The 57671-nt window shown below is 38.8% G+C and carries 47 protein-coding genes (1 of these 47 running past the window's edge); 5 read left to right on the forward strand and 42 right to left on the reverse strand.

Annotated features, from left to right (window positions below; all coding sequences use genetic code 11):
* Positions 1-1446: 1446 nt before the first annotated feature.
* The 10 genes from QQK09_RS15860 to QQK09_RS15905 form a co-directional block, all read right to left on the reverse strand.
* On the reverse strand, positions 1447-2118 hold the full coding sequence (locus QQK09_RS15860) for a hypothetical protein (RefSeq protein ID WP_284205137.1): 672 nt from the start codon (positions 2116-2118) through the stop codon (positions 1447-1449).
* A 2270-nt stretch (positions 2119-4388) separates the two neighbouring features.
* The gene (locus tag QQK09_RS15865; protein WP_284205138.1) at positions 4389-4970 is read right to left on the reverse strand and encodes a hypothetical protein; all 582 of its coding nucleotides are present in this window, start codon (positions 4968-4970) and stop codon (positions 4389-4391) included.
* A gap of 335 nt (positions 4971-5305) precedes the next feature.
* Positions 5306-5572 carry a hypothetical protein gene (locus QQK09_RS15870; protein ID WP_284205139.1) on the reverse strand — a complete coding sequence of 89 codons (267 nt, stop codon included), beginning with the start codon at positions 5570-5572 and terminating at the stop codon, positions 5306-5308.
* 234 nt (positions 5573-5806) lie between these two features.
* The gene (locus QQK09_RS15875; RefSeq protein WP_284205140.1) at positions 5807-7285 is read right to left on the reverse strand and encodes an FAD-dependent oxidoreductase; all 1479 of its coding nucleotides are present in this window, start codon (positions 7283-7285) and stop codon (positions 5807-5809) included.
* Positions 7275-7793 (reverse strand): GNAT family N-acetyltransferase, encoded by a 519-nt coding sequence (locus QQK09_RS15880; protein ID WP_284205141.1) that lies wholly within the window; start codon positions 7791-7793, stop codon positions 7275-7277. Before QQK09_RS15880 ends, QQK09_RS15875 begins: the two co-directional genes overlap by 11 nt.
* 35 nt (positions 7794-7828) lie before the next feature.
* On the reverse strand, positions 7829-8278 hold the full coding sequence (locus tag QQK09_RS15885) for an SMI1/KNR4 family protein (protein ID WP_284205142.1): 450 nt from the start codon (positions 8276-8278) through the stop codon (positions 7829-7831).
* A gap of 82 nt (positions 8279-8360) precedes the next feature.
* On the reverse strand, positions 8361-9161 hold the full coding sequence (locus tag QQK09_RS15890) for a PhzF family phenazine biosynthesis protein (protein WP_284205143.1): 801 nt from the start codon (positions 9159-9161) through the stop codon (positions 8361-8363).
* 21 nt (positions 9162-9182) lie between these two features.
* Positions 9183-9605 carry a GNAT family N-acetyltransferase gene (locus tag QQK09_RS15895; protein WP_284205144.1) on the reverse strand — a complete coding sequence of 141 codons (423 nt, stop codon included), beginning with the start codon at positions 9603-9605 and terminating at the stop codon, positions 9183-9185.
* Positions 9606-9634: 29 nt separating this feature from the next.
* Positions 9635-10180: a GNAT family N-acetyltransferase gene (locus tag QQK09_RS15900; protein ID WP_284205145.1), complete on the reverse strand. Its 546-nt coding sequence runs from the start codon at positions 10178-10180 to the stop codon at positions 9635-9637.
* Positions 10181-10251: 71 nt separating this feature from the next.
* Complete coding sequence (locus QQK09_RS15905) at positions 10252-10773, reverse strand: MarR family winged helix-turn-helix transcriptional regulator (RefSeq protein ID WP_284205146.1); 522 nt, start codon at positions 10771-10773, stop codon at positions 10252-10254.
* A gap of 155 nt (positions 10774-10928) precedes the next feature.
* On the opposite strand from QQK09_RS15905, the gene QQK09_RS15910 reads away from it, so the two are divergent.
* Together QQK09_RS15910 and QQK09_RS15915 are read left to right on the forward strand one after the other, a co-directional pair.
* Complete coding sequence (locus QQK09_RS15910; RefSeq protein WP_284205147.1) at positions 10929-12389, forward strand: catalase; 1461 nt, start codon at positions 10929-10931, stop codon at positions 12387-12389.
* A gap of 73 nt (positions 12390-12462) precedes the next feature.
* Entirely contained in the window at positions 12463-12972 is a 510-nt protein-coding gene (locus QQK09_RS15915; protein ID WP_284205148.1) for an ankyrin repeat domain-containing protein, read from the forward strand.
* A gap of 128 nt (positions 12973-13100) precedes the next feature.
* On the opposite strand, the gene QQK09_RS15920 is transcribed toward QQK09_RS15915, so the two are convergent.
* From QQK09_RS15920 to cynS, 15 genes are all read right to left on the reverse strand, one after another.
* Positions 13101-14177, reverse strand: a complete 1077-nt coding sequence (locus QQK09_RS15920) for an acyltransferase family protein (RefSeq protein WP_284205149.1) — start codon at positions 14175-14177, stop codon at positions 13101-13103.
* On the reverse strand, positions 14167-15573 hold the full coding sequence (locus tag QQK09_RS15925) for an O-antigen ligase family protein (protein WP_284205150.1): 1407 nt from the start codon (positions 15571-15573) through the stop codon (positions 14167-14169). Before QQK09_RS15925 ends, QQK09_RS15920 begins: the two co-directional genes overlap by 11 nt.
* A 203-nt stretch (positions 15574-15776) precedes the next feature.
* Positions 15777-16316, reverse strand: coding sequence for a hydrolase (locus tag QQK09_RS15930; protein ID WP_284205151.1), 540 nt, complete (start codon positions 16314-16316; stop codon positions 15777-15779).
* Between the two features lie 121 nt (positions 16317-16437).
* Complete coding sequence (locus QQK09_RS15935) at positions 16438-16890, reverse strand: GNAT family N-acetyltransferase (protein WP_284205152.1); 453 nt, start codon at positions 16888-16890, stop codon at positions 16438-16440.
* 60 nt (positions 16891-16950) lie between these two features.
* A complete protein-coding gene (locus QQK09_RS15940; protein ID WP_284205153.1) occupies positions 16951-17415 on the reverse strand; it encodes an ASCH domain-containing protein in 465 nt (154 codons plus the stop codon).
* A gap of 31 nt (positions 17416-17446) precedes the next feature.
* Positions 17447-17827, reverse strand: coding sequence for a GFA family protein (locus tag QQK09_RS15945; protein ID WP_284205154.1), 381 nt, complete (start codon positions 17825-17827; stop codon positions 17447-17449).
* A gap of 64 nt (positions 17828-17891) precedes the next feature.
* A complete protein-coding gene (locus QQK09_RS15950; protein WP_284205155.1) occupies positions 17892-18380 on the reverse strand; it encodes a GNAT family N-acetyltransferase in 489 nt (162 codons plus the stop codon).
* Between the two features lie 248 nt (positions 18381-18628).
* Positions 18629-18976 carry a DOPA 4,5-dioxygenase family protein gene (locus QQK09_RS15955; RefSeq protein WP_284205156.1) on the reverse strand — a complete coding sequence of 116 codons (348 nt, stop codon included), beginning with the start codon at positions 18974-18976 and terminating at the stop codon, positions 18629-18631.
* Between the two features lie 155 nt (positions 18977-19131).
* Positions 19132-19626 (reverse strand): HAD family hydrolase, encoded by a 495-nt coding sequence (locus QQK09_RS15960; RefSeq protein WP_284205157.1) that lies wholly within the window; start codon positions 19624-19626, stop codon positions 19132-19134.
* 33 nt (positions 19627-19659) lie between these two features.
* On the reverse strand, positions 19660-20139 hold the full coding sequence (locus QQK09_RS15965; RefSeq protein ID WP_284205158.1) for a GNAT family N-acetyltransferase: 480 nt from the start codon (positions 20137-20139) through the stop codon (positions 19660-19662).
* Between the two features lie 85 nt (positions 20140-20224).
* Positions 20225-20863, reverse strand: coding sequence for a LysE family translocator (locus QQK09_RS15970; protein ID WP_284205159.1), 639 nt, complete (start codon positions 20861-20863; stop codon positions 20225-20227).
* A gap of 256 nt (positions 20864-21119) precedes the next feature.
* Entirely contained in the window at positions 21120-23357 is a 2238-nt protein-coding gene (locus tag QQK09_RS15975; protein WP_284205160.1) for an Ig-like domain-containing protein, read from the reverse strand.
* A 139-nt stretch (positions 23358-23496) separates the two neighbouring features.
* Positions 23497-24441 carry a polysaccharide lyase gene (locus QQK09_RS15980; protein ID WP_284205161.1) on the reverse strand — a complete coding sequence of 315 codons (945 nt, stop codon included), beginning with the start codon at positions 24439-24441 and terminating at the stop codon, positions 23497-23499.
* Positions 24442-24554: 113 nt separating this feature from the next.
* Complete coding sequence (locus QQK09_RS15985; RefSeq protein ID WP_284205162.1) at positions 24555-26567, reverse strand: right-handed parallel beta-helix repeat-containing protein; 2013 nt, start codon at positions 26565-26567, stop codon at positions 24555-24557.
* A 673-nt stretch (positions 26568-27240) separates the two neighbouring features.
* The gene (gene cynS / locus QQK09_RS15990; RefSeq protein WP_284205163.1) at positions 27241-27681 is read right to left on the reverse strand and encodes a cyanase; all 441 of its coding nucleotides are present in this window, start codon (positions 27679-27681) and stop codon (positions 27241-27243) included.
* Between the two features lie 354 nt (positions 27682-28035).
* Here cynS and QQK09_RS15995 point away from each other — a divergent pair, with 354 nt between their 5' ends.
* On the forward strand, positions 28036-28737 hold the full coding sequence (locus QQK09_RS15995) for a hypothetical protein (RefSeq protein ID WP_284205164.1): 702 nt from the start codon (positions 28036-28038) through the stop codon (positions 28735-28737).
* Between the two features lie 78 nt (positions 28738-28815).
* Here the strand turns inward: QQK09_RS15995 and QQK09_RS16000 are convergent, their stop codons facing one another.
* The 8 genes from QQK09_RS16000 to QQK09_RS16035 form a co-directional block, all read right to left on the reverse strand.
* Positions 28816-29664, reverse strand: coding sequence for a family 16 glycosylhydrolase (locus QQK09_RS16000; protein WP_284205165.1), 849 nt, complete (start codon positions 29662-29664; stop codon positions 28816-28818).
* 73 nt (positions 29665-29737) lie between these two features.
* On the reverse strand, positions 29738-33199 hold the full coding sequence (locus QQK09_RS16005; protein WP_284205166.1) for a hypothetical protein: 3462 nt from the start codon (positions 33197-33199) through the stop codon (positions 29738-29740).
* Positions 33200-33813: 614 nt separating this feature from the next.
* Positions 33814-35922, reverse strand: coding sequence for a sensor domain-containing diguanylate cyclase (locus tag QQK09_RS16010; RefSeq protein ID WP_284205167.1), 2109 nt, complete (start codon positions 35920-35922; stop codon positions 33814-33816).
* Positions 35923-35937: 15 nt separating this feature from the next.
* Complete coding sequence (locus tag QQK09_RS16015; RefSeq protein WP_284205168.1) at positions 35938-37131, reverse strand: sugar ABC transporter substrate-binding protein; 1194 nt, start codon at positions 37129-37131, stop codon at positions 35938-35940.
* 372 nt (positions 37132-37503) lie between these two features.
* A complete protein-coding gene (locus QQK09_RS16020) occupies positions 37504-38268 on the reverse strand; it encodes a sulfite exporter TauE/SafE family protein (RefSeq protein WP_284205169.1) in 765 nt (254 codons plus the stop codon).
* 63 nt (positions 38269-38331) lie between these two features.
* Positions 38332-39624 (reverse strand): alpha/beta fold hydrolase, encoded by a 1293-nt coding sequence (locus QQK09_RS16025; RefSeq protein ID WP_284205170.1) that lies wholly within the window; start codon positions 39622-39624, stop codon positions 38332-38334.
* A gap of 127 nt (positions 39625-39751) precedes the next feature.
* A complete protein-coding gene (locus QQK09_RS16030; RefSeq protein ID WP_284205171.1) occupies positions 39752-41239 on the reverse strand; it encodes a carboxypeptidase M32 in 1488 nt (495 codons plus the stop codon).
* Positions 41240-41581: 342 nt separating this feature from the next.
* Positions 41582-42031, reverse strand: a complete 450-nt coding sequence (locus QQK09_RS16035; protein ID WP_284205172.1) for a DUF1499 domain-containing protein — start codon at positions 42029-42031, stop codon at positions 41582-41584.
* 425 nt (positions 42032-42456) lie between these two features.
* Here QQK09_RS16035 and QQK09_RS16040 point away from each other — a divergent pair, with 425 nt between their 5' ends.
* Positions 42457-43266: a GGDEF domain-containing protein gene (locus QQK09_RS16040; RefSeq protein WP_284205173.1), complete on the forward strand. Its 810-nt coding sequence runs from the start codon at positions 42457-42459 to the stop codon at positions 43264-43266.
* Positions 43267-43433: 167 nt separating this feature from the next.
* On the opposite strand, the gene QQK09_RS16045 is transcribed toward QQK09_RS16040, so the two are convergent.
* The 5 genes from QQK09_RS16045 to QQK09_RS16065 form a co-directional block, all read right to left on the reverse strand.
* Positions 43434-43772, reverse strand: a complete 339-nt coding sequence (locus QQK09_RS16045) for a hypothetical protein (RefSeq protein WP_284205174.1) — start codon at positions 43770-43772, stop codon at positions 43434-43436.
* Between the two features lie 115 nt (positions 43773-43887).
* Positions 43888-46005: a methyl-accepting chemotaxis protein gene (locus QQK09_RS16050; protein ID WP_284205175.1), complete on the reverse strand. Its 2118-nt coding sequence runs from the start codon at positions 46003-46005 to the stop codon at positions 43888-43890.
* A 372-nt stretch (positions 46006-46377) separates the two neighbouring features.
* Positions 46378-47679 carry a DEAD/DEAH box helicase gene (locus QQK09_RS16055; RefSeq protein WP_284205176.1) on the reverse strand — a complete coding sequence of 434 codons (1302 nt, stop codon included), beginning with the start codon at positions 47677-47679 and terminating at the stop codon, positions 46378-46380.
* 163 nt (positions 47680-47842) lie between these two features.
* A complete protein-coding gene (locus tag QQK09_RS16060; RefSeq protein ID WP_284205177.1) occupies positions 47843-50950 on the reverse strand; it encodes an efflux RND transporter permease subunit in 3108 nt (1035 codons plus the stop codon).
* Positions 50947-51978 carry an efflux RND transporter periplasmic adaptor subunit gene (locus tag QQK09_RS16065; protein WP_284205178.1) on the reverse strand — a complete coding sequence of 344 codons (1032 nt, stop codon included), beginning with the start codon at positions 51976-51978 and terminating at the stop codon, positions 50947-50949. The genes QQK09_RS16060 and QQK09_RS16065 overlap by 4 nt, the downstream gene beginning before the upstream one ends.
* Before the next feature lie 406 nt (positions 51979-52384).
* Between QQK09_RS16065 and QQK09_RS16070 the strand changes: the two genes are divergently transcribed.
* Complete coding sequence (locus tag QQK09_RS16070) at positions 52385-52927, forward strand: hypothetical protein (RefSeq protein ID WP_284205179.1); 543 nt, start codon at positions 52385-52387, stop codon at positions 52925-52927.
* A 49-nt stretch (positions 52928-52976) separates the two neighbouring features.
* On the opposite strand, the gene QQK09_RS16075 is transcribed toward QQK09_RS16070, so the two are convergent.
* From QQK09_RS16075 to QQK09_RS16090, 4 genes are all read right to left on the reverse strand, one after another.
* Positions 52977-53858, reverse strand: coding sequence for a DMT family transporter (locus QQK09_RS16075; protein ID WP_284205180.1), 882 nt, complete (start codon positions 53856-53858; stop codon positions 52977-52979).
* A 189-nt stretch (positions 53859-54047) separates the two neighbouring features.
* Complete coding sequence (locus tag QQK09_RS16080; RefSeq protein WP_284205181.1) at positions 54048-55013, reverse strand: ABC transporter permease; 966 nt, start codon at positions 55011-55013, stop codon at positions 54048-54050.
* Between the two features lie 3 nt (positions 55014-55016).
* The gene (locus QQK09_RS16085) at positions 55017-56147 is read right to left on the reverse strand and encodes an ABC transporter permease (protein WP_284205182.1); all 1131 of its coding nucleotides are present in this window, start codon (positions 56145-56147) and stop codon (positions 55017-55019) included.
* A protein-coding gene (locus tag QQK09_RS16090; protein WP_284205183.1) for an ABC transporter ATP-binding protein crosses the window boundary here: on the reverse strand, positions 56144-57671 show its 3' portion. Its footprint extends 56 nt past the window's final position; 1528 of the gene's 1584 nt are visible here — the last part of the coding sequence; the start codon falls outside the window, past its right edge — the gene reads right to left on this strand; the stop codon is at positions 56144-56146. Before QQK09_RS16090 ends, QQK09_RS16085 begins: the two co-directional genes overlap by 4 nt.

Here is a 57671-nt window from a genome sequence, read left to right on the forward strand (position 1 = left end):
AATATACTGAGCAGGGAAAAGTAATATTTAGATTGACGTGGGAAGTCATACCAACGCCGCATTAAGCGGATAAAAATAGTTGGTTATAATGTTGAGGCACGAAACATAACCAACTGTTTTTATTCCGTTTAAATGCCTTGTTAATTGATGCCGATAATAGAACTTTAAACACCAATTATTCTAGTGACCATTTCGATATTGAGAATCCAAATACCAAGCGGAAACTACAAACCTTTTTAGCAAAAATAGACGTTCAGTATTACGTGAAAACTAGGCAAAAAATGAAGCCTCTATTTACCACAAACTAAGCTAATGAGTTTTATGCTTTTGGTTTTTATAAAAGCAAAACTCTATTAGCGAAAATACCTTAATCTGGCTGAATGTGCAGATTAAAAGTCACATTCGAGACAACTGATTTGAGCGTGTTTCATAAATTACCCGGTAATAAAAACACTTAAAATTGAAAACATACCCCAAATAATTTTAAGGCCAATTAACGCCGCATTAAGCGGATAAAAATAGTTGGTTATAATGTTGAGGCACGAAACATAACCAACTGTTTTTATTCCGTTTAAATGCCTTGTTAATTGATGCCGATAATAGAACTTTAAACACCAATTATTCTAGTGACCATTTCGATATTGAGAACCCAAATACCAAGCGGAAACTACAAACCTTTTTAGCAAAATTACACGTTCGATATGACGCGAAAACTAGGCAAAAAATGAAGCCTCTATTTACTAAAAACTAAGCTAATGAGTTTTATGCTTTTGGTTTTTATAAAAGCAAAACTCTATTAGCGAAAATACCTTAATCTGGCTGAATGCGCAGATTAAAAGTCACATTCGAGACAACTTATTTGAGCGTATTTCATAACTTAGTCGGTAATAAAAACACTTAATCTAGAAAATATATCCCAAACAATTTTAAGGCCAATTAACGCCCACATTAAGCGGACAAAAATGGTTGGCTATAATTTTGTGAGGAACGAACAATAGCCAACTGTTTTTGTTCCGACTTAAATTGCTTGTTATAAAGTCAACCATTGAACCCTACGATTGAAAGGCACATTTCGATATAACTGCCCTTTTCAATTTAAGATTAATTCTCAGCGAAGCAAGTTGACGAACGAAGCTAAAAACCAATTTTAAATCACCGAATAAAACTCGATTTTGGACACCCAAACACGCTACCGCACTTGAAGTGAAAAACACAGCAAGTGACGACACTTAGGCTTTGAAAAACCAGCCCATTTAAGCAATCTTACAACGAAGTTAGTGATGCCAACTTCGCCAAAAACATTGCTGATTTTTGGACTTGCAAAACTAACCTCAACATACTAAATGAACACTTTATAACGCCGCGTTAAGCGGACTAAAATTGTGGGTTAAAATGTGTAGCGAAGCGAAACGTAACCCACTGTTTTAGTTCCGTTTAAACGCCTTGTTATGCATTTAAACCTATAACTATTGCACGAGCTTTAACGTTTGTTTCTGCAAAGATAATAACTTGGAAAGCAGGCTTATAATCATTAACATTATCTTCAAGTTCTGTTTTTGCAAATAAATACAATACGTTATAAGCGGAATATTCTACGTGTTTTTCATCAATCCTAGACATTTTATCCTTTGCCAATTGTAACGTGTATGTCTTTAAATCAAAGTCAGATACTTCGCCCCGATACTTTTCTGCGATATAAAGATCCAAATGTCGCTTTGAAATCTTATCAAGCGCAGCAGACAATATTGTTTGGACTGCTTCTTTTCTAGTTTGTACCAAATGCTTATTTAACAAATTCATTTTCTGTTGGAAACGTTCCATTTCCTTTGTTTTTTCATCTGCATATTCTCTTGTCTTAATTAGAATATCGTTAGCCTTTGCTAATTCCAACTCTTTGTTACTGACTTCAATTTGTAATTCTTCAATATCTTTCGATATATCAGCCCTTCGCACTTCAAGGTCTTTAATTACCAACTGTGCTGTTTGTAATTCTTTTTCTTTTTGAAAAACTGGATGAATCGTATTGAAATAGGCCCACACACTAAAGATCAGTGCTGATGTTGCTGTGATTTTATATATTCCACCGATGAATCCATCGTCTTTTGTCCAAAAATTCAAAACATCCCCCCTTGAAAATGCATAACGCCCACATTAAGCGGACAAAAGTAGTTGGCTATACTTGTTGAGGTACGAAACAAAGCCAACTGTTTTTGTTCCGACTTAAATTGCTTGTTATAAAGTCAACCATTGAACCCTTCGATTGAGAGGCAACATTGCGATATAACTGCCCTTTTCAATTTAAGATGAATTTTCAGCGCCGCACGTTGACGAACGAAACTAAAAACCAATTTTAAATTACCGACTAAAACTCGATTTTGGACACTCAAACAGGCTACCGCACTTGAAGTGAATTACACAGCAAGTAACGACGTTTAGGCTTTGCAAACCAAGCCAATTTTAGCAACCTTAAAACGAAGTTAGTGATGCCAACTTCGCCAAAAACTTTACTGATTTTTGGACCTACAAAACCAACCTCAACACACTAAATGAACACTTTATAACGCCGCTATTAAGCGGATAAAAATAGTTGGCTATAATTGTGGAGCGAAGCGAAACGTAGCCAACTGTTTTTATTCCGCTTGAATGCTCTTGTTAAATGGTAGGCCGAGTGAACAATCAATTGAACTGTAAAATCAGGCTTTAAACCACTTATAAATTTAACCATTATCATAAACGAAGCTCGTTGATGAACGAAGTTAACACATTGTTCTATTTGCATTTTTTAGAAGCCACGTTGAAAACCAAGCCAACTCACCGCACTTGAAAATGGCGTAAATGTGCGAGTTACGAATTACATTCATGGTCACGATTATAATAGCCAGTTTCCGATAATTTCAAAGGAAACAAACAAGCCAACCTCGCATACGACTTTACACAAAATAGACCTAAGAAACACAAACCCAAAAGACCTCTACGAAAGCCATTTAACGCCGCATTAAGCGGATAAAAATAGTTGGTTATAATGTTGAGGCACGAAACATAACCAACTGTTTTTATTCCGTTTAAATGCCTTGTTAATTGATGCCGATAATAGAACTTTAAACACCAATTATTCTAGTGACCATTTCGATATTGAGAAACCAAATACCAAACGGAAACTACAAACGTTTTTAGCAAAATTACACGTTCAATATGACGTGAAAACTAGGCAAAAAATGAAGCCTCTATTTACTAAAAACTAAGCTAATGAGTTTTATGCTTTTGGTTTTTATAAAAGCAAAACTCTATTAGCGAAAATACCTTAATCTGGCTGAATGTGCAGATTAAAAGTCACATTCGAGACAACTTATTTGAGCGTATTTCATAAATTACTCGGTAATAAAAACACTTAAATTTGAAAACATATCCCAAATAATATTAAGGCCAATTAACGCCGCATTAAGCGGATAAAAATAGTTGGTTATAATGTTGAGGCACGAAACATAACCAACTGTTTTTATTCCGTTTAAATGCCTTGTTAATTGATGCCGATAATAGAAATTTTTACACCAATTAATCTAGTGACCATTTCGATATTGAGAACCCAAATACCAAGCGGAAACTACAAACCTTTTTAGCAAAATTAAACGTTCAATATGACGCGAAAACTAGGCAAAAAATGAAGCCTCTATTTACTAAAAACTAAGCTAATGAGTTTTATGCTTTTGGTTTTTTATAAAAGCAAAACTCTATTAGCGAAAATACCTTAATCTGGCTGAATGTGCAGATTAAAAGTCACATTCGAGACAACTTATTTGAGCGTATTTCATCAATTAGTCGGCATCGAAAACACTTAAATTGAGAAAACATACCCCAAATAATTTTAAGGCCAATTAACGCCCACATTAAGCGGACAAAAGTAGTTGGCTATACTTGTTGAGGAACGAAACAAAGCCAACTGTTTTTGTTCCGACTTAAATTGCTTGTTATAAAGTCAACGATTGAACCTTACAATTGAAAGGCAACATTACGATATAACAGCCCTTTTAAATTTAAGATTAAGATTAATTTTCAGCGAAGCGCGTTGACGAACGAAGCTAAAAACCAATTTTAAATTACCGAATAAAGCAGGGTTTTGGGCACTCAAACAAGCTACCGCACTTGAAGTGCAACACACAGCAAGTGACGACGTTTAGGCTTTTAAAAACCAGTCAATTTGAGCAATCTTAAAACGAAGTTAGTGATGCCAACTTCCCCAAAAACTTTACTGATTTTTGGACTTACAAAACCAACCTCAACACACTAAATGAAAACTTTATAACGCCGCGTTAAGCGGACTAAAATTGTGGGTTATAATGTGTAGCGAAGCGAAACGTAACCCACTGTTTTAGTTCCGTTTAAACGCCTTGTTATGCCTTATTTACGATGGATTCAACTTGTGAATTGAGGATATTCTTCATCATCATGACCGAAAATTTTACGCCATCTTTTTCTGAAATTATTTCTCGTAAATAGATCTTCTGTTCGTCATACTTTTGAGGGAATCTAATGCTAATGTAAGTCATAAGCTCTTTTTCGGGCTCCCAAAATCTAAATTTACTTTCTTCATGACCAGAATACTTTTTTAGAAAACGGTCAATTGTAAGCCCTTCTCTTTGCCAGTTAACAAGTTCTTTGTTTATCCACACATCATTCCAACTTTCAAAAAGAGGAAAGTGGGCAAGAATGTTACGTACAAATTTGAAAAGAGGGCCACCAATTTCGGACTCCATTGGAGGTCGATTTTTCTTTAAAGCTTTTAAGACAAGTTTAATTGGTTCATAACTTAATACTTCTGCATAAATGGCGAACAAATGGGAGACTTTACTAAAACGATACCATTCTTCTCTTTCCCAAAACGCCTCTTCCATGATTTCATCTGCAATATCGTAAAAGCGATTGTATGCAAGACTCAAGAAGAGTTCTTCAGACTTATTTGGTCTCACATCCATGCGGATAACTCCATTAGGCATAACAGCGTAACTAAGCCGAATCATTCCATATTAACAACGGAAATACAGAATAGTTTAATTTGTTAAAATATACACTTTCACAACATAAAAACAATGTGTTAAAGCAAGTAATCAAAAAATAATCATGTGGATAGATAGAATTATTCTGTATTAACAACAAAATACAGAATAACAGCTCAAAGGCTTAAAAAGTCTTGTGGTCAGTAATTTTGGCCACAAATCAGAGGGAAATAAATTTAATTATATGTACAAATTAAAGGCATAAATTAACAGCACCATAAAAAATGATGCTTTAGTAAAGTGCAGAATGGAGCTTATTTTATAGCTTTAGGGTCAATACCTAATTCTTTAGTTTTTTTCTTGAATCTTTTAGTGATAGTTGACTCGTTAACACCTAATTTTTCAGAAATTTCAGCAAAAGTATAACCCAGCAAACGATAACAAATTAGCTGAATAGTGTCCTCACTAGCTCCTTTTTCTTTTATGCCCGCGAGTACACGTTCAACTCCTCTCTTTTCAAAATCAACTTCTATACAAGAGCCTAAAAACACGAGTAAAAACACGAGGGTCAAGTCTTTCATTTTGCATTCTTTAGCCACCAAAATAAGCCAACGGGATCCTGAAAAACACGAGGGTCAGGTCTTTTATTTTGTAAAAAACATGAGGGTCAGGTCTTTTATTTTGTAAAAAACACGAGGGTCAGGTCTTTCATTTTGCATGATGTTACTTTTTATCGGCCGATATAACGTAACATCTGAATTACAAATGCTAAAAAGCCACACTAAAAAGCGTGGCTGATGGGTTTATAAAAAACATTATTCTCTATTAAGACAGCGCCCTCTTGGTTCGTTACCTTCATGTAATACGGTGTCAGAATGCAGGAACTGTGCGGCATGTGCCGATTCATTCACTTTAATTGCACTGCGCGTTAACATCTCAGACTCAAAATCACTTAACACTCTCGCACGTATTCCCTCTTGCTGCCATTGCGATAAAGGTCGGCATCTTTTGGTAATGGTTCGCGCTAAGGCTAAAGCATCCAACAAGGCTTGATTTGCACCTTGCCCTTTAAAGGGACTCATCGGGTGGGCAGCATCTCCAATTAAGGTGACTTGCCCTGCCTGCTCTAATTGCGCAGGCGATAATGGCAAGCGATCATACACAGGATAACCTGATACCAATGACGCTTGTGTTGCGGCTAAAATTTGTGGGATCGGGTCGTGCCACTGACAGCGTTTAAGTGCTTCTTGTTTTAACGCTTGTGGGCCTTGCGCACTCAACTGTTTCGCTTGCTGTTCTGGCATCGGAAAACTGAGTTGCCACATTACCGAGTCTTTATCATAAGGCATGATATAGATACGTTCATTGCCATTTGCAGTTTGGAACACGGTTTGTGAATCAAGCAGTTCTCGATCAATGCAATCAATCTGATTTAAAGGACAAATCCCAAGAATGGCAATACAACCTAAATAAGATAAGGGTGAAACCTGATCGCCAATTAACAAATGTCGCACTGAGCTACGTATCCCATCCGCACCGACCAGAAGATCTGCTTTTACTTGCTTGAGCTTACCCTCGACTTGAAAAGTAAGGTTCACTCCTTGCTGATTATGTTGATTAAAATCGACCAGTTTATGGTTCCATTGCACGACATTTTTACCGCCATTTTCACCACCTAACTGTTCAAGCAGCGCGGCACGTAATGACTGTCTGGCAATATGTATATTGGTACGTTTGGGTAATGTTTTAGTCGCCTTTTCTACTAAGCTTTCAGGTAGATTATCGGTTAGATTTCTCATTCCCCATTCGCCGAGTACTTTACCTTCAACGTTAAAAACGACGTGCTTTGTTGAAACGACACCACCCGATAATGAAAAGATGCCTAATCCCTCAATGGCTCTGCTCGCTTGTTGTAACGTCAACCCATAACCTTGAGAGCGTTGATCAAAGCTTTCATCACGTTCATAAAGTGTAAAAGGAATACCACGATGCAAACAGGCAACAGCAAGCGCAACACCGCCAATTCCTCCACCAACAATGGCAATATGCGGATAGTTTTCTGACTCAGGTAAGACCTGCGAATCTGCAGCGACTAAACCCGCGCCGTTACAATGTGCACAGTTATCAAGGTGCCCCTTAGGTTGAACAGGTATTGCTCCCTGTTGATTATTTTTTTCAAATTGTAATAACTCACGTTGATAGCGTAGCTTTGCTTTCTTACGAATACGTTTACTTTTTTTACCGTGTCCTCGACATTCCTGACAAAGAGACCAGTGTTGCTGTTTATCTTGCACTGTTTAGACTCGATTTATTAATAGATAACGTCACTAATTTAGGATCGTCATAAATAACCGCTGAACGATCAACCTCTAACCCTAGTTTTTCTAAAATACTCACCGAGGGTAAGTTATCCTTTACCGCCACACCGTATATTTTAGTGTGTTTACCAAGGGAGAAAGTATGCGATAACACCGCTTGAGCAGCTTCGTATGCAAATCCTTTACCCTGTGCGTCTGCTATCAACCCATATCTGATATCACTACACGCGACGTTTGGTGATATCTCAACACCAGCATATCCTAGCTTAACCTCAGGCTGACTTTTTAGGGAAACGATATATGAGCCAAAGCCGTGCTGCCAATGATTAACTCGTTTTATAAGGTGTTCAGAGATCTCTTGATCACTGTACACAGCGGCCTTGGGAAGATATAAACTCATGATTGGGCATGACATTATTGCTTTATAAATATCGAAATCGGCTAAGGATACCGGCTTTAAAATTAGTCGTTGTGTTTCTATCATATTGCACAGCTTCCTATTTATTGTTATTAAGACGACTAAAGTTCATTGAACTGGGCTAACCAATCACTGAAAGAACCAGCGACTGGGGTCACTATGCATAATGCATGATTAAAGAAATATACCGGTGCATCTATCTGCTGTTTGCTGCAGTCTGTTGCCTTAAAGCAAAACATGTTGCCCTTACAATCAGAAGCAAACAAAATATGCCCCTTTGGCATACCGGTCATCTCATATAACTTAGAAAGGGAGGCAATATCTTCTAGACTCAAGAAGTCTTGTACTTCAGAAAGGTCGGAGTTCAAATCGCAAATTTTAGTTAATACATTTGGGGTGTGCACTAAACCGTAGTTACCTATTAGATACTTATAAGTATCGGGCAAAAAAACAGCTAATGTAGATTCAAGTTCAACAATATCCTGGTTATTTATTGGCACCATAGTGCCTTTGCTGCTCCAGTTTTTTACGAATAGATCTATGCTATCCATAGAGAGTTACTCCAAGTGCGTTAAAAAGAGATCCTACGATTAGCTTAAACCTATTACCGTCGGCTAATAGCAGTGATCCGTTTTATACACTCATCGTGCCGTTAATGACAGTAATTGCGTTACCCATTAATTTAACGCGTTGATTAGGCAGCAATTGCATTTCAACATAACCACCCCGCTCAGAGGCTTGATAACCTTTTAGATGTGATAGATTAAGACGCTCTCGCCAATAAACAGCTAATGCGCAATGTGCTGAACCGGTCACGGGATCTTCATTAACACCAACCCAAGGGGCAAAATAACGTGACTTGAAATCAACCTTACCATCGACTGACTTCACGGTGACCAATACGCCGCGACCAGATAAGCGTTTTAAGCCGTCGAAGTTGGGATTAAGGGCGAGTAGATCGGTTTCATCAGCAATTTCAATCAAGACTTTTGAATCAAAGCTCCCATTGTATAACAGTTGATCAGGGCGAATACCGAGATAATCGAGCATCTCTGTTGATGCCCCTGACTGTGCATTAAGTTTTGGCGTAGGAAATTGCATTTCAATATTATTCGCTAAAATCGTCACCAATAAGGGGCCTGATAAGGTATTAAAAGTGATCTTTTCTCCAACAGATACAAAGCCCGTCTGTTTTAAAATATGGGCAACGGCCAATGTGCCATGCCCGCATAACTTAACCTCAACTTGTGGTGTAAACCATCTTAAGCGCATATCATGTAACGATAAAAATGCCGTTTCTGAAACGGCCATCTCTGCCGCGATAGAGAACATCAAGCTGTCATCCAGCCCCTTTTCGGTGATACAAACACCCGCAGGATTGCCTTTAAAAGGCGTTGATGTAAATGAATCAACTTGGTAGATATTAATGTCCATGAATGCCCTTTTTTATAAGTGTTAGCGGTAGATGTCTGGTTTATAAATTTCCATCAATGTATTTGCATTGCTGAGGGAAGTAAAACCGAATTTTTTATATAAACCATGCGCATCAGTGGTCGCAAGTGTGAAACGCCTTACCTGTTTGACACTACGGTGTGATAACACTGCGTCAAGTAACCGTTTTGAAATCCCTTGCCCGCGAAACGCTGGCCAAACAATCACATCAACCAAGTTAGCAAAGGTTGCATGATCAGTTATAATACGGCAAAAGCCAATTTGTTCCTCTCCGCGGTATGCACCGATACAGACAGAATGCTCAATGGAGGTCGACACCGTCGCTAAACTAATGCCTTTAGCCCAACTACTTTCACATGTCAGAAAATGGTGGATTTTAATCACATCTAAACGCGATTTATCATCACTAATATCGATTAATGGCATAAGGATTCCTTTCTATAATTATTGCTCATTTAACTTGATAATTTTGCCGTTAAGAGATGATCTTGCCATTCACCTGCAATTTTTAAATAAGCTTTAGCAAGCCCCTCTTTTTCAAAGCCTAATTGATGCAGTAACCTCGCAGAGCGGTGATTTTCTGGCATATAATTAGCCATGATGCGGTGTAACTTATATTCTTCAAAAACAAAGTGAATAGCCGATTGAAGCATTTCAAACATTAACCCTTTACCTTGATATGTCTCACTAATTGAATAACCGAGGTGACAGGCTTGAAATGCGCCGTGAACAATATTTGAAAAGGTGCATAAAGCGATTATCTCTGTTTTATTTTTATTAAAAGCAACAAGAGAGATGGAATGACCTAATTTAAAGCTTTCAAGGTTACTTTCAATGCGTTTCTTCGTTTCTTGCGCTGTGTAATATTCATCTGTCCTTAATGGTTCCCACTTAGCTAAATAGGCTTTATTGTCATTCTGATAGTTAACCAATAGGCGAACATCATCAGGTTTCAAAAGTGTAATGATCAGATTTTGTGTTTTTAATTCTGGCATTTCCATCCCGCTAAATCCTTTTAGTGGTGCTTATCAATCAGGCTCACTTTATTAACTAGGTTAACAATTGTCGTAAATCACTTTTCAGTATCACTCGCAACTAACGCACTGTGTTGATCGACACTGTTCATCAGTTTGGTCAATAAAGTTTCAAGCTGATCTGTTTCTTGTTCACTAAATCCTGATAGCAACTGATTTTGATAATGGTGTAATTTAGTTGCCGTCTCTTCTACCGACTTAACCCCTTTGTCTGTCAAACGAATCAGTCGAATACGTTTATCTTGTTCACTATTAACACGAACAATAATGTCTTTATCCTCTAACCTTTTCATTATTTTTGCCAACCCCCCCCAGCTAAATAACATGAAATTACACAGCTCCGATGGCATTAATTGATATGGCGGGTGAGCAGAAGTTCGTCTTAACGCAGTAAGGAGATGAAAATCACTGGCTAATAATCCCTGTTCGTTCATGAGATGTTCAATATGTTGGCCAATATAGTTGGAGATTTTATCCATTTTTGGATACATCATCCAAAGCTCTTTATAAGCTTCTGGCCAGTTTAATTTCATCAACTTAGTAAAATTGTCGAACTGCATCAAAAGATTCCTTTTTCCACTTGCCATTTACCATTCTAGAAAGGTATTATTATAATATTACCTTTCCAGAGAGGTAGTTGGCAATTATTTCTTAAACTGGATTTATTATTGAAATTGCCATCATCATATAACAAAAACATGAAATGGAGTTTAAAATGACCAATAAAAACAATTTAACATCTGCTAATGGTAGCCCAGTAGCAGATAACCAAAATGTACAAACAGCAGGTGCCCGTGGACCAATGTTGCTACAAGATGTTTGGTTTCTTGAAAAACTAGCGCACTTTGATAGAGAAGTTATTCCTGAAAGACGTATGCATGCTAAAGGATCTGGCGCATATGGTTCATTCACAGTGACACACGATATTTCGCAATTTACAAAAGCAAAAATCTTCTCGGAAGTGGGTAAAAAAACGGATCTATTTGTACGTTTCTCTACGGTAGCAGGCGAACGTGGTGCAGCAGATGCTGAACGCGATATTCGTGGTTTTGCCGTTAAGTTTTACACTGAAGAGGGTAATTGGGATCTAGTGGGTAACAACACACCGGTTTTCTTCCTACGTGACCCATTAAAATTCCCTGACTTAAACCATGCAGTAAAACGCGATCCACGCACCAATATGCGCAGTGCAGAGTCAAACTGGGATTTCTGGACCTCTTTACCTGAAGCACTTCACCAAATCACGATATTGATGAGTGACCGCGGTAACCCAAGCAGTTACCGTAAAATGCACGGCTTTGGTAGCCATACATTTAGTTTCATTAATGCTGATAATGAACGTTTCTGGGTCAAGTTCCACCTAAAAGCGCAACAGCCACTTGAAAATTTAACCGACCAAGAAGCTGAAACGCTTGTCGGCCAAAACCGTGAAAGTCATCAGCAAGACCTTTACGAAGCAATTGAAAACGGTGAGTTCCCGCGTTGGGATCTGAAAGTACAAGTGATGCCGGAAAAAGACGCAGAAACCTACCGCTTCCACCCTTTTGATCTAAGCAAAGTATGGCCACATGCCGATTACCCGTTAATGGATGTGGGTGTTTTAGAGTTAAACCGAAATCCTGACAACTATTTTGCAGAGGTAGAGCAAGCTGCATTTAACCCTGCCAACGTTGTCCCGGGCATTAGTTTTTCACCAGATAAAATGTTGCAAGGTCGTTTATTCTCATACGGTGATGCACAGCGCTATCGTTTAGGTGTAAATCATGCCCATATCCCAGTGAACAGCCCTCGTTGCCCTGTAAATTCATATCATCGAGATGGTGCTATGCGTGTTGACGGTAACTTTGGTAGCACTAAAGCTTACGAGCCTAATAGTTTAGGTTTATGGCAAGACCAAGGCGGTATGAAAGAACCTGCATTAGCGATTAATGGCGGCGCTTATAACTGGGATTACCGTGAAGATGACAGTGACCATTACACACAACCGGGTGATCTATTTAGATTAATGAGTGCAGAGCAACAGCAAATATTATTCGAAAATACTGCACGTGGTATGGGTGATGCGTCTGTAACTATTAAGCATCGTCATATTGCAAACTGTTCTAAAGCAGATCCTGCATATGGGGAAGGTGTAGCGAAAGCATTAGCACTTAACATTGCTGATATAGCAGGCTAAGAAGTAGCTATCATATTGGGGGTTATTTGCTAATAACCCCTTTCTCTTTCCTGATAAGGTACTTAACAACACCATGAAAAGCTGGAAAAGCTATAAAAAAACCTTCCGCGATCAACCCGACATTTTTGATTATGCCCGACAAGGCGATCTTAGGGGGTTAGCAAACCTATTTACCGAGCAACCCAGTATTGATTTAAATGCCAAAAATCATCGAGGATATTCTGCGCTAATGCTCGCGGTGTATAATGGACAAGATGACTTTTGCGAAGCATTATTACGCTGTGGTGCAGATGTTAACTCAACGGATTCTGTTGGTAATACGCTATTAATGAGCGCGGCATTTAAAGGTAACTTAACGCTGTTGAAACTACTTTTACAATACGATGCCTCGGTGACACTGGAAAACAGAAGTAAAATGACGGTAAAGGATTGGGCGGTGATGTTCAAAAGAAGTGAGATTATTAGCTATCTTGATCAACATTATGGCAATCAAAACAGATCATCAAAATTTCACAGTATCATAAAATTTATCAGACTTGCTTTAATACTATGTAAAACCAAGCTTTCTCCGCAAGCTGCTTAACAAGGCGCTACGATAAAAAGTAGCCCCCCTTTTTATCTAAATACACACATATCTAAATACACACATATCTAAATACACGCATATCTAAATACACACATATCTAAATACTCACATATCTAATAAGAGAGTTAACTCGCTTTAATGACATGATTAATTGTGTTTTTATCCCTTTTGTTACGGTACTTGAAACGCATTAGCGGCTTTTCAACCATGTAGTAAGAAAAACAAGCGAACACAAAGGTGAGTAAAACATTTACAGGCCAACTTGCGTACCAATCTGTTACCCAAGAATTAAGGAAAGGTTCTTGCCAAAGATAAAGCGAATAGCTCATTCCACCAAGCCAGATTGCAGGTTTAGAATTGAGTATCTGAAATGAGACGCCCTCTTTAACCGACATATAACGCAGCACCATCATTGCAGCCATTACATTAATGTAGCTTTGCCCAAATGTATAAAACAAACCAGTATCAATTTTATAAAGAAGACTAGGTAAAACAATCATGGAAATAGGCACCAGTATGAATAACCAACTGTGACACCATTTAGGCAATGTAATGCCATCTCGATACAAATAAGCAAGTAGACATCCCGTTGCTAGCGCATCGGCAATCGCTTCAAAGTGTCTGGTCATTGCAGAGGGAGAAGCATCCAATCCGTACCACATAATAATACGTATTATTGGGATCAAAATAATCGCAGCAATCGCAATCTGCTTACCGCGAACGAGACCAAACAAACATAACAAGCCCGGCCATATCAGGTAGAACTGCTCTTCTACAGCCAGTGACCAAGTATGATTTAGCCACCAGCTACGTTCACTGTGGTAATTCATCGTATAGGTAGCGGCATGTAACAAATCACCGGGTAATAAATCGATCACAGCAAACTGCTCTGCCATCGCAATACACAGGATATAAAAATAAAATGCGGGAAATAAACGCAGTGTGCGACGCAGATAAAATTGCTTAAGGTTAATGCTACCATCACGCTGTTTTTCATTTAACAGTAACAAAGTGATCAGAAACCCTGAAATAACAAAGAAGACTTTCACTCCAAAATTGCCAATGTTATGTAGTACAGAAAGTGCTTCAGGAAAGTTAACCGTCCCCGCTAAGTGCCCGACACATACCAGCAAAATTGAAGCAGCTCGAAGTCCATCTAATGAAGCAATACGTGATGTGTTAACAGCGATTTTATTGTCCATATTCTCGTCCTTTATTTTCAACAAATTGAGCAACAGCCGCAGTTAAAGCAATCAAAATATAAAGCGGCCATGTAAACCCTTGGGTAAGAAAAGTACCCGAGACACAAAAAGCGGCGACTCCCGCCAAATTACCCTCACTGATTGCGCGTATAACCGGTGAAAACTGATAACCCGATTGATGGTTAACTGTCGTCACCTTATGTAATGTGTTGCGCGCTGTTTTAAAGGTGATGATCACCATGGTTAAAAAAGCGATTAATCCTACAAACCCCGTCTCTGCTAATACCCCAAACCATGTGCTGTGTACCGCATGGTTTAAACCATCCCAATACTTGCTATAAAAGTAATAATTAAAATAAAAGTTATTGATGCCAACACCAGTTATTGGGTTATCAACGGCCATGCCAAAGGCCGCTTCCCAAGCATGTAAGCGCCCCATCGCTGATTCATCTAATCCCTCTTCGGCAGCCCCACCTGATTTTCGACCACTGATTCCGGCCATGACAAACAGCAAAAGCGTTGCAATACCACCCGCAACAAAAAACAGTGTTTTAGACTTTACACGTCGAAAAGCAACAATCCCCACGACCGCTAAAATGCCTAATAAGCCACCACGACTTTGGGTTGCCATGATTGCGCTAAACAGCGTTGATGTAGCGATAAAACCTAACAAGCGAAATTTGAACGATAAGCCTTTGGTCATCAGTACGGATATTGCAAATGAGAAAGGAAATAACAAAACAAGTGCGAGATCATTTGGATCGCCCAACACAGACCCTAACTCTCTACCCACCGTGACACGTGTTTCCTCAACTAAACCGATGCCACTGAGTTTATTGAACATGGTTACAAAGCCGACAATCAATCCTCCGCAGGTCACCATGATAAGGGTTAATTTGAAGTGGCTGACTTCACACAATAACCAAGCTAATACCGGTGTCATAATGCCAATTTTAATAAAGGTAGATTTGAAATATGAGATCGCTTCAGGGCGATTACCAGCAAAGACAATGCCGATAAAAACCAGTATAAAAAACACTAAAAACGCAATCATTTCAGGTCGGTAATAGATACGGATTTTTTGGCTGATAAATAGGTGCCAACTCAGGGTAGATATCGTCGCTAACGACAGCATTAACGGGATACGTAACGTGTACAGCATGGGTAACGCTTCATGGATGCGAAAAAAAGAGAAAACGATGAACATTAAACCGATTGGTACAGGGAATCGTAGAGTAAATAGAATTGCGATGGGTAGTAAACCAAAAACAATCACAACCAGTGGGTGAGGTACAAAATACCAAACAGTACCAATCAATACGCATAATAAGACAACACCCCATGGAATAAGGGTTTTATCTTTCAAGCTAATTATTGGTTGTGTTGTTTGTCGCATAGCAATACCAAAAGTTTTATTGTCTAACTCAGGTATTGCAAAGCATGTGCCATTAAAATAAAACCACTAAAGCACTGATTTTTATAAAAGAAAATTTAAATGGTTTAACTGAAGTAGGATAACTCTCAGAATGAATTGCAGATTGCGAATGAACCACATCAACGCAACTAAGTTAACTGACTAATATTATGCCAATAACATGGCTATTTAATCAGTGCTAATAGTTGTTTAAATGCCTGTTCACGAGAATCTTTAATTAACTCAAACAGGCACATCTCTACATTAGTGACACCCAAACCACAGCGTTGTAGTTTTCCCAGCGCCAATTCGATATTTGTTTGCGAGCGTGATGAGATACAATCTTGCACCACTTCTACCTCATACTGCTCTGCTAACAATCCTCGGCAAGTTTGATAAACACAGATATGTGCTTCAATACCACAAACAAGCCATTGCTGTTTGCCAGTCGCTTTTATCGCCTCGATAACATCACGGTTATCACAGCCATTAAAGCTATGTTTTGTTATTGGTTGCTGCGTTGTTAATAACTCACTTAATTCAATTACGGTAGGCCCTAAGCCTTGCGGATTTTGCTCTAACCAAATGATAGGTAAATTTAAAAGCTGACAGCCTTTAATCAGCACCTCAATATGTCTCAATAATGAATCGCTTTCATGCATAGCAGAAACAAGTTTACCCTGCACATCAATGATAATAAGACCTGTGTTGTGTGGATTTAGCAAGATATAAACTCCTTATATAATGAACGTAGGTATAAACTAATGAACAAATTATTTTATAACCAACAGCATAATAGCAATTACATGACAATGACGAGCAGGCTATAAAAATATGAACAACACTCTATAGCGCAATACTCATTACTTGATGACCTGGCTCACTGTCGATATCTACAACAAACCAACCTAGTGAGGTATACAGTGCAGGTATGTTGGTATAGGCATACAAACGATGTTGAACATTATTGGATAGCTGCTGAACAGCCCGTTCAAGTAACTGGCTAGCAATACCTTGCCCTCGCCATTGCTGAACAACAAAAACGCTATTAACCCAAATTACTTCACTGCTTTTATGGGGCTCAAGGTAAAGTGAGTATGATAACCCACCAATAACTTCCCCCTTGTTTAAAGCAATCAGTACAGGAGGCAGAGAACTCTGTTTTGCGTAACCATCTTTTAGATAATTATCACTCAATTTGAAATCTGCCCATTCACTTTGAAATAAACGCTCAATATCGCGCCAATAAGGAGAATTTTCTGGGCAACTTTTCAGTTCAATCTCAGATATTTCTGACATATTTCCCCTTAGTAGATGCTGTTACTCAAACACAATAGGTGCTAATTACACAGCGCATACTTATTGATATACAACATGAAAGCGCTCTAAAACAAGCATCATATTTTCATTTTCTTTAATGCCTAATTGTTCACATTCTTTAGCAAAAAAATCCCAATGTGTTTTGCGCCACCATGACAATGATCGGTCCCCTTCACCCTCGGCATACGCAAATTCAGCGTTCACTTCATTATATCGGCACTTACTAACACTATCTATTTCGATAATACAAACAGGCTTTTTGTGCCAATCAACAACAACCATCAAATGCCCTATAGTGGGCAATACTTCTTCACCAGATTCATACCAATGACTCAGGCTACAGGTCGCCGTTTTTTGGCCTATTCGAATTAATTCAGCACATAAATTTGCATTGAACTCGTCTGCACAAAAATAGTCAGCACTGAATGAATGGTACTTTTGACGTTCAGCTTCATCTAAGCTGTTTAAAAAATTTTGCAGATACTGTTGAGATTGATCTTCCATGATTTCTACTTACTCATCTAATTATAAACTGCTAGTCTTTGCTTTTATGGCTCAATTTATGCGCATGTTGTTCCCAATTTTGACCATCAAAGTCAGTTACATTGAGCTGTTTTATGGGCGTATCTAAACAATTCACATTAACATCGACCCCATCAGGGTTAGAGCGCGGAATATAAAAGGGTTTGATGCCACAATTGGCACAGAAATAATGCTTTGCGATCTTAGAATTGAATCTATATTCGCTTAATTTATCTTGCCCAGACAGCATTTGAAAGCGCGACTTCGGTACGATCAGATGCAAGTAACCTGATTTTTTACATACTGAACAATTACATAAATCAGCTTCCATAACCTCTGGCGCCTCAACACTAAACTGAACATTTCCACAGTGACAACTACCTAAATATTTCATATTAATACCTTAAACTAGCCCTGTAACAGCGCCATTATTAACTTAATCTTTTATTGCTGGTCTTTTATGGCTGACCGAGCAGCTGTTTTTGCATACGAACTAAATTCCAGCTTTTTTCTTTATAGACGCGAGTGCCAATTTCAGTGTCAACAACATCAAAACCTAGTGCAAGATAACAATTTTTAGCCACAATATTGTGCTCAAAAACGGCTAAACTAAGCAACTTACAGTTAAACTTCACTTGTGCTTTTACAATGATATTTGCCATCATCTGTTTCGATAAACCATGACCACGATACTCATTGGCAATAAAAACACGACAAATTCGATAATGATCATCAGCAACACGATAAAGCTCAATAAAACCGGCATTTCGCCCTGATACCTGAAATAGGAAAGGAAATACTTCAGGTTGGTCACAATGTGTTGTAATTTGCTGAACTGTTAACGGGTATGAATAGGTCGGTCCTGCCCAGAGATAATTCAGTTCATCACAACTAATCCAGTCGATGAGTTGCTTAAAATCTTTATCCGTAAAAGTGACCAAAGCCATTTTCTGATGCCTTTTAATCGTCATAATTTAAATAACCTCAATTCTGGATAAGCAAACCGATACAGCACCGTTATTTTCGTGTATTTCGGTGTTAAATCATCTTCCAATAACCAGTTATTGCTTCGATAATTTGCCTTGAACTACACAAAACTAACAGTACTGTATGAGATAAACTTTTAAACTATTGATATATGATACTTATACGATTCCATTATCCAGAACTGAGGTTAAATACAATCCCGTAACGTTTAAAATCTTGAAGTATCTATAGCAACACTATCACCCAACCAGCAAGCATGTTCGGTATGGTCTAATAGATCATCACCCGTCTGCGCATGTACCAGCACGCTAAGATCGCCTCTGTTTAACGCTAACCATGCTATAAATTCATCAAATGCTAGATGATCAAATAACACTTGAAAGCTCCACTTTGTATGTGGACCGACTAATTTTTGATGAATACGCCCCACTATTAAGGGAAATTGTTGCGCTATTTTTTCACTGAGATTAATAGCAAACAACAATGTCTGCTCTTCGAAATAGATATGAGCATGATAGTGTGCATGGGTATTTTTCGGTCTTTTGGGGTTATTCATAGATACCATCCTTAGTATTATAGAAAATCGGGCTGTGTTGATTAAATCGCATTACAATAATTGATATTTACTTTGCATTCAAATAGTTAATGCTATTTTTGTTCACCTATTACATATGTCATAAATGCTGATAATGACCAGAGAGAAAAAGTTGTTTATCTAGATTGATTGAGCACTTCATAAAGTGAGCAGAGCTCATTTAAACAACTGATCTCATTAACGTTATGTAAATTTTTTTGATGTTTACTATTCAACCAAATAGCAGACATACCGACAGCGATAGCCGGTAAAATATCACGTTCTAAGTTATCACCAACCATGATGATATCTTCAACACGGCAATCTATATTATGGGCAATGGTTTTATAAAATTGTGCCGATGGTTTCTCATAACCCACGTTATTAGGGCAATAATAACCAGATATAAAAGGACTAAGTGAGGTTCGCTGAAAAGCTAAACGCATTAATTCAGAAGTGGTACCGATAGCCCCCGTGGCAACAAATAAACTCGATATTGAAGATAGCCTTTTCAGCGCTTGTTCCGCGCCATTGACCGCTTGCACATTTGCCCAATCTTTCATGTGACCAGGTTGATCGGTGAAATCAACCATTAACGTATCCCCCCAGTCAAACAACACAATTTTATTCATGACGATCCTTGTTCACTTACCAATAACAAATAATTAGCTGCTAATCACTTTCTGCATATTATGACTTACCACTTGATAACCAATGCTTTTATACAGTGCCATCGCGGCATCATTGTAGTTAAAAACATGCAGGCCTAAACTCGTTGCACCGAGCTCCGCAGCAACTATTTCAATACCAGCAAGTGCCGATTTGGCATAACCTTTACGACGATAACTTTCATCGATCTCAATATCGTAAATAAATGCGGATTTACTGCGCATATTCTCTTCAAGCTTTAACCAAATGTGACCTACTTTACGAGACCTATCCTGTTCAATAATATTAAATAGAAAATGATTATCAGTCGCCACACCTTGCGGTAAAAGCCGATCTAAATCTTGTTTAGATCGCGCTAATGCATCGGATTCATCCCAACGACCAGATTCAACATTATCCTTGGCATAAGCTGGAATCGCCTGTTTTCGATAAGCAGTGAATGCAGTTTTATCCATCGCCTTTAAAGATATTTCCATGGTTCTAGATCCTTAGATTTAGGGGCTTTAAAGTTAAACAAATGATAAAGTAACATTAAATCAGTACAATACGAACTATAGCTTATCAAAATGTACTAAAAGCCACCTTTAATCCAAAACCGATTAATACCACGCCGATGACTCTTTCAATGGTCACTTTATAGCGATTGAAAAGTGTTAAAGATAATGGATGAGTGACACAGATAGCCACTAAACTAAACCACAATAGATGCGCGATAGAGATAATGGCGCCATAAAGAAGCTGTATCAAGATTGGCGTATCCGGAGTAATCACTTGGGTAAAAATACTCAAGAAAAAGATCGTTGTTTTTGGGTTTAGTGCGTTAGTGATAACCCCCGTTTTAAAGGCTGAAAAGTTAGAAAGTGTTGGTTTATCATCCCCCTGCTCAATACGAATGTCACTTCCTGATTGGAAGGTTTTCCACCCCATATAGACTAAATAGGCACCGCCCAGATACTTTATTAGAGAAAATAATAGTGGTGAATTGGCAATAACAATCGCCAACCCTGCAATCGAATAGGTAACATGCATCCAAATCGCTAAGCTAATACCCAATGCAGAATAAAGCCCCGCTTTACGATCATGAAAAAGACTGTTTTTAGTCACCATCACAAAATCAGCACCTGGACTGATCGACATAAATATTGCGATAACGGTAACAGAAATTATTTCAGGCAAGTAAGTGATAACGTCGAAGGGCATATTTTTTCTCAGCATTGAAAGTATTACTGATTATGACACAACGACATAAGCAATATCTCTCTAAACACCTTCATGATGCTAGTGATTAACTCTATTGCCCCTACTGGAATATGCTAAAGAGTACTTAAAGTAAGTTAATATATAAGCGACACGCTTGCTCGCTATAATTAACCTCGATTAACAAGGAGGATGAGTTACCAACAAATTTGTAAGCACTCACCCTATTATAACAATGCTTTTTTAAACAATTATTCGCTTAATCGATGCTTAAAAAATGCCAAACTTGATTGCCGTCGGCCGCTGTTTGAGTTGTCCAGAGTTTCACATTTTGACCATTTACTCCTCCCGTACCGCCATCAACAGCAAAGCCAGATGCATTACGTTTAACTAACTGAAACTTGGTACCACCTAGGCTTAATTTTTTAAAATGTTGATTTTGGTTTTGGTGATCACAACTCATTATCACTAAGTTTTGATTTTTAGCGCCACCATTGCCAGCATCTAAACAGAAAAGTGTCCCACGTTTTTTATAGGAGTAATAATCAGCCCCACGTGAGATTTCTTCCCATTGTTGATTAATGCGTGCGGTACCAGACGTCCATAACTTCACATTTTGATTATTGGCACCGCCATCGCCTCCATCAAGCGCAAAACCATTACTATTAGCTTTACTTATGTGGACATATGATTTTGACGCATTCACTTTGATAGTTTTAATAGCTGATGTTTTACGCATCGTATTATTTTTAACTGCAATCGCATCAAAGGTATAACTACCGACTTTGCTAGGTGTCCACTCAACAATATAGGGCGCATTATTAACTTGCTTATAAAAAGCCCCATTGACACGAAAGTTAACTTGTTTGATATCATTCTCACTGTCGTTTACTTGGGCTTGCAAGGTAACAACTTGGTTAATATCAAATACACTATTATTGACCGGTTTCGTCAATGCAACGCTAAACGTATTAGTCGCAATATCTGCATCTTCTAAATAAATATGGCTGACAGAAAACTTAGGTAATGTAATTGTGCCTGTACCTTGCTTGACCATCTCTAGTGGATTACTGTCGATGGGCAGTATCTTCTCAGCTCCCATCCAAGAGAAAGACATCGCTTGATGATTAAAACTGCCGTTGTAATCTGTATTATTCAATTTAACGTTAAATGGCACAGATTTGTTAGTAAGGTTTAATACCATTAATATCGTTTTTCCATTTTTAACGACAGCACGAGCGCTGATAGCATCAACCCCAGTCATTAAATCATGGCTCTGCATTTCACTTTCCAACAATGTACTATCTTCAAGTACATTACGAATAATTTCATACATCGCGCCAACAGCAGTCTTCTGCAAAGGGTATTTGATGCGAGGGCGTTCTACACCACTTGGTGATATATACGTTTCCCAAACTAAAAAGGAGTTGAGCTTACCATTAACACTGAACCAATTTGCACGTTCATATCGGTCTTGGTTTTCGCTCATGAAAATATAAGCATCAGCCATACCTAATACTGAAACCGCATTCGGCCCTCCCGATTTAACACCCCATTCTGATAACCAAACGGGTTTATTAGGCGCGACTTTACCCGCATAATCATCGATAGATTTAGCTAAATGGTGACGAGCGGTTAATGCGGTTGCATAGGCGCCTTCTGCACTGGCAGGATCATCAGGATCAGAGCCGACATAGGTATGAATGGTCACTGCATCAAAATAACTTTTATCCGCGCTTAAATCTTCATTCCAATTTGGATTAGCACTGCTCTCTCTTCTTAAAAGAGGAATAGAAACTTTAATCGTTGGTTCAATGTTTTTAAGAGCAGTCGACATCGATTTTGCTCTTTTTATATACTCTTTAGCATTAGGAATGATTGAACTTCGTTGACCGGGATAGAAATTTTCATTGCCAAGTTCAATATCTTTTACTTCAAAACCACGAGACACTAAATCATTGTAACGCGCAACAGTAACGGGACTGCCGTTGTTAAAATTACTGCCGTCTGCACTCATGTTAAATGTCCACAGCATGTCATAACCTTTACCTTGGCCATTCACTTTATCTGAATTTAAAACCGTTAACCCATCAATACCTATTTTGGTTTGACTATCATCCTTGAGTTTAATTTGCGCTAAATGATCGAGTGTTTTTGTTTTTGTTTTTCCATCTGCAGCAATCCATTGAAATGAATCAGTACCAAAAACACGAGTTCCATCCGTTTCCCAATCATACCAATTTGCCCACAAACCATGAGGAAACCTTATTGTTATTGGTTGATAGCGATTAATTAATGCTTGCTCTGTATTATTACTAAAGCCAAAGATATTGGTGCCTAATAATTTATTATTATATCGCTCCTGCTCTGCCGTGATGACGTTGATTGTTGCATTCATTTTATCCGGTAAGGTAAATGGATAGCCTTCAGCAAATGTTTGCAAGCTGGGTAACAACGTTAAACCAACCATGATCATTTTCAAATTTAATGTATTCATATATGTACTCCTTGTCTTAAATACAGCTAGAGAATTAGTTCTGCCAATTTCCTAGCTGTAACAAAACGTCCTTTTTTGTATAGGGGTTCTATTCACTTAAATAAACTACGTTAATCTTGCCATAATCGGCATAGAGCACTTACCATTGACCATTGCTATATCGGTGATATTCGTTAACACGTGTTGTAGAAACTTTAAACTCATCAACCCATATATAGGTATCTTCTGCCATTTTATATTGGTCACTGGAGCCACCTAAGAATGTTGAAAGTAAAATAGAATTAATGGTTAATTTATCTTGTTCCCCCCCCTCTGGACGGTAATTACCAAATACATCTGCATTCACTAATTTATAACCTTTGTTACCATCGACCCAGCCTTCAAATAAACCATCGGACTGACCCAATGAATTTAATTTGTAATGCAACTCGATATTATGCCATCCAGAGGTCGCTAAATATGGGCTGAATCGATTGTCACAGATGGCCCCACCATCGACCTCTTTTTCTCCCCAAAAGCGATCAAAGTCAGAATCAATCTTGTCTAAATCATGCGGCAATTCCATATAAAATTGAATGCTACCACCCGGGCGCCACATAATACGTCCCTTCCACTGATTTTCTCTAGAGGCATAATCTGCTCCGCCTAAACTTGGTAACTTTCCACCACACTGTGAAAATTCAAAATTATCACTAAATTTAATCCAATAGGAGAGGTATAACTCATCTGCAGCATAGGTGTTTTTACTCGCAGTGCCTGATAAAGGTATCCGTGTATCAACACCAGAGTCTGCTGTTTTAAGTTTTCCAGCAGGGAACGTAATGCGCAATGATTGACCATTACCCGTTACACTTTCACTACTATCAATCATCGCGCGGTCAGAACGAGGATCACTACCATCGTAAAAACCTTTGCCATAATTAGCATTAGTATCATCTTTTACATTTTGCTTGCTGTAACTGCCTGCATCAAATTGATCAAAATTTAAGTGGTAGACCTCTCCTGCTAAAGCATTTGATGAACCGATCAGTAAACCGCAGCTTACATAACTAAGTTGTTTCATTGTAAATCCGTATTTTTTCATTACCTTCCCCTTAAATTAAACAGCATTAATAAATGCTTTTTAAGTTAAAAAAAACCACTCAATCTAGGAGAGTGGTTTTATTTGATTAGTGAGTGAAAATCGTCATTTGTTTATTAATAAGCACGTAGTTTAATAAATGCACAACTGTTGGTTGCGGCAATTTTTAACACCTTGCCTGTAAAGCTTTTTGCTGATTCATAATTCCCATCCATCGTGTATGAACCACTACCATCGACTGAGGTGATAGTTCCGCGGAAATCACAGCTACTATTTGCATCACTGTCCCACATACTTACCGTTTCACCATCGAGTGACTGAGGAAATTCAACACAGGTAGAGCCTATTAATGTGACTTCTGTTTTAGTATTCCACGGGATGTTAACAGTAGAACTACAACCTTCAACTGGGGGCTCTACTGGCGGTTCAACAGGAGGCTCCACCACAGGAGGTTGCTCAGTAATACCATCGGGTAATACACCAGAATCTGGCATTTGTGCATAAACAGCTTCTGCAATTTCTTGCGTCCATGTTGCCACTGGCTGACCATCAATATTTAAATGTTTAAAGTTTCCAGCTGCATCTACTGCAAAACTAAAAGGAACATCGGGAGTATCAAACAATCCCCAACGAGAAATAGTCGCCCCTGCTGTTTTGGCTTTTTTTAAGGTATTGTTAATGAAAATATTATTGGGACCTGTCGGGCCTGACCATTTTGTTGCATGGTCACCAGATGCATACCAAATCGGTTGCCAAGTGCCTTCGCTTGGCTCGCCATTAGACCAGCTTCGATGCTCAAATGGGATGGCGATGGTGTTGTTACGAATAATGTTATTACGCTCCCATCCTCCGTGTAAATTCATATCAACATTAAGCGTATTGTTCTCAACAATATTACCGGTTGCAGACCATTGCAGGGTAAGGTGACGTACATTTTCTATGGTATTGCCTTGAATAAGGCTGTCATACAACTTAGAGCCTCGGAAGTATCCGTTACCGCCAGCCCCTTTGTTCCATGAACCATTAATATGGTTGTTTACAAATGTCATATTCTTCGCGAACTCTGTGACAATCGGATGTGAACCTAACATCTCAAGCGATACATCATCTACAAATCCGTTATATGCATTTTTGAAAATAAGTCCATGTATCGCATCAGCAGCACATATATTTTCGTAGCGATGCCCAACCCCCATCGAATTACTCTCACTCAAATTAGATGGGTTATAAGATTCACAATCTGTTCCCGTTTTATCCATGGTCAGATAGAATTTACGAAAACCAACATTTTCAACGGCTGTAACAGGCATAACACGACTGTTGTAACCGTTGCTATTTTGTAATTCGACATTGTATTCTAACGGACGATCAATACTGACTTGATTACTGCTTGTGTTGACGGCTGTAACTGTAAAGATTTGTGTACGCATGTGTCCTGTTTTTATATGACTTTTACTACGCATATCAGCGGGAATATCACCTTCATCTAAAAAGGCATCATCATTAGCCGCCCCAACATAAATAAGATCCCCAACAACAAACTTAGCCGCCCCACCACTTTCTAGTGTCAATGTGCTATCACCTAATTTTGCAGGTGATCCAAACTCAATCGCATGTTTCCAATGAAAGTTAATACTGCCTTCGTAGTTCAACTCTTTAGGGTGCATGATGCGTGTTTCTGCACGAAATGCACCAAAGCCAGGCCAGTATTTTTTGTCAAACTCAGGTGCACCGTCTGAAGCAACGGTGTAAGGCTGCCAAGAATTTACAGTGATTTTGGTGCCTGTGACAGGGTCAGAACCGCGCCCTTCAATGACAATACCTGAGCGGTCAACATGCACTTCTTGGCCAATATTAATTTCACCAGCAGGTAGTAATATTCGGATTAAATTATTGGGATCATTATTTATATCTATGGAGTCAATAATTGCTTGTATTTGTGATGAGTCATCGACACCATCATCGGCAATAACACCGCGATTATGTGCCCATATAGTTTGTGAGTACGAAGTAGGGAGCGAAGCCCCTTCTTTATATCCGGGGGCGGCATTGACAATCATTGCTGAAGTTAAACCAATTATTGCAGTTCCGACAGCTAAACTAAGAGGTTTAAATTTAAATATATCCATATTTTTTATCACCTTATCTATTATCTAATTGCTGTAAATTTTCATTTCCTATTTGGAATAATCACCCACCTTTATAATATTAGGTATTACACCGACGTCAGAAACTACTATTTTAAAATAATGAGTCAACTTAAATAAACCGACGTTTCACGAAAGCAAAGACAAAAAGGTATGACGCATCTTATTGGCAACAAGGTAAAAATATAAACTTATAAAACAACATGTTAAGACAATATAAATAATTTAATTTTTAAATTTACTCCTCAATTTATTTTTCCAGCGAAATAGTCTTTATTTTAATAATCACAATTTCTTAAGATATTAAAATAACAAGATAAAATCTTAATAAAGGGACTTAAATAACCAATAAAAAATTTGATATTTAGACTGTTAAAAATAATTGTTCAAAAATCGAACTAGGATCACCTTGTTAGTTTTAATCGCTCAATTACACAGGGATAAATTTATATCACCTATTGGATAAAATTTAGGAAGGAGTATTTAAAAGGAGGGGCTACTTCTTGGGGAAATAATAGATCACAATACATCTATTCAAACCAAAAGTTTGCTTCATTGGAAATTTGTTGTCAGAGTGAAGGGGTCAATTGTATCTGTAAATAACACTCTTAACTGTGGCTAAATAAGCCACAGTTATTTTCGAGATCGATGCAAATTACCACGCTTTATAGGGTAAAAATTTACCATTCATCGTGATCACAACACGATCTCCCGCTGGGTTTTCCTCTTTATCGATCTCCATCGAGAAATCAATTGCACTCATTATGCCGTCACCAAATTTTTCACCAACTAACTCCTTAATAGTTTCGCCATATACGCCAACCACTTCATATAAGCGGTAAACAACGGGGTCTTGAGGAACAGTGAAATCCCACGTTTTATTAGGGAACGCTTGTAAAGCAGTGGATACGATAGATGGTAAATTTAATACGGCGCATAATTTATCAGCCACCTCCTCTTTTAAACTATTCATGCCAAAGCAAGCAGAGGTTAAAAATACCGGCGAGATGCCCACTAAACTCGCGATCTCTTCCCAGCTTAAAGCCAACTCTTTTTTAGCTAATATAATCTCTTCACTCATCTCAATTTTATTCATGACTTATTCCTTTTATAGTCGTTTTATAAACTTCCTTCCTATTTGAATAAGCGATAATCATGCCAACCATTAACAACACATTATTAAAGCGTTCAGCGATAGTTTCAAACATTCAATTGAATAAATAGTGTCATCGTGGTGCAACAACAGCACCACTGGAGTGCTTGAAAATAGTGCAATCTCAATGCAATCATTGTAGTAAACCGGAATTACCAAATACATAAAACCAGTTACCACTCACCAATCACAAAACTAGCACCTTACTAAGGTTAACGTTCTTTATCTGAAGGGAGGCAGAAGTGAATAACGTATAATTATGCAGGATTAAAACAACTCTGATCAAGGTATAAAACAATGCAAAAAACAGCAACACTAAGGAAAAATATCACATTAGCATTACAACAAAACCTGCTTCCTGGACTCGTTTTGCAAGTATTCGCAGTACTCACCGCATTAAGCTATTTCTATTATGAGCCAGCAACTATTTTATTTAGCTATTTGGGGGATTTGAAAAGCCAATATGGGTGGAAATACGCGATGATTTCAACCGCTATTTTTGGTGGATTGATTCCCTTTGTTTATCTTGCTTTAACAAAACAAGTTACCGATAAATTAGCTAAAACTGGACTGTTCTATGTTTTATTCTGGGCCTATAAAGGCGTCGAAGTTGATCTATTATACCAGCTTCAAGAACAGTGGTTTGGCAACGCCAACGATGTTAATACCTTAGTCAAAAAGACCGTTGTAGATCAATTTATATACGGTACGTTATGGGCAGCACCAAGCATGGCTATTGCTTATTTATGGAAAGATAAACTGCTCAACTTTAGTAAGACATTTGCTAGTTTGGATAGGCAGTTTTTTTGCCTGCAAATACCAACGGTACTGATAACAAACTGGATAATCTGGATCCCTTCGGTGCTAATTATTTATTCAATGCCATCGGATTTACAGATACCACTGTTTAATTTTGTTTTATGTTTTTTTGTATTGTTACTCTCTACGTTGAGCAAAAAACAGATAAATAAAACAACACAATTAACCAGCGAAGATTAAAGCAACATTGAGTAAGCTTAGCCAAAATGAGGATCAACAGTAAACCTGATATTGTACTTATCAGGTTTACGTCATTACCTATCTAGCGCTGTTATAGTGATTAATATCAATACCCGCTTTTCCATAAGTTAAACCAAGCACCAACTTACCATCAACAATTTTAATGTTATCGGGTGCAAAGGTAACAATGTTGGATTCGAAACCCCAATCTCCTTTACCCCAACGCTTATTATCAAATTGATTGAAGTCATCTCGCCATTTCAGTGCAAAGGTCTTGTCTTCGTTGTATTGATGATACTCAATCCAATCGATCACTTGATATTTAGGCAACTGCTTCTCATCAAACTCGCCTACCCAATCAATCACTTCAGAGATCCAAATGTTTGAGCGGTAAGTTTGTGGCGTGTCCGCCATATCACGTGTTTGTTGTGAGGTTTTTGCCAAATCAGTACGCACTGTTTTGCCATTAACTTTCCAGGTAATGGCCTCTGGTGTCCACTCTAAGGTGTAGGTATGAAAAGCCTCAATATCTTCAACCACTGCATTTTGTTCGGAGTGCGTTCGTTTGGCGGCAGTGCCAGTAATAAGATTGGTTTGTAAACGATTTGGGTGGCTACCAATAGTTTCAAAATCTATTTCACGCCATGGACGCCCCTCTCCCTGCCAAGATTCATTGTCGTAAGTAAAAAATGAGGACACCACTCCTGGTTCAGAAACCATTTTCATACGCAAAACAAATTTACCAAAATGAATTCGGTCTAAACTGTACAACTCAGCACCATATAAAGGCGCGCTAGCACTATTTTTACCACTCACTTTAGCCCGAGTATCTTGATTGAGTTCGCCGCTATTATCTTTTGCCATTGCTACAATAGGTAAAGTTAAAGATAAAACAGCAACAGCTAGTGTATTGACTCTAGATTTCATGAATATTCCTTTTTGAAACTCAGTTATTGTGCAGAGTAATGACAGTCACATCCATGACTGTCATTTGATATTTTTAGTTACCTACACGAAGCATTGACTTAGGAATAGTCACCACAATTTTATTGACCTTACCTGAGCGGCTAAAGAGCATCTCGCTTAATGAAGAAGAGATATGCAATGTGTTAATTGTTTGTTGTAAGCCATCATTAAAATGAAGCACAATATTTTGCGTCCCTTGCTCACAGATTTTGTAAACAAATGGAACCTGGCAATAGGTGAACACAAGCTGATTCTGTAGAACATGAATACGTTGTTTTCCGCCCAATAGGTCAAGATAAGTAAAAGTAGCCGCTTCCTTCAAAAACTCACTTGGTTTAAGCAGAGATGGATTAATCGAAATTTGGCCATCATTGATTTGAATACCTAATTCACCGAAGCGGGTGATCACCTCCTCTTTAACCTGCCCTGTCATCCCAGGCTGTTGTGCACCTGAATGTTTAGGGGTATGTGAATAGGGATCTGTTGGAAATGCACCATAATTTTGTGGTGTTTTGTTAAAACCGATACCCGCACGTACACGATAATAATAATCGCCAAGTTTCAGCGTTTCTTTGCTTGTTGCATCAAGGTTGCGTGATGCATGATAATTTTCCTGTACAGCTAACAATAGTTTCGACACCATATGCCAATAAATAGAGCCTAAGCCTTCATAACCAAACATGGTGCCAGAGCGTCCAGTAAAGGCTTTATGATTAAAGACTTGTTCATAAAGCTTTTCAACATCAAGCACTTGATCGTGACTAATAGCGGGATAATCGATCATCACCTTATCTAACGTCGTACGTAAATAACCACTATTTTCAAAGTCTGCATTAAAGTGATAATTGCCATCACTATCTTGCATCACAATGCGTTTATCATCCGCTTCCATCATCAACGTTAGTAAACTATTTTGTTGCACTTGCTTTGCGGTTAATCGATTCTTATTCATAAACGTGGTTAGCTCTCGATCCGGATACAGCATAAAGCTCGCTTGATCCTCTCGATACATCTCACTCGCAAACAGCTTATCTAATAAGCTCACTGCTTGTTTTGGTGATAATATGCCAGCACTCAATACTGCGACTTGTCCTTCCAACATTGGATAAAGCGCTTCTACCGTCAGAGACTTATCTGAATAACTTAATATGTTGTATGCGTTATATAAACCATCTTCACGTAAATTATTAGCAATAGTCGCATCAAGTAGGCTTAAACTGACCGATAACAGCGTCGTTATCTCACTGCTTTGCACCTTCGTTTTTCCAGAAAAACCATGATTGGTGTACACTTTTTCACGGTAACTAGCTGCACAGTTGGCTAAATCTGTTAGCACCTGATGTGAATGTTCAGCGCTGATATTTTTTTGTTTAACCACTTGTACTGCATCATTAAGTACAACAGTGATCGCAACCATCCAATCAACCACTTCTTTAGAGATAGCAAAACTATTTGCTGCCTTTATTAATATTTTTTGCATGAAAGCAACATAACGACGCATGTAATACAGTGTCACCATCGACAACCCATTGCCAACAATCGCATTATTCGCATCATTCCATTCAGGGCGCTGAGTGTTTAACCAAATACCGCCATCGAGTACTAAATTACTCAATTTTGCTAACAGTGGCACCAATATTTTTTCTGTTAAATTAACCATGTAGACATTATTGTCAGCGTCTAAGACTAGCCGACCATCACTGCCTAATAGGTCAACACGCTGCTCTGTTAACTGTTGCGTTTTATGATTAAAGTCGACCGTATCTTTAGGGTTCTCAAACAATTTATCAACGCCACATAATTGGTAAGGCACGTTGGCGTAACTGAAAATATCACTATCTAACAAAGTGATAAGATCTTGTTGTGAAAACTTATCTGCTAATTCTAAAAATTTAAGTAGATAGATAATTTGGTGATCGCCCCAATAACCAATATTACTCCAGGGATCATTCTCTTCCAGCTTTTCCCAATCAACGCCCTCTTTAGTAATTCGATAGGGGTTGTAACCATCAACGGTGGATGCGTTAACAAACTTTGCAATAAATGAAGTAATAAAACCAGGATAACTCAGTGCTGATGCTTCCCAGTTCTGGAATATATCGCGCCAATTTCCTTGATATGAAAGTAAGCGATCACCATTTTCATCTTTTAATTTGATCTCATAGTGATTCCATGGACGACTTGGATCGCCATGGCGACGACCAAATGTGAGTGGTAAATATTCATAGCTCAAGCGCACTAATTGTTGATCATCCGTTGCTTTTGCGTGCTGAATTAACTGGGTATGAGATAGATTGTCTTCAAGCGCGTCAATAAATTCAGCGTGCTCGCGCATCACAAGTTTGTTGGCGTTAAACAAGCTTTTCACGACATCACTTTTTTCAAGCAGATAACCATTTGCAAAAACACCACCACGCATGTTATTAAAAAGAACATTGGCATAATGATGAACACTGGTATTTTCTTCTGCTGTCAATTGCCACGCATCTGCACCGGACATCAACTTAATCAGTTCCTGCTGGTTATGCGCCACACTTTTAGTAACTAATTTTGCTAGTTTTATTGGTGTTAATAATAAATGTTGTAAGTCACAAATATCAGCATGATTTTTGTCTATATCGGCAACAATTGCCCAGCCCCTTGTTTGATCAGCCTTCAACGTTATTGTCTTATGCAACAAATAACTACCACGAACACCTTTAGTTAGGCCTTCATGATGAATATCTCCACCATTACGAAAACGACTAAGCTGTTGACTGCTTAATAAAATTTTATCATCTGAATGAGGTTCACTGTCTAAACTGAATACCGTTGTTGCAAGTAGTGATTCAGAAGGCTCTGCTCTATCACTTAACTTCGCATACATACTGAACAGTGCAAGAGAACTACCTGCTAATTGCTCGTTCCATTTATAGGCATCAACGAGTGCGCTAGCCGTTTGTAATACACCTAAGGGAGCACCCGATGGCAATACATTTTGCAATCCATCGATTAGTTCAATATTACGTTCAGTACCAGAAAAATCGGATAATTCGACATTGCGTACAAAACCAAATTGTTCGCAGGTATGCCAACTGTATTGATAATTAAGCTTTAAGCTGTGATTGATCTCTTCAAATACAATCTTGTCACCAATCGCATTTTTATACAGGTGACGTTCAATATCATAAAGGTTATTTTGGTGCGTGTTGAACGGTTCCCAAAGTAATAACGAGTCATTTTCTGTGATACGGAAAATAGATTTAGATCCTGTGTTTTCAGAATTTTCATGGATATGATCGACTGATTTATAAGGAAAAAGTGCATTTTCTGGACGAATACGCCCTGCGGAAAGACTGCCCGTTGAAGAGATAAATAACCAGTGATCACTTGCAGATACAACACTAATAAAGAAGGGAGACATTTGATCGACGTGAGATATTTTGTAGTAGCGCTCCCCCTTGAGATCCACAAACGCGCCTTCAACTTCAGATTGTATATTAAATATTTTTTTCATTTTATGTTCCATTGAATATATGTAAGCGGTTACTTTTCTAGTTAAATAGGTACTTAAAAAATTAAACAAATCCTTCATTTAATGCTGAATGATTGTTTACAGAATTTGAATCACAAAAAACCAACGCAAGTAAATTTATATACATTGGCATTTTGCTACCAGTCGAAAAACATCACTGCTTGCTATAATCATCATGCACAAAAATCAGCCTATACCCTTCATTTAACATTACTGTAATTGTCTGTATAAGAAGTACTTAGAGGGTTATTGCGACTGATTTATCTGCGTAAACCTGTGTAATAACAACATCTGATAGATTATAAATTATCTTCATCATAGAGGAATAGAAAGCACAGAAGATGTGGATATCATCAAGATAAATTAGTCAAACTGTGATGCTTTTAATCAAATTTAAGGGTGCCATGAAACTGTTTCATGGAAAATCAATGTAATAAGTGGAGAGTAAAAAGAAAGCCCTTTCAAGAAATGCAAAGAAGAGTAATTGGCAGCTTAATGGTTGTGTTACTAACGTTTAAAAAGAATTTATGAAGTCCAAGGTCGGTAGGAAATAAAAGCCGTTAGCGGGACAGTATAATCTGACCCACTATTTCTTACTATGAGATACGATCCCCTTTTCTTCTTCCATAAAAAACAGCTTTATCTTTGTACATATTGCTGTCAGCCGTTTTATAGAGCACATCAAAACGACAATTATCAGTACACTCATAGCCAAAGGAAAAGCTCACAACAGAACTATCACAACGAGCAAAAAGTTGCTGTTGCATTAAGTTAGCCATTAATGTATCGACTTGATTTAATTCAATACCATTGAGTAGGATGGCAAACTCATCACCCCCTATTCGATACACATTTTCAGTAATATTTTTAGCGCAGCGGGTCAGTGTGTTTGCTGCATTGATTATCAACAAATCTCCCTGATCATGTCCTTGGTTATCATTGATTAGTTTCAAGCCATTGACATCAATTACAAACAAACCCGCTCTAGGGTGGCGACTCGTTTGTAACTCAGCATAATAAAGATCAAATGCCTTTCGATTTTTAACTCCAGTTAATGAGTCGGTGCTAGCCGCCCTATCTAAACTTTCATTGAGCGATCTCATCATCAAATAACTATTAATTTCTGCAATAAAAAGCGTAATCAAGCTCTGAGTTTCTGGGCTGTTGACTTTATCTTTAATAACAAGCCAGCCGGTTTGTTCACTACTGACATTAAAGTTACTTAAGTAAAGCTCTTCTTCTTTAACTACTATTTTTTTACCCGTGATATCAATATTGACATCATCTAAGTATTTTTCATTGATTAGAAACGGGTCTAAAAATTCCATATTTACATGTTGGAAAACACTGCGATGTTTCTCTTGTTTAGGTAGGAATAATGCGATAGAAATATCAGGAATACAGATTTTTAGGCTACTCAGCATGGTTGCTGCGATAGTAATGTTACTATTACAAGACTCTAAATCACGTCGAAATTTAATTAACTGTTGAAATACAAAATGACTATGTTCCACTTTTCCGAGCGTAATAGCCAACTCTTCGGTTCTTAATTCAACTTGTTGTTCCAGGCCTGAATTTAACGATTGAACTTCAAGCAGATAATGTTCTCTTAACTTATCAACTTTAGCGAGTTCATTATTCTTATCAGACAAAATTTGAACATGTTGGTTAATGGTTCTGTGTAATACCTGTAATAACTTATTGAGATCTCGAAATTCTAAAATAAAAAAAGGTTTAAAATTGATATCGCCACCTAATTTGAAACTTTCAATAAGATGATTTAATTGATTAAATGCACGCGAGAAAAAGTGCGCAACAGTAATGGCAATTAACAACAGAACGACCAATATGAAAGCACCTGTGGTTAATACGGGCGTGAGCTCTTTATGAATATCATTGATTATCTCTTTGCTTGACTGTGCAACATTAAGATCGATAAGGACAGTATTTTTAAAACCTTGACCAGTGACAGCAATACGTCTTGATTTTATGACATTATCATCGTCCAACAGTATTTTTTCACCATCAATAAATTTTCCCTGTACAGAAATATTAACCAACTCTTGATGGTTTTTAACCGATTCAGCCATTGCGATAAGATTAGAAATTGGAATGGTCGCAATTAAATAACCATAAATATCGATAACATCCATCTTTTCAGATGAATAAATGGGGATAATAAGCGCAATTCCGCCATTCTCATTCTCTTTTGCAAGCAACTCAGAGTCATCAAAATAGACCACCCATGGGCTTGCGGCAAACTGCGCTGCAGCCATTTTATCTGAATACATCATTGAACTATTATGCTGGTCAAACTTAACCAAGTCTGAATCTTCCAATGCGAGTATATCCCCGGCATAAGACTCAACTACCGCACCATCTTCTGATACAAGATAAAGGGATTCTATTAATGGATTATTTTTACCAAAATCATTGATTTCGATATACAGACGTCTAGAAAACAGAAGATTATCCATGCCTAAACGCATCAGCTTCGTTTTAGAGAGAAGATCAAGACCGGTTGCTAACAGTTCAAATTGATGGATAACATCAACGTTAACCTGCTTAGCAACACGATCTAATTTTTCCTCGACAGCATTTTCGGTCAGATTATATACTTTCTGATAAATCACTACCGAAAGAACAATACATGGTACCAAGGCGACCAAGGTCAATAATATAAAACTCAGAGTTCGTAAGCGCAAAGTTATTTCTTCCCTTTAATTGTATTCGATTGCACTTCGACGCTTAACTTCTCTATCAGCAAACCTCTGCATCAAGATAACGGTTTTTTCAGCAGGATAATTATGATCCATAAAGCGTGTAAAGCCTTTACCCATTGCAGACCAAGCAACCGCCATTTTATCCGTCGTAGGCATGGTTCGAGTTGCACGCATCTGCTTAATCACCATCAATTGATTTTCTGTTTGCTCCCCCGTCTGCTCTCTTAATACTTTATTATTAACAGGCATTAACCCAGCCTCTTTCAATATGATTTGCTGTCCCTGGTTATCTTGAGCAAATAAACTGAAGCGTTTCAATAAGGCTAACTTTTTAATATCTTGCGTCAATGAGGGATAAGCTAAGACATAACTACTAAACATAGGTGTCATCGCTTTACCCTTTATTTCGGGTAACATCGCAATGCCCAAATCATCACCCAAGGTCTTTTCTAAATCACGAATAACCCAATCACCATTGATCATGTACGCCGACTGTCCTGCTTTAAAACGTGTCACACTACAGTCATGATCACAATCAGGATCTACTAATCCATCATCAGTTAACTGCTTATAAAAATTAAGCGCATCGACCATTTCAGGGGTATTGAGGGTAATTTTTTCTCCATCAATAGGCCAAGCATTAAAGCCAGACATAAATGGAATCAACCAATACATCTCGCGATAATTCCACGTGATTGGAAATGTTACCTGCTTGGAAAAGGTAGCGACTTGTTCTGGTAATTGATCCCAATCCAATATCGGCTGTTTAACTAGAGAGCGATTATAAAAAAGCATGAGGTGATTACCTTGAAAAAGAGGAATACCATAATTTGTGCCCTTTACTTTTCCAGAGTCTTTTACACGCACATCTATCTCAGACGAAACCCACTCATCTGGAACCGGCGATAATTTTATATCTTTGTATAAACCAACAAAATCCCCAGGAATATATAACATATCGGGTAATTCTTCGGTATTAGCTTGGTTTACAATCACATCTCGCAGTTGAGGTGATAAGAATTGATGTAGCTCTACTTCAATGCCAGTTTTCTTTTCGAATGCCTCAACCAGATGATTCATATATTCAGTATGTTGATGACCGTTCCAAAAAATTATTTTTTCAGCAGCGAACAACGGATTGAATACAAGTGAATTCAGGTACAGCAAACTGAATAAAATTAGCGATTTCATCTGAGTATTTCCATAAAAATTGATACGTGATAAACAAAAAATCAAATAACGAGTTAAGTGGCTATTTTATAAGGCATTTACAACATTAAAAAGTGAAAATATGCCTGTTTTCAAATAATTGCAATAATCATACAAAGCTACATCACACAGTCTAAATAAGACCCAATATTATACTCATTTTTACGCGTTTATTCACACCAACTTTTCATCCATCACACTAACTTAATCAATAAAAAACAACAAGATACAATAAAAATAAATTTAAAGCTTAAACGTTATAGGCATAACCGATACCTAGCATCAATAAAAACTATGACGGTATTAAATATAGACCCGAGAAATAAACATCAAAAATTAATCCAGGTTAATTTATTAAGTGATATAGAAAAAATAAAGGGTAATGATGATACTCATAATAATGACCAATCGTCGTGTATACTGCTGAGAGACCCTCATCGATATGTGAGCTGAAAAGTATCCACCAAGTAAGGTGCCAACGAGCACAAAAGTGCCCTCTACCCAAGCGATAGAATCACTCAGCACAAATAGAAATATCGCGATCAAGGAGACGGTAGAAGAGACGACTAATTTAATGGCGTTCATTACATTCATGTCTGAATGCCCACACAGGGTTAAATAACTCAACACGATAATACCCAATCCCGCATTAAAGAAACCACCATAAATACAGATAGCTAAAAGGGTAATAGATAAAAACAACAACCTAAAGCGAGTAGCATAACGGTTTTTTTCGGCGTAGGACTTTAACAACGCATTCGCCTGTGCACCAAATATAAACAATAAAGTGGCAAACAGTAATAACCAGGGGACAGCTTGCTGAAAGACACTTTCAGATGTATTTAATAATAAATAGGCACCGCCCCCTCCTCCCACTAAGCTGCAGATGATAATCAAAAATAGCTCTTGGGGGCGATTCTTTAATTTATCTTTAAAGGCATAAACGCCACTTAGATAACCTCCGCAGGAAGCAAAGGTATTAGTAGCATTGGCAATAAGCGGTGGAACACCTACAAAAACCAGTGCCGGAAAAGTCACAAAACTCCCGCCACCCGCAATCGAGTTTAAAATTCCACCTATTATGCCGGCGACAAAAAGTAAAACAAAATCTAGTATCAAGCGATATCTTCCTTTAGATTTAAAATAACGTTCTGATCTTTGGCACAATACAAGGATAAGCCGTTAAGTGGGTAGGTTGTTTATATCCTGAACCAATTCAATTAGACGACCCAATATTTTCTCACCATCAACACCTAACCCATTGTGTTCATATTCATTAGTGAACCATGCTTTTGAGTTGGGAATATTTGCTAACGTTTCTCGGCTGTAATCAAACTCAACGAACATGTCTTCTACATAAACAGCACAGGCAATTGGCACTTGGTTATTAGCCAGTACTTGGGGATCATACAAATCACACCAATCCTGTTTTTCCGCTAACAAATTTGCAGCTTCCTGTAACGGCTTCAAGGTGGCGAGTTGGTCAAACATCCATGGGTAAACCATTTCTCCAGTAAACCAGAAGTCATCGCCCGATTTATAATTGAATTGATCAAACTGCCGCCTCACACGATGTGCAGACCAATTAGAGGCTTGCTGTTGATTATAAATTGGCTCATGCAATAACGCGTAGATAGGATTGGTTAAATAGCTTTGCTCCTGTTGCATCTGATTTAAAAAACGATAACTCAGCTGCTTATCACCATTAACAATCATAAACGCATTTTCTAGCAACATATAAAGCCCCATGTTGGCATTACCGCGCCCCAAGTTAATACCAATCAATTGAAACTGCTCGACGCTAAAATGCTGCCCATTGGGTAACAACACATTGTTTTCATCAAGAAATAAAGCAATCTCTTTACAAATCTGTTGTGCTGCGGGGAATTGAGCAAAAAAAGCGCTGTTTTTATCGATAACACGTTGATAGGTTGCTTGATAAACCTGATCCGCAGGCCGTGTAATAGAGGGTATTCCACCAGTAATATAACAGTGCGATAAACTAGCAGGAAATAACGAAAGGTAAGTCAGTGTACAAAAACCACCAAAGCTTTGTCCTAACGTTGCCCATTTCTCAATACCAAGTTCGCTACGAATCGCTTCAGCATCCCGCACTATACTATCAGCACGAAAATGAGTCAGATATTGTGCTTGATGCGCAGGGCTTAGATGCGCTATTGATTGATAATCTATTGCGCTACTATGACCCGTACCACGTTGGTCTAATAATAAAACACGATATTGTTTTAGCGCACGCTTCATCCAACCCGTGTTAGCACTTGCACGTGGCGATTCAAAACCTGGCCCGCCCTGCAGATAAACAAGCCAAGGTAGATCACTATCCTGTTTATCCAAAGCAACCAACTCACGAGCAAAAACATTGATTCGGTCTAGAGTGGGTTGCTGATGATCTAATGGCAATTGAAAATTGTGTTGACGATACACTACGTTATTATCGATGAATTGCGCTTGCATGAAGTCGTTCCTGTGTTGAGTAATGATTTAGAGAAGAGGAAATTTGAACTGTTGATTATATTTTTTTTTACGTTTGCCCAACTTATTCGCCTTATTAAGAATAAGTTGGACTGTTCAAAAACACTATTTAACCGAGGTAACGCTTAAATAAGTGTGCTTTGAAATGACTTGGATTTAACGTTTCACCCGTGGCTTGTTTAACTAGCTCATCGGTTGCTAACAAACTCCCCTTTTGCCATATATTTTCAGATAACCAATTGAAGATAGGTGATAGATCATTCGACTCTATCGCACTATCAACATCGACCGTTTGTTTCATGGTTGCCATCTGTTGTGCTGCATACATAGCGCCTAAGGTGTAACTTGGAAAATAACCCATGCTGCCATCAGTCCAGTGAATGTCCTGCATACATCCATCTTTATAATTACCCTTTGTGGATAGATTTAGGTACTTTTTCATACCGATATCCCATAGATCAGGTATATCTTGGTAGGTGATTTTTTGATTAATTAAATCGCGTTCTATTTCATAACGCAACATCACATGAGCAGGGTAAGTCACTTCATCAGCATCAACACGAATAAAACCAGGTTGTACACGCGTATAAATTTTTTGCAGATTATCAGCAGCAAAAATAGCAGGATCATTGTGGCTAAAATGTTTAACCGCTAATGGCGACAGTTTATGAATAAACGCATCACTACGCCCTAATTGCATTTCAAAAAACAAAGACTGAGATTCGTGAATCCCCATCGAGCGCGCTTCTCCGACCGGCAAACCTGCTAGGTGCTTTGGCAAACCTTGTTCATAACGAGCGTGTCCTGTTTCATGTACGATGCCCATTAACGATTGCACAAAATCCTGCTCATCATAACGGGTGGTAATACGCACGTCAGAGGGAACGCCTCCGCAAAAAGGATGAGAACTAATATCAAGTCGACCATGGTTGAGGTCAAAACCAAGTAGATCCATCACCTCTTTACCAAGTGCATTCTGATCTTCAATTGAATATGTTTCACTTGGCTTTTTATAAACTTCAGATTTTTGTTTATCTTGAACGTCTTGTATTAGTCCCGGTAACCAGCCTTTTACATTATTAAAAATGCTATCAAGTGATTCACTTGTCGTACCCGGTTCATAAATGTCGAGCATCGCATCATAAGGAGAAACACCTAAGGACTCAGAGCGTATTTGTGCTTCCTCCTGAGTAAGTTCAACCACCGATTTCAAGTTTTTACTAAACCCATTCCAATCATTTTCAGGTCGTTGGCCTCGCCATGCATGCTCACATTTAGAACCCGCCAGTGATTTAGCTTTAACCAATGCTTCCGGTAACACTGTGGAGAGCTTATAAGTGCGTGCCATCTCCCTAACTGAAGCTTGCTGTTCGTTTGAAAGTGATTCATTAGCAACGTTATCTAATAATTCAGCAATCACCGGTTGAGTCGAAAGTTGATGAATATGTGTAGATAACTCAGCCATCGCCGCAGAACGCGCGTCATTTCCTCCCGAGGGCATCATTGCCGCTTGGTCCCAACCCGTAATCGCAGATAAATGTCTGAAGTGGTCTATTTTAAGAAAATGTTGTTTGAGTTTATTATAATTATTATGCATTGATGCTCCTATCATGTCAGTGCTTTCCTAGCTCCATATTGATGCCATGAAATAAAGCGCTGAGTTGGTAACTGTTTGTTTTATCGTTGGTTGTATAGCTAGTTTGAACTTATTTTATTACATTAGCGACCCGCCGGGTAATTAATTAGACAAATACTTTCGCTGTTAGAAAACGTCGAATGAATCCGTTAGGCCTTCAGTTTCCTGCCTCAAATCGGTACACCTTAGGTCTTGCTGAATGTAGTGTTGTGAATAGTAACGGGTCTATAAATGGAAGGTTAACTGTTGAGCTAAGATCATTGCCTATCAAGGCTGAAAAGTAATGATCTTAACGTAAACATATTATTTATTATATAACGCTTTAAATTGATCGTAGCGCTGACGATTCACACCAAGGTCTGAATGGCCTGCACGTGACTGAGAGCGAAAATGTACTTGCTTGGTTTGTTCATCAAGTAGAATTTCAACATCATCGTGAAAATGTAATTTAGGCGTCGTAAATACACTATAAATGTAGTGGCTTTGTTGTTCCTGTATTTCATTGTTTCCCATGCTGCTCAGCGCGTCGATTACTGCACTCATTGTATCCTCTGCATCCGCTTTATACTGGAGGGGATCAACACGTTTATCCACTATATCTGTTTGACTCGACACTGCATTTGGCTTATCAGGCATTGGCGCTAGTTGTCCGGCTTTATGGCCTAAATGGCTTGGTGCAGTGATATTTTGCATCACTAAACGAGAGACAAATATAAAAGTGACGATAGCAATTAATATCAAGATAATTTTCATATTACATCCTGTAAATTTTTTTGATGGTTTAAATAAATGATCATAACGAAACCAATTTAACATAGCTGGAGACCTAAAACACCGTGTTTTAAACTCATTCAAATCACTAGTATGATCAAATAAAGACTAATTTGAGACTGATCGCATTATCCAATATTTTTTACCGGTAGTTGTTCATGCATTGCGCCTCACTTACCTGCGCGTCTCTCGCCATAGCGAAACTCTCTGTACTAATGAAAAAATGGCACTGCAATTGCTATTAGTATCAACAGTGGATTCACACAACGGAACAGAGATTAAATAATATGTCACAGAATAATCGAGTTATAGAGCCATCAACATCAAGCACAAAACTGTTTGCGATTAAAAACCAGCAGCAATCAACACCTCCGCTAAGTAAAGATTTCAAAGGGGTTATGTCACAAATGGATATTGCAGCTCCAGCAGATTTTAACCACGCTTTCGCGCAACAATGGCAAACAGCCGCAGACAAGAAACAACTACTTTCGGTATTACTTTGTGAGATTGATTATTATCCAGAATATGTTGAACATTATGGCATTCAAGGTGCATCTTTTATGCTTATTTCGATTGCATTGTCACTAAAAAATATTTGTGAGAAAAACCATTGTTTATTATCTTATAATGAACAACACGGTTTTACTATTTTAGCCAAAGGCACTACAGCTGTTGCAGTACAAGCTATTGGGGAGCGTTTATGCGAAGTCGTTGCCAACGCCAAGACAGAGCATAAACACACACAAGTAAATGACTTTATTACCCTTAGTGTCGGTATCTCATCTCTTTTTCCAACCACTAAATCAATGTTACAAAATAATGCTAAAAACGCACTCAATGAAGCAAAGATTGCAGGTGGAAATAACGTCAATAGTCCTTCTTCTATGGCAGCTAAAAGCGAACCTAAGGTTTATCATGCTGCTACTAATGAAACACAAAACATTGAGGAAAAGTCGGAGACAGAAAATCAAAAGATGAACACACAAAAACACGATATTTTTGCACCTCAAGAAACACAATTAGAAAAGGATGTCCCTAAAGAAACAAAAACTTATCGTGGTCAAATTATTGAGAACAGTCAGAGGGTACAACCACAAGATGCACTAAAATCGAACAAAGCTGCACTAGATGAAGGCGATATAGACACCACTACGAAAAATATCAAAAACAAAAAAAAGGCAGTAAGAATGTATCGCGGACAAATAGTGACCGATTAATTATTTAAACTCTCTTTTCAAACCGTATAAATCGGCAAATAAGTTGCTTTAACTTGGTTGCTCGTCATTATTTCATGATCTAACTTTTCAGAAAATTAAGTATCATGTTTAATAGGTAATTTTAGCGAGGAGTGTAAAAGTATTAGTTTGCAAAAAGCCTCGCTACTTTACTCGCTACAGGGACAACTAACAGCAGGAAAATAGCGGAGTTTATTTTGAGATAACAGATTAAAGACAATTTCAAGCTGTTGATTTAAGTAGTGACCAAACTCGACTTCAGTAGTAGGTAATATCTGTTTACTGCTCTCGTATAACCAACCTGCACAACCAAAGCCCACCAAGGGTAAATCGCTCGCTTGAATCCCTTGCTCTTCGGCAATTTCCAATACCCATGAATCTGATTTTGATTGCAACAGCCATGAATACCCATTGACTGATCCGCTAGCTTCAACTGTATTAATAAATCGTAAACTGCCAGACCAATGGGTTCCTGAGATATGCACCATATTATTATATTCTCCAGTAATAAAGCGTTGTTGTAGGCAATTAAGATTATGTTGAGTAACAGCGTGATTTACGAATAGCTAAACCACACCGCTACTTTACATCAATAAAGCACAACTAAACTTTAAACTGTCCAACTAATCGCTGCTGTTGTATCGATAAGCTTGCAATATTTTCGCCAATCTGTTCAGAAGCAGTTGATTGCTCTAAAATGGATTCACTTAATTCACGAATATTGGATACATTAACATTCACTTCTGTTGAAACCGATTTTTGCTCTTCTGCTGCGTTAACTATCTCACTATTCATTCGCTGTATATCAGCAACAAAACTTGAGATATCGGTTAAGCTATTTACCGCCTGTTGTACTTGTTGCTCTGTTTCAACGGCGAGGTGATTACCCTCTGCAATCGCATTGGTTACGCTGCGAGTCCCCGACTGTAACTGTTCTATCACAATTCGAATTTGATCCACCGAGTCATGTGTTCTGCTTGCTAACCCACGAACTTCATCGGCTACGACAGCAAAACCACGCCCCTGTTCTCCCGCACGTGCAGCTTCAATCGCAGCATTAAGCGCGAGTAAATTTGTCTGTTCTGAAATACTTTGAATAACAGACAGTATCTCATTGATATTGTTGCTATTTTTTTCAAGTTCATTCGCAACAGGAACAGCTTGTGCCATTCTTTCTACCAACTCTTGCATTGAATTAGCTGACTGCTGTCCTACCAATTTCCCGGATTGCGCTGATTGATCAGCCTGAGAGGCCATTTTAACTGCATATCCAGCATTTTCTACGACCACTGCAGCTGTTTGAGTCATCTCTTCAGAGGCCGTTGCCACCATGTCGACTTCTCTAAATTGTGCCTCACTACCTTGACGTGATTGCACCGCAATATCACTCGCTTGTTGTGAGGTTTTACTCAACTCGTCAGCACTTTCAACAATCTGTTTAATGGTATCTTGAAGAGTATCTAAAAAGCGATTAAACCAAGTAGCTAACTCACCTACTTCATCCTGACTTTTAACATCAAGTCGTTGTGTTAAATCACCCTCACCACTGGCAATATCTTTTAAACGATTAACGACATTCTTGATCGGTGCCACTAACTTCACGGCTGCAAACCAAATGACGATTAGACCAATAAAAGTAACAATAATGCCTGTTACTAACTGAAATCTAAATGTTTCCGATGCTTGCTTTTCAATCAGGCTATTAAGCGCAAGCGCATCAGCCATCACAGTATCACGGGGCATCGTAATGATAATCCCCCAATTGGTAGCGCCTAATTTAATGGGCATAAACACTGTTAACAGTTGTTCATCAGAGCTCCATTGTGACTGTGCAACGCCTTCTGCTAACCAGTCATTTAGTTTTGCAGGTAATCTTTCTTTAGCTGAACCATCATGACCTGCGATATTACCCGCTTGAGCAACAAGTAAGCCACTATTACTAACAATAGTAACCCCACCGGCACCATCAAATAATGCTTTATCAGCTTGCTGAGCATATTGTTGTAACAGATCAATCTTAATTTCAATGCCCATCACACCAATGATCTGTTGTGCTTTTCTTAGCGGTACGGTAATGGTGGTCACGAAATTATTAGTATGTGAATAGGGTTCAAGCACACACATGCGCTGATTGTTAATACTGCAGGTATACCAACTATTATTTTCCTGACCGGTAGCAGAGAGGGAAGTATCTTTAATCTGTTGCTCATTTCTGATCTCTAAAATAGCTTCATTATTACTATTTTTATACCAATACGGTGAAAATCGCCCTGCATCATTTGAACTCACATACTCTGCAGTCACATAATTTGAATCTTCATCGTCGAGCATATTGGTTTCAAAGGTGGTAAATGCGCCATGCATATTATCAAATGTCACTACTGAGCGTTTTAACAGTTCTGAAATAGACGTTCGCAACTCAGAGCTATTAGTGTAATTTTCTTCTGCATTAAACTGTAAAAAGATAATACTTTCAGCAAGCATTTCAGCACGATACGTTGCTTCATCGAGGTATTTTTGTACGATTGAGGCTTGTGTATGCGCCGCACTCATAAGTAATTGTTCAGATTGATTGCCAACCATCTGTGAACTTTGACGTTGTATGACTTGTTGATTTGATGATGAAGATAAAGATGTAAAGCCAATCAGTGATGTCGCGACGAGAAGCAGACAAAGCCCCGATAGCAACGTTATTTTCCACTGAACTGATAATGAACTCATATTAATTCCCTTTAATACCCTAAATAGTGCTGAAATCTTATTATTAAAAATAATATTCAACTAATCCGTTTCCTGTGTGTTTATAACAACTTAGCGGGCATTAATAAAGCAATAATGACAAATAATTTATTTTAAGATGTTGATGTAAAAGATTAAACATAAAAAGTAAGGTTAATCTAAGTTTTCATACAAATTTAACCAATATAGATATTGAATTTATGATACGGATAAATAGCGTAAGGCAATAACAACACGCAGTTAGCATCTCGAATTGAAGACTTAAAGGGAGGGATCTTTTTAAAGCAGGCCTTAGTAATCGTTTTTCAACGTAACACCAAGGCCTAATAACAGGTCAATTTAAAATTGCTTTAATTAATACTTTCCAGACCAAATGTCAGCATTAACTTGCTCTACTTTATTACGTTTTTTCTTACCCGTGCCTGCAGGTTTTGCCATCGGTTTTTCAACATCAGCAATCGACTCACTGAACGCTTCACTTAACTCAAAGCCAGAAATTTGTTCATGTTCAAGGCGGATCTTGTTTTTCTTCTCGATCACTTTGAAATGATGATAATCATCACAATCGATAATCGATAAACCTAAGCCCACTTCACCGGCACGACCACTTCGTCCGATACGATGCATATAATCTGCAGGACTTCTTGGTAAATCGAAGTTAATGACCACAGGTAGTTTTTCAATATCAAGACCACGCGCGGCAATATCTGTTGCGATTAGCACTTGTATCTCCCCTGCTTTAAAGCCATCAAGTACGCGCGTACGTGCGCCTTGACCTTTATCACCATGAAATACTTCAGCGCTAATACCACGCTTAGATAGTTTTTCTGCTAAATGGTTACAACCATTTTTAGAATTAACGAAAATCAGTGCTTGTTGCCATTGATGTAACTTAATTAAATGCGATAACAACGCCGTTTTTTGACCTTTATTAACATTAAAAACACGCTGTACTAGCGTACTCGCATCGGCACTTTGTAATTGAATTTCAATAGGTTGATTAAGTAACTGCTGCGTTAATGTTTGTACTTGCTCAGGAAAGGTGGCAGAAAACAGTAAGGTTTGCTTCTGTTTTGGCAACAATGCTAACAATGCAGATAACTCTTCGGTAAAACCAAGGCTTAACATACGATCGGCTTCATCGAGTACCAGGGTTTTCACTTTGTCGAGTTTAATCGCATTACTTGAAATAAGATCCAATAATCGACCCGGTGTTGCCACTAAAATATCTGCACCACCACGTAGGGCAAGCATTTGTGTATTCGTTGATACACCACCAAATACAGCAACGGTCTTAATTGCACCATTAAAATGCGCAGCATAAGACTTAATGCTATCAGCTACTTGTTTCGCAAGTTCACGTGTTGGCACTAAGATAAGTCCGGTTACATAGTTGCCAGTACTTTTTTTAGCGCTCAAAGGCTTATTGTTATGTAACTGTTGTAGCAATGGCAATGCAAAGGCAGCAGTTTTACCCGAGCCCGTATTTGCCCCTGCAATTAAATCGCGTCCGGCCAATACTGTTGGGATAGCTTGCGCTTGAATAGGCGTAGGCTGTTGATATTCCAGCTCAGTTAAGCGTGCTAACAAAGGTGAAATAAGGCCAAGTTCAGTAAAGTTGGCAGGTGTTGTAACAGTAGTTTCGACAGTGGTCATTAATATAAGGGCTCAAAATAAGATAATAGCCGGCTATTTTAACTTATTTATTCAGGTTAAGTTAATTAAATCGTTCAAACGCAGCGGTAATCTTATTCACTCAATGAAATCGCACAAGGTGATAGCTGAAGGCCTTGTTTTTGAGTTGATAAAAAACAAGGCGTTAGGTTATTTTTGATGTTCTGTTAAGCGCATTATCGAGTGCATCCACACGGGCTTGTGGTGAATGACTAAATTGTCCAATCAATGCATACAGACTAGGGACAATAAATAGTGTCACGATGGTTGCTAATAGCATGCCATTGAAGATAACAACCCCAACAGCAAACCGAGTTTCAGCCCCAGCACCAGAAGCGATCAACATCGGAACGGCGCCCAAAATAGTTGTCATGGTGGTCATCAAAATAGGTCGTAAGCGTTGTACCGCTGCATTAATAACCGCCTCTTTTACATCTTGTCCCTGATCGCGTAATTGATTTGCAAACTCTACAATTAAAATACCATTTTTTGTTGCCATACCAATTAACATCAGCAATCCTAATTGGCTGTAAAGATTGAACGTTTCACCTGTGATTAAAATACCCAGTAATCCCCCTAACAACCCAATGGGTACCGTTAGCATCACGACGGCAGGACTGATAAAACTTTCAAACTGAGCACCAAGCACCAGATAACAGACAAACAATGCCATCACAAACAGTAACCAAACCTCCTTTTGATTATCGTAATAGGATTTTGATTCACCTGAATAATCATAGGTATACCCCGTCGGTAACAGTTCATCAGCTTGTTGATTTAGGTAGGTTAGCGCCTCACCTAAACTTGCATCATTGAGCAAACTCGCTTTTAAGGTAATCGACTTTTTACGTTGAAAATGGAATAAACCACGCGCTGATGCCTTTTCCTCAGTGAAAATGAGCGTATCAAGTGAGACTAACGCCCCTGACTTTGAACGCAGGTAAATCTGACTTAAATCATTAGCACTATTAAAGTGTGTTTCATCCGCTTTAAGGTAAACATCATACTCCTCGCCCTTCTGCTCAAATCGCGTTTGCGTTTGTCCACCTAAAAACACTTCAAGTGTGGTAGCAATATCACTGACATTAATACCTAACTCTCTGGCTGCAGCGTGATTTACGTGTACTAATATTTCAGGGGTGGTTGGATTGTAATCGAGTTTAACACCATCCATTAATCCACTTTGTTCAGCTTGTCGCTGCAATGCTAATGCATGCTCGTAGAGTTCATCGTAATTTTCACCCTGCACCACAAAAGAAATAGGTTCACCTGAATTACCGCCCATACTAGGCAGATATGGGTGGACTTGCACATCGGTTATATCGTGCGTTAACTCACGTATTTGTTCCACAACCTGCGCGGCACTCATATTACGCTCAGACCAATCTTTTAAGCGGATAATAAAAAAACCTTGGTGATCAGCCCAAGTACCAAATGCAGGCGCTGAGTAGTTAAGTGAGTCAATAGGCCCCTGATCAGATGCAAGCGGCATTAGTTTCGCATTTATCTGATCCATGCTCTTAACCATACGCTCGTAGCTAGTAGCCTCTGTACCACCAACATAAACATTAACAACACCACGATCTTCTGTTGGTCCTAATGCCATCTGCTGGGCTTGATAACTGTAATAGAGGGAAATAAAGCTCGCGACTAATATCAACAGTGAAAAATAACGCTGCTTGAGTAATAACGATAAAACACGACGATAGATGGTGCTTAAATTAAGCATCACCTTGTTCATTGCAACGGATAATCGACTAGGCGGGGAGGCATTAAAAGTGTCGCCAAATAAACGTTCTGCAAGCACAGGTACAATTGTTAACGCCAGTATCGAAGAGAAAATGACAGCAGCAGAAAGTACAATCGCAAATTCAGTAAACAGATCACCAATTTGACCTTCAACAAAAATCAACGGTAAAAAGACCATCACCAACACCACCGTGGTTGCGATCACCGCAAAGTTAAGTTCTTTCGCCCCTTTAAAAGCAGCCATCATCGGTGATTCACCCTGTTGACGATGACGAATTATATTTTCAACAACAACAATTGCATCATCAACCACCAAGCCGATTGCCAATATTAATGCCATCAAGGTGATTAGGTTAATCGTGTAACCAAATAAATAAGCTACTGAAAATGCAGCAATCAACGAGATAGGAACGGTCAGTGCGGGGATAATCGTTGCACTGAGTCGGCCTAAAAACAGGTATAACGTCGCAATCACTAGCAGCGCGGTGATCAAAAGTGTTTTGTAAACTTCATTAATTGCCGCATCAATAAACACCGTACTATCGAAATCAACTTGTAATGTTGTCCCTTCAGGTAGGAAGTGTTGCAGTTGTTGTAATGCTTTATTGACCTCTTTAGAGACATCCAAAGGGTTAGATTTAGACATCGCTACGATCCCTAAACCAAGGCTATCTACATTGTTCGCTTTGAAGGTGGTGGTTTCACTTTTAGCGCCCACATAAATATTGGCGAGATCGGATAAAAGCACCGATGTAGCATTAATCTCAGTAATCTTTAAGTTGGAAAAGTCCTCGGCTTGTTGATATAAACGTTCCATTCTTACTACAAGGTTAAGACTTTTATTGCGTATATAACCAGCAGGAAGTTGGATGTTTTCTGCATGCAGAGCATTAACAACATCATTGGTTGTTAAACCACGCACCGCTAACGCCGTAGGGTCTAATTCTATATATAAAACACGCTCCACAACACCAGACGTATTTATCGCACTCACGCCCGGTAATAAGCTTAACCGTTCAATCAAGACTCGCTGGGCATAATCACTTAACTCAACACGATCCAGTTTGCTACTAGCAAGGTTCAGCCACATCATTGGCGCACCTTCACTGTTACTTTTACGTACCACCGGCTCATTAGCATCATCGGGTAAACGATTACGTGCCCGACTCACTGCGTCGCGAACATCACTGACCGCTTCAAGCATATCGTGCCCTTGTTTAAAGGCGATATTAATCCCTGACCAACCATCCCAAGATGATGACCAGATATAATCAATACCATCAATGCCATTTAACTCATCTTCAATCGGTCGGGTTATTTGTGTTTCAATGATTGAAGAGGCACTGCCACCATAAGAAGTACCTACTGAAACAACTGGACTTTCCACATCCGGCATCTCACGTACGGGTAACAAATTAAAACCCACTACCCCAAATAGCACCAATAAAATACTTAATACAACCGCAGAAACAGGTCGATACATCGCAAAGTCAGAAATTCTCATGATTTAATATCAACCTTTGCACCATCATAAAGTTTAACCGTACCTTTATAAACGACTGTATCATTGCTCACTAATCCACTTAAAATCTGAACACTCTCATCGTTACGTTCGCCCAGTGTTACTGCAACTTTAAACACAGCATCATCTTCAACACGATAGACAAAACGTTCATGCCCTTGGTAAACAATCGCTTGACGAGGCACCAATAACTCGGCTTGTTTTTTGAGGGGGATATCTGCGGTTACTAAGCTACCAGGCGTAAGCGCTAAGTGAGTATTATCCATGCTGAACTGAAGATAAACATTGAGACTCTGGCTATTCACGCGGCTATCAATACTGGTTAAGGTTGCAGGTATAGTTTCCCCTTGCAACGCCATACTATGTAAATTAACTTTCTGTTGTTTTTCAAGTAGGTGCAAATGACGAGCCGCGATGGGTACATTAAGGCGTAATTCGCTAGCATCATCCAACGTAGTCAAAATAGTATTAGGGGTCACGAGTTGACCTCGGCTTAAATCAACAAGCCCAACTTTACCTGAAAATGGCGCAATAATCGTTTTGTCTTGCAATGCAGCTTGCGCTAATAATAGTTCAGCTTGTTGTATCAACCATTGTGTTTCTGCGCTATCTAGTAGCTTTTGAGTTACTGCACCTTTGGGGAATAGTTGTTTATAATTTTCATACTGTCGCTGGCTATCAATCAAACGTGCTTGCTCTCGCTTAACGACCGCTAACTGATGACGATTATCAAGTTCCATCAATACCATCCCCTGCTCAACAATCTGACCAGAACTCACATGGATCGCTTTTATTTTTCCTTCTGACTCTGGCTTTATCTCCACAGAGTGCTTCGCAAACACGGTACCTAAAATAGAAACATTTTCATGCAACATCTGTTTATCAACGTTAATCACTTCAACAACTTGCTTGGTAGTCTTTGCTAAGGTTGTTGATTGTGGATCTGACTTCGACAACCAAACAGCAGTAAAGATAACCACTACAATGGTCAATAACAGGTATTTTTTCATCATTTTTCTTATTTTAGAATGTTAGAAGTGCTTTCATTTGAGTTGCTTTATATACGCATATAGAGAGACAAAGCGTAAATTAAAACACCAATATACACACCATAAAGTAAAGCGAACTTTATCCACATACTACCTCACCCAATAACGCTATCAAGCCTTCATAAGCCCCTTCCTGTGACCCATAAAGCAAGTCAAAGATAAAATAGAATAAGTTATAATGTCATTGATTTTTACAAAACAAATAATTCAACCCTAGCCCCATTTTATGATTAAAAGCTTCTTACTACTCATAAAAATAGATAGATCAAGTTAAGCAAATTCAAACGATGATGAAGCTGAGTTTGATTTATGCGCCCTAATACTATATATATCTAGCAAATTTAAATTCTTGGTGTAGGTAAAAGTATTGAGTGAAGATAACGAATCACATTTAGTGTCAGGACGAGAATGTGGAGAGTGTACTGCGTGTTGTGTGGTACTGCTTATTGATGATGAACAGTTTAAAAAACCTGCAGACCAAGTTTGTACAAACTTAATGGCAGCGGGTGGCTGTAAAATTTATCAGCAACGCCCCTCTGTCTGTCAAGCGTGGTATTGTGCATGGCGTTTCATGGCACAACTCGATGAAAGTTGGCGACCGGATCGCTCTGGTATATTATTGCGTTCAGATGAAAATGGCATCATTTTTCAGCCAATACGCGACCCTAAAACAGTATTAACCACTGATCGTGCTATCGAATTAATTGGCGGCGGCGTTGCACAAGGCATTCCAATGTCTATGTCTATACCGACGCGAGAAGGTTATCTCAGTTATGGCCTGTCTCTCAATGGACCATTAGCAGCAGCAGTAGAATCGAGAAACTTAGTGATAATACAAGAGAAAATGGTTGAGCTAATTGACTTCTCAATTGCCCAACAGACTTCTCGTATCGATGTTGTTCTAAAGTAATTAAAACTGTAATAAGGTGGGAGATCTTTGTGTCATTTTACACGCAAGATCATCCACCTTTTGCTAGTAATCTTTTGAATGAAAAGCCGGTGACCAAAATAGTCCCCGTAATCACCAATAAAGCACCTAACAAAGTATTAATCCCAATCTCTTCTCCTAGAAATAGACGCCCCCACAAGATACCAAATAACGGCACTAAAAATGTTACAGACAGTGCTGAAGCAGGACCATCATCTTTGACTAATTTAAAATACAGAAGATACGCGAACCCAGTACAGACAATACCCAGTGTTAACACCGATAAGCTAATCGGGACGGTAATAGGATCGCGAATTGGCATAAAGGGTAACAATGGCAAAACCACAATCACCGCAGCCCACATACTCCCATGTGCATTTTCAAAGGGCGCAACTGCAGGTGCCACTTTTGTATAATTTGCTGAAAATCCATACATGGCAGCTGCAAATAAACAGGCAATAATGGCCCATATTCCCTGTTCCCCAAGCGCTAAAGCCTGCTGACCAACTAAAACGGTAACGCCAACCATACCGATAAATAGCCCCAACCCCGCTTTTACTTTTAATCTCTCTTTTTGCCATAAGCTTGCTATCAATGCGGCAAACAGCGGCGCGGTTGAGTTTAAAATCGCCAGCGTAGAAGCATTTAACGTTTGCGCGGCATAAGCAAACATCAAAAATGGCAGTGCAGTGTTAAACGCACCAATTATAAAGTAGTGCTTAATATGTGAGGTGAATCGTAACTGACGGCGCAGAAACAAACTAATCAATAATAAGCATAAAGCAGCGGCTAATACCCTGCCCTCAATGAGCACGGCAGGCCCCAAACTATTCGCGGTTAAGCGCATAAACAAAAATGAGCCGCCCCAAATTGAGGCTAATAATATTAACCGCAAAACACTCGCTAATGGCATCTTTGTTCCTTGAAGATTATGTATATAAGGGTAAATGTAGCAATATAAAGAAGTGTCACAAGAACAAGTAACACAGATACTAAAGTGTATTCAAGACAGCTTACGTTTAGCAACAACAGTTTCGATATTTTATTGATGATTAAACAGATAACCACTGCTAGATGCAATGGTTATCTGCTTATAAAGGGGTTAACGCGACTTGATATAAGGAACCCCCACCGCTTTTGGCCCTACTGCGCGACCAATAAAACCCGCTAACAATAATACCGTCAGAATGTAAGGTAAAACTTCGATCGCTTGTACAGGAATTTCACCCACAATCGGTAATTCAGCGCCCTGCAGACGAATGGCAATTGCATCTAAAAAGCCAAATAACAGACAACCAAATAACACAGGGACAGGTTTCCATTTACCAAAAATAAGCGCCGCTAAGGCAATATAACCTTTACCTGCACTCATATTGGGTACAAAACCCGCACTGTGTGCCGTTGACAAATAAGCACCAGCAAGCCCGGTTAATATACCGGCACAAATAAGTGCTCGATAGCGAAGCCAAGCAACGGAGATACCCGCAGTATCAACCGCATGTGGGTTTTCACCCGCCGCACGTAAGCGCAAGCCAAAACGCGTTTTAAAGATAATCCACCAGCAAATTGGTACCATCAATAGCGCAAGATAAACCAAAATATTGTGTCCAGAGATAAGTTCGCTATACAGCAAACCAATCACAGGCACTTCTGCTAGCGCATCCGCACCCGGCAAGGTGATTGAGCTAAAGCGTGCATTTTCCGATAAAGCTGGTGTTTGTCCACCTAAACCAAACCAGTAACGCCCTAATGTCACGGTTAATCCCGCAGCGAGCATATTGATCGCAACACCGGAAACGATTTGATCACCTCGATGGGTAATACATGCAAAACCGTGCAGCATCGATAATGCGATAGCCGTTGCCATCGCAGCAAGCAAACCAAGCCAAACTGATCCTGTCGCCGCCGCCGTCGCCGCTGCAGCAAAAGCACCCGCTAAAATTTTCCCTTCCAAGGCAATATTTACAATGCCTGAACGCTCTGAAAATAATCCCGCTAATGCCGCAAGAATAAGCGGTGCAGAAACCCTTAACGTGGCGTCGAGTATTAAAATTAAACTCTCAAACATAATTTAAGTCTCCGCTGCTGATGTAATACGTGATTGTTTCTTTTCATCTAGGTAAACAAACAAACGCTCTGCCGGTTTCACTAGCATAAACGAGAGTGCGCCACTGAATAAAACCACTAGCCCTTGGACAACTTGAATCATTTCACGATCAATATTTGGGAAATCAAAGGAGAGCTCAGCACCACCTTGATATAGTATGCCAAACAAGACACTCGCGAGGATAATGCCCACTGGGTGATTACGCCCAATTAAACACACCGCAATACCGGTAAAACCATAACCTGCCACAAAATCTAATTTCAATTGCTGACTATACCCCTGTACTTCATTCAGGCTTAACATGCCCGATAATGCACCAGAAATTAGCATAACAATAATTATCAATCGTTTATGATTAATGCCACCATACTCAGCGGCACTAGGGCTTGCCCCCATTGCTCGAATCGCATAACCCCAACGAGTACGCCACAATAAGATCCACACTAAGACACAGCAGAATAGTGCAATAATAAAGCTAAGGTTCATCGGTGATTGTGAAAAGCTTAACCCAAACCAACCAGCTATTTCATGGAACATCGGCATCACAGCATTGGACTCAAAAATCCGTGAAACAGGTGCCATTTGCCCATCGAGTTTAAGTACATTTACCATCAAATAAACCATCAACGATGAAGCAATAAAGTTAAACATAATCGTTGTGATAACAATATGGCTGCCACGATAAGCCTGCAAATAAGCCGGAATAAATGCCCATGCAGCACCAAACAGTAAACTAGCAAACATAGTAATCGGTAGAATTGCCCAAAATGGCAACACATGATCAAGCCCTAAACAAGCAAGACCTACACCCAACCCACCAATATACGCTTGCCCTTCACCACCAATATTAAATAGCCCCGCAGAAAACGCGACTGCGACTGCAAGACCGGTAAAGATAAAGTTAGTCGCATAATAAAGGGTATAACCTATGCCCTCTTGATAACCTAGCGAACCGTTTATCATCACTTTAGCGGCTTCAATAGGATTAACGTCCACGGCGATAAAAATAATAGCTGCGAATGCAAAAGCAAACAGAATATTAAGCAGAGGCAATACAATCATATTTGCCCATGCCGGTATTTTAGAGTCGTTCACAGTTGCTCTCCTTGATTAACTTGTGTCGAAGATTTAAGGTGATCGGGCATAATATTAGCCATCATCATGCCTAATACTTTTTCATTCGCTTGCTCAGCACTCACTTCGCCAACAACCTTGCCATCAAACATAACAATAATGCGATCCGATAACGCCAGAATCTCATCTAACTCAACCGACACCAATAATATACCTTTGCCTTTATCTCTTAATTCAACAATACGTTTATGGATAAGTTCAATTGCACCAATATCAACACCTCGGGTGGGTTGTCCAATCAGCAGAAGATCTGGGTTCTTATCAACTTCACGGGCAATAATTAATTTTTGCTGATTACCACCAGAAAAAAGTGAACTACGCAGTTTAGGGTCGCGTGGACGTACATCCCACTCTTCCATCAGGCGTACACACTCTTGATTAATCATCTTGGGTTTATTAAGTACGACCCCGTTATAGATAGCAGAATTTTGATAGCCTAAAATAGCAGACTCTTCAGCGGTAAAAGATTTTATTAGCCCCATCACCAAACGATCTTCAGGGATATGACCGACACCTAACTGACGTACTTCATCCGCTGAGCTCGGATGCTGTGCATCAATCTGCTTATCACCGATATTAATATGACCACTACTAGGTGATATTAAACCAGAGAGTGTACTCATTAATTCTGACTGCCCATTACCAGAGACACCAGCAATACCAACCACTTCTCCCGCTTTAATCGACATCGACACTTTTTTCAAGCGCTCCACGCCCATCTCATCGAGATAGGTTAAATCCGTTGTTGATAACAATACTTGCTCAGTTTTGGTATCACCTTTATTTACTTTCAATCGGACCTTACGCCCGACCATCAATTCAGCAAGCTCTTCTTTATCAGTTTCACTGGTTTTACGATGCGCAACCATGGCACCTTGGCGCATAACAGAGACATTATCTGTTGCAGCTAAAATTTCGCGTAATTTATGAGTGATCAATAAAATCGTCACGCCCTGCTCGCGCAAAGCATCAAATATTTTAAATAAGTGATCTGTTTCTTGCGGAGTTAATACACCGGTGGGTTCGTCAAGGATAAGAATTTTTGCACCACGATACAGTGCTTTTAAGATTTCGACACGCTGCTGTAGGCCAACGGGAAGGTCTTCAATCAGAGCATCTAACGGCACATCTAACTGGTACTCTTTCGCTAAACGCTCTAATTCAGTGCGTGCTTTTTTAAGACTAGGTTGTAACAACCCACCACTTTCAGCACCTAAAATAACGTTTTCTAAGACGCTAAAATTATCCACCAACATAAAGTGTTGATGCACCATTCCAATACCGTAACTTATTGCTTCTTTTGAGCTATTTAATTTTCGTGTGGTACCTGAAATTTTAATTTCACCACTGTCTGCGGTATAGAATCCATAGATGATATTCATCAGCGTGGATTTACCCGCACCATTTTCACCGATAATGCCATGGATAGTACCTGCAGGGACTTGCAGATCAATATTACTGTTTGCATGTACTGCACCGAATTTT

The sequence above is a fragment of the Psychromonas marina genome (assembly GCF_030161115.1).
In the GTDB taxonomy this organism is placed as follows: Bacteria; Pseudomonadota; Gammaproteobacteria; order Enterobacterales; family Psychromonadaceae; genus Psychromonas; species Psychromonas marina.

Bases quoted from the DNA above. Each gene is read 5' to 3' on its own strand.
- QQK09_RS15865 (WP_284205138.1), bottom strand. From the start codon at position 4,970: ATGGATGTGAGACCAAATAAGTCTGAAGAACTCTTCTTGAGTCTTGCA.
- QQK09_RS15870 (WP_284205139.1), bottom strand. From the start codon at position 5,572: ATGAAAGACTTGACCCTCGTGTTTTTACTCGTGTTTTTAGGCTCTTGT.
- QQK09_RS15880 (WP_284205141.1), bottom strand. From the start codon at position 7,793: ATGATAGAAACACAACGACTAATTTTAAAGCCGGTATCCTTAGCCGAT.
- QQK09_RS15885 (WP_284205142.1), bottom strand. From the start codon at position 8,278: ATGGATAGCATAGATCTATTCGTAAAAAACTGGAGCAGCAAAGGCACT.
- QQK09_RS15890 (WP_284205143.1), bottom strand. From the start codon at position 9,161: ATGGACATTAATATCTACCAAGTTGATTCATTTACATCAACGCCTTTT.
- QQK09_RS15895 (WP_284205144.1), bottom strand. From the start codon at position 9,605: ATGCCATTAATCGATATTAGTGATGATAAATCGCGTTTAGATGTGATT.
- QQK09_RS15900 (WP_284205145.1), bottom strand. From the start codon at position 10,180: ATGGAAATGCCAGAATTAAAAACACAAAATCTGATCATTACACTTTTG.
- QQK09_RS15905 (WP_284205146.1), bottom strand. From the start codon at position 10,773: ATGCAGTTCGACAATTTTACTAAGTTGATGAAATTAAACTGGCCAGAA.
- QQK09_RS15910 (WP_284205147.1), top strand. From the start codon at position 10,929: ATGACCAATAAAAACAATTTAACATCTGCTAATGGTAGCCCAGTAGCA.
- QQK09_RS15915 (WP_284205148.1), top strand. From the start codon at position 12,463: ATGAAAAGCTGGAAAAGCTATAAAAAAACCTTCCGCGATCAACCCGAC.
- QQK09_RS15920 (WP_284205149.1), bottom strand. From the start codon at position 14,177: ATGGACAATAAAATCGCTGTTAACACATCACGTATTGCTTCATTAGAT.
- QQK09_RS15925 (WP_284205150.1), bottom strand. From the start codon at position 15,573: ATGCGACAAACAACACAACCAATAATTAGCTTGAAAGATAAAACCCTT.
- QQK09_RS15935 (WP_284205152.1), bottom strand. From the start codon at position 16,890: ATGTCAGAAATATCTGAGATTGAACTGAAAAGTTGCCCAGAAAATTCT.
- QQK09_RS15940 (WP_284205153.1), bottom strand. From the start codon at position 17,415: ATGGAAGATCAATCTCAACAGTATCTGCAAAATTTTTTAAACAGCTTA.
- QQK09_RS15945 (WP_284205154.1), bottom strand. From the start codon at position 17,827: ATGAAATATTTAGGTAGTTGTCACTGTGGAAATGTTCAGTTTAGTGTT.
- QQK09_RS15950 (WP_284205155.1), bottom strand. From the start codon at position 18,380: ATGGCTTTGGTCACTTTTACGGATAAAGATTTTAAGCAACTCATCGAC.
- QQK09_RS15955 (WP_284205156.1), bottom strand. From the start codon at position 18,976: ATGAATAACCCCAAAAGACCGAAAAATACCCATGCACACTATCATGCT.
- QQK09_RS15960 (WP_284205157.1), bottom strand. From the start codon at position 19,626: ATGAATAAAATTGTGTTGTTTGACTGGGGGGATACGTTAATGGTTGAT.
- QQK09_RS15965 (WP_284205158.1), bottom strand. From the start codon at position 20,139: ATGGAAATATCTTTAAAGGCGATGGATAAAACTGCATTCACTGCTTAT.
- QQK09_RS15970 (WP_284205159.1), bottom strand. From the start codon at position 20,863: ATGCCCTTCGACGTTATCACTTACTTGCCTGAAATAATTTCTGTTACC.
- QQK09_RS15975 (WP_284205160.1), bottom strand. From the start codon at position 23,357: ATGAATACATTAAATTTGAAAATGATCATGGTTGGTTTAACGTTGTTA.
- QQK09_RS15980 (WP_284205161.1), bottom strand. From the start codon at position 24,441: ATGAAAAAATACGGATTTACAATGAAACAACTTAGTTATGTAAGCTGC.
- QQK09_RS15985 (WP_284205162.1), bottom strand. From the start codon at position 26,567: ATGGATATATTTAAATTTAAACCTCTTAGTTTAGCTGTCGGAACTGCA.
- cynS (WP_284205163.1), bottom strand. From the start codon at position 27,681: ATGAATAAAATTGAGATGAGTGAAGAGATTATATTAGCTAAAAAAGAG.
- QQK09_RS15995 (WP_284205164.1), top strand. From the start codon at position 28,036: ATGCAAAAAACAGCAACACTAAGGAAAAATATCACATTAGCATTACAA.
- QQK09_RS16000 (WP_284205165.1), bottom strand. From the start codon at position 29,664: ATGAAATCTAGAGTCAATACACTAGCTGTTGCTGTTTTATCTTTAACT.
- QQK09_RS16005 (WP_284205166.1), bottom strand. From the start codon at position 33,199: ATGAAAAAAATATTTAATATACAATCTGAAGTTGAAGGCGCGTTTGTG.
- QQK09_RS16015 (WP_284205168.1), bottom strand. From the start codon at position 37,131: ATGAAATCGCTAATTTTATTCAGTTTGCTGTACCTGAATTCACTTGTA.
- QQK09_RS16025 (WP_284205170.1), bottom strand. From the start codon at position 39,624: ATGCAAGCGCAATTCATCGATAATAACGTAGTGTATCGTCAACACAAT.
- QQK09_RS16030 (WP_284205171.1), bottom strand. From the start codon at position 41,239: ATGCATAATAATTATAATAAACTCAAACAACATTTTCTTAAAATAGAC.
- QQK09_RS16035 (WP_284205172.1), bottom strand. From the start codon at position 42,031: ATGAAAATTATCTTGATATTAATTGCTATCGTCACTTTTATATTTGTC.
- QQK09_RS16040 (WP_284205173.1), top strand. From the start codon at position 42,457: ATGGATATTGCAGCTCCAGCAGATTTTAACCACGCTTTCGCGCAACAA.
- QQK09_RS16045 (WP_284205174.1), bottom strand. From the start codon at position 43,772: ATGGTGCATATCTCAGGAACCCATTGGTCTGGCAGTTTACGATTTATT.
- QQK09_RS16050 (WP_284205175.1), bottom strand. From the start codon at position 46,005: ATGAGTTCATTATCAGTTCAGTGGAAAATAACGTTGCTATCGGGGCTT.
- QQK09_RS16055 (WP_284205176.1), bottom strand. From the start codon at position 47,679: ATGACCACTGTCGAAACTACTGTTACAACACCTGCCAACTTTACTGAA.
- QQK09_RS16060 (WP_284205177.1), bottom strand. From the start codon at position 50,950: ATGAGAATTTCTGACTTTGCGATGTATCGACCTGTTTCTGCGGTTGTA.
- QQK09_RS16065 (WP_284205178.1), bottom strand. From the start codon at position 51,978: ATGAAAAAATACCTGTTATTGACCATTGTAGTGGTTATCTTTACTGCT.
- QQK09_RS16075 (WP_284205180.1), bottom strand. From the start codon at position 53,858: ATGCCATTAGCGAGTGTTTTGCGGTTAATATTATTAGCCTCAATTTGG.
- QQK09_RS16080 (WP_284205181.1), bottom strand. From the start codon at position 55,013: ATGTTTGAGAGTTTAATTTTAATACTCGACGCCACGTTAAGGGTTTCT.